Source organism: Ruegeria sp. YTSA135 (assembly GCF_059610165.1).
The window spans coordinates 1-56,554 of record NZ_JBXWNC010000010.1 but is presented as its reverse complement, the minus strand read 5'-3'; the positions used below and the strand labels follow the sequence as shown (position 1 = coordinate 56,554).

Here is a 56,554-nt window from a genome sequence, read left to right as displayed (position 1 = left end):
AATGGCGTACGCCCCGACAATCGCCGAGCGGGTGCCCGCGGCGAGATAGGTTTGCGCGGCCGGCAAGGCCCCTCGCAGCGCGAAACCGGCGGCGAGGATCGCGGCGACGAACAGCAGCTGCCCGATCTCGACGCCGAGATTGAAGGACAACAGCGCCAGTGGCACGTCCGTCGGCGGCAGGCCGATCTCGCGCAGTGCTCCGGCAAAGCCGAAGCCGTGCAGTAGCCCGAAGGTGAACGACACCGACCAGGGGTAACGCTCGGACAGCCTTTCCTGCGCGCCATCCCGCAGCACAAGTTCAGAGGCCACGAACATGATCGACAACGCGATGACGGCCTCGACCGGCGGGCCGGGCAGCGTCAACCAGCCCAGCGTCGCCGCCGCCATGGTGATGCTGTGCGCCACCGTGAACGCGGTAATGGCGCCGACCAGGCGCCAGCGGTCGGGTATCAGCAGCAGCAAGGCAAAGACGAACAGCAGGTGGTCGACACCGGCCAGAATGTGCTCGACGCCCAGGGGAAGATAGGTTCGCAGGACGTCGAAGGCTTGCGGATCGGCGGGAACGGTGAAGGCTGGGCGGTCCGGTGTCAGTCGTTCCGACCGGGTCTCGGCATCGGGCATCGCATAGCGCACGAGCACGTCGGTTTGCTGTTGCTTCAGCCCCTCGATGACGATCCAGCCGCCGCGCAGACCACCGGGACACTCCGCTACCCAGACCGCCACCCAGGCGGTCCCGTCCGATTGCGCCGCCGGGCCCGCCGCTGGATCACAACCGTCGGGCAGGCGCGGCTTGATCGCCATCGGCCGGCCCTGCACGTCGGGCTTGCGCCAAAACACGCGGTAGCTGTCGCCCGCAATCGCGGTGATTTCCAGGAACCCCGGCTGCAACGCATGCGCGCCCGCGCCGGACGGCAAGGTCGCCAGAAGGCCTGCCAGCATGAAAAGAACGCGTACGAGGGTCACTGCAGCAGCCCCTGTAACTCGTCCTCGCTGGGCATGGTGATGACATAGGAGTCGCGCATCTCGGCATAGACGTCCGCTAAAAGGTCCTCGGCAATGGCATCCCTCCAGTTCGTCTCGACACGGTCCCGAACCGTCTCGAAGTCAGGCACGGCGCCGGGCTGACGTGCGGTCATGCGCACCAGGTGAAGCCCAAAGCCGGACGCGACCGGCCCGACCCATGCCCCGTCCTCGACGTCTGCCAGCGCGTCGAAGAAACCGCGCCCGAAAGCACCCTCGACGGCGCGCCTACTGGACAGGCCCAGTGACGGCGGCAGCAAGGTTTGTTCTCCATAAGCTTCTGGGCCGGCGCCACCGTTCAGGGCTGCCAGCGCCACCGCCACCGCGTCGGGCTCCGGCCGTGCCCCAAGAAAGACCTGATCAAAGGCGATCAGTGCGTCGGTCGCATAATCTTCTTGGTTCTCGTCGAAATACGCCCGCAACGCGTCCTCTGTAGGTGCCTGGGCTGCCGCCGCGGACTCGATGAGGAATTCCATTTTCTGCGACAGGCGTCGCCGGATCACCGAATCCCGGGCATCCATCGACAGCGCGAGCGCCTCCTGGACAAGGATGTCTTCCCGGATGGTGTTCTGGATCAGACCGTCAAGCTCGTCCCGCGTCGGCGGTCGGCGCCAGGTTTCGCGGAAGCGTACCCCGATCTGCTCTGCCTGCGCCGCCGTGACGGTCACAGTCTTCGCCTCTTGCACCTCGCTTTCCGAGACGTCTGTCGCCGCGAAAGCCAAAAAAACGAGCACACCGATTACCAAAAAGTGCAAAAGCGGTTCGCGTACAATTCTTTGGATATGCACCATTTCCACCTTGGGTGAAATGCGCTGACTTACAGTGAGTTCCATAAAGTGGACGCCCCGTGAAGAAGAGTTCGAGAGTTGTGAGTTGTGTTGACACAGGCAAGTCGGGCCTGCTTAGCATTTTGGGCCAAGACGTAATTGGTGCTGTCGGACCAATTCGAACTCGTCTCTGCAAGGGCAGTGAGGCTGTCCCTTTTGCCGCGCAGTGCCCGCGCCACTCGGCGAAGGTCAATACGTATAGAGAGGAATCTGGACGACAACGAAGTAGGAGCAAGAAGGTGGCTTCATTGGTTCCGGGACCTGCGCGTGGGTCGGCTGCTTTGGAGAAATTATGCTGCGCCACCGCTGCCGTCACGAGCGTTTTTGGGGGGTGAGGAGCAGAATTCTTTCCTGCGTGTGCGTTGGGCAGGAATTGTCTCATACTGTTCGATTCTGTCCGCCGCGCAGCGAACGAAAGGACTGAATCTCGCCATATAGAGCGCGGGTGAATGACCGTTCTGCCGAAACACGCTGCCTTGCAGCAAACCCGTTCCCGTGCTGGTAGCAATGGATATGACGCCACTCTCCAGATTCCGCTGCAGCCGCATCAGGCTCCTTCGTCCGCATCTTACCAGTTCACTCACGGTGCAGCGAATTTCCGCTTTTTGACCTCGGCGACGGAGTCCCACGGATTTCCGGTGCTATTGGGATATCTCGTTCCGAGACGATTATTGTGCTCGACGAAAACTGAAGACATAGCCTTGCGGCCTCCCCAGCTCGGCTTCGCGTGTCGCAGGGGAGAACGGCCCTTCGGACCGTCGCGCATTCGGCCATGCGGCCTCACCGCGGCGTCGCACCTAGGCCCCCGGTTTGCCCGCCTCGCGAGCACGTCCCTCCCCGGCCGCTCCGCCGGATTGCGCTCTATTCTGTTTTGCTTGAGCGCAAAACGATCCCGCCACTTCATCCGTCTCCCGCGTCCGGTCGGCCCGTTTGCCTGCTCGGGTCGGGCAAACCTACCGTCAAAACACACACACATGAGCGCGGAAGCATATCCTCCGGATGGCCCCCAAATCAGCCCGCCTCAAGGATCGCAAAACTTTTCGGCGAGGGCGGGGCATGTGGCGCGGGATGGTCCCGTGCGTGAGGGCGCGCATGTGTCCGGTGCTGCGCGCAGAAAACTTTTGCGCCCGGCAAGCCGGCGGCTGCGCCGTCCCTGACCCGGGCAGATTCGGAAACCAGACATTCGGCCATGCCACCACACTCACGTGGTGGTCGAACCCAATATCTGGAGAAAGAACATGGCTTACGACACCGCTAACACCTACGAGACCATCGAGCTTTTCGGGCTGACCGAGAAGGACGCGCAGCTGCCGATCCCGGAGGATCACGTCCTGACTGACCGCATCATCCGCGAGAGCTTCGAGGCTCTGCTTGGCTCGCTGCGCGGGACTGGGCTCGAGGCAGAAATAGAACCGTTGGCGCACGGGCTCGCGACGATCCTGCAGCGCCGCAAGGTAGCACTCGGCAAGGAGGTCGACCGCACCGCCGACAAGATAGGCGCGCTGGCAAAATCCCACGACGGATCGGAGATCGCTGAGACCGCGCTCGAAGTGGCGCAGGCGCGCTTTCTGCAGCTGCGCGAGATTGTCGGCGCCATCGAGGTGATGAGTGAGGCGGCGGCGGAATGCTACGAGGTCGAAACGGGCCACGCCTTCATCCCGGCAGCCGGGTCGCGCGCAAGCGTCCGGGCGCAGGAGACCGGGGCGGTCTTCGAGGCGCGGCAGCTCCTGGAGCAGCACGACCGTGAAACCGCCGAGAAATCGAAAGTCGAGGGGGTTCCCCTGATCGTCTCAGGCGCCACTGACTGGACCGATGTCGATGTGATCTTCAACACACTCGACAAGGTTCGCGAACGGATCAAGCAGAACCGGAACCAGGAGATCTTCCTCTGCCACAAGGGTGGCAAGCACGGGGCGGAGATGATCGCGGCCCGCTGGGCCCGGGCACGCGGGATAGCACAAGCGCGCTTCGATCCGCGCTGGTCCGCGCACGGGCGGGCGGCACCGTTCAAATGCAACGACGAAATGCTGGACGACAAGTTCGCGGCGACGGGGGTTGTACTCTTCGGCGGCAACGGGGTCGCGCTGAACCTCGGGCAGAAGGCGGAAGCGAAAGGTCTGACGGTCATGCGGGTTGCGGACCCGGCGAAGAAGACTTCGGAGACGTGAGTTGCGAGGGTCGCCTCCGGGCGGCCCTTTCGTCGTTTCTCATGGACGTGGTGGTCGGTTACGCAAGATCGACAGGCTGCGGCGGCCGGCACTGTCATCGCTCTTCCCGGTCCGTCAGTGTTCGGTCCATCCACATCGGTATGGGCCGGGGATAGTGCGCACCTCGCACGTCGTCAGCAGCGCAAGACTGAGGGGTCGAGACGTCGCACATGAGCCTGAAGACTTGCGCGTCCCTCGGGTGGTGTTTCGGAATTTCGCATCCACGCAGGCGCGCTTCGTCTGCACCCCGGCCAGGCTTGGCGGGACGCGGATGGTGGCGTCGGCGTGATGGCAGGGGTCATCCGGATCACTCCTTTTTGCTCATAGATGTGGATCGCACGGGGTCGGCCCAATCGTACCCTGCGCTTCGCTCCGGCAAGCACAAATACGGCTTCCACGGCAGGGCCGCGGACCCTCCGCATTTGCGCTTGCGACCGGTCCTCTTGCCCCCGTGCTGGGTGATCCTCATCGCAACAAGGAGTAACCCAAATGACCAACCACTACGTCGCCACCGTCCCCGTCAAGTTCACCGATACCGATGGCCAGGAGCGCACCCGCTTTCAACGCGTGGGTGCGATGTTCCGCAACACCCGCAACGGGGATGGATCGGAGTTCTTCAGCCTCAAGCTCGACTTCCCGGTCGCGGTCTCGGAGCTGGTGATGTTTCCGCCGAGCGCGAAGGATCCCCAGGACTAAATCCCCTGACGAGAATGGGCCGCCCAAGGACGATCTTGGGGCGGCCTGATCCCTGTTCCAGGGATGCCGTCAACGGCGCGTGTGATCGCCTACAGCGACCTCCTCTTGGTGCCGATAGCCGCGCACTCAAAGGACGATCGCAGCACGGAATGATCATGCCGCGACAGACCGGCCAGTCAGCCTCAAGGGGGCCATCCACAAAAACCTATCGGCCAGGGCCTCCCGGTTTTTGCGGAAGAGATTTGGCAAGCCAAATCTGGTCCTCCTTGACCCTGCCTGTCCGCCCTGTCGGTGGGGTTTGCGCCCGCCCGCGGTTCCGTCCGAACACATGCGTGTCCGGCCAGACCCGCGGGCGGGGCTGGGGAAGGGGACCCATTGGACAGGTGGGTCGCCCGGTGGTGAGGGCGGCAGAGCCGCGTCCCTGCGGGCCGCGGCGTGAAGCGGACACCAAGGCTGCCTGAGCCTGAATGCGACGTAAGTATAATATTGACAGAGTGGTATATTATCGTAAGGTAGGGGCAGCCTTGGTGGAAGGTGGCAGGAAATAGGGGGTCTTTCTTCCGCATGTCCCGAACAAAACGCCTGACAGAGATCGAGAAGATGCAGATCGTCCGCGAGGCCGCGGAGGGTGTGTCGACGTCCGAGCTGGCTGAGCGTTTCGAGGTCACATCGCGGGCCGTGCGCTACGTCCTGAAAGCCGATGCCGAGCGCCAGACGGATGCCGCGATCCCAGTATCCGCGGTCAGTGTGAAGGTCACCGCTGCGGAGCTTGCGGCGCTCGACGAGGTGTTGGCGAAGGCCGGGATCGAGAGCCGGGCCGAGGGGCTACGGCGGCTCATTCAGGCGGCAGGCGGGGTGTTCGTTCCGGACGCGCAGATGGCGGCGGAGATGGCGCGCTACAGGGCCTCTTTGCACGAGGTCGGCAATGGGGTCGCGCAGATCGCCAAGCAGATGACGCAGGCCAACCGGCAGGGGCAGGAGGCCGTGGGGGGCACGAGTGCCGAGTTCTCCGAATTGCGCCTTGCGCAGATGCGCGGGCTGGCGCGGTTCATCCTGGATTCAGCGGATGAGATTGATCTGCTTCTGCGCCGCCGTCGGGATGCGATACAGTTGGAGGCCACGGCCGCGCTGAGGGAGTTTGCCCATGCGGCTGAATGATGCCGTCGATGCCGTCACGGGCGAGGTGTTCCGGGATGGCTGGAGCCGTATCCGAGGCTCGACGCAGGGGCTGCATGTCGCCAAGCAGAGCCAGCTTGTACGCGCGGCGGCAGGGCACCGCCCGGCAGTCTTCAAGGCGATCCGGGGCGGGGGGACGCATACGAAATCGCAGCTGATGAATCAGCTTGATTACCTCACCACCAAGTCCACCCATATCGTGGACAGTAGCGGGTTCCTCGATGGCAAGGCGAAGCTCGAGGCGAAGGACATCAAGGACCTCACCGAGCGCTTTGCCAAGCGGTGGGATGCGGGCTTCAAACCCAAGCTTGGTCAGACCACCCACATGCTCATGTCCTTCCCCATCGGCACGCGGGGCGAGGATGTGCGCGACATCGCGACGGATGTGGCGGAGCGGTTCTTCCAGACCGATGAGGGGCATTTCGATTACATCATTGCTGTGCACGAGGACCGCGATCACCCCCATGCGCATCTGGTGCTGAACCGCCGCTCGCAGGAAGGCGAGTTCTTCTTTCTGGGGCGGAACCACCGCTTCAACTATGACGACTTCCGTCTCGCCATGGTCGAGGAGGCTGAAAAGTATGGCGTACGCCTCGAAGCCACGCGCCGGGTGGATCGCGGGGTCGTGCATTACCCGGCCCGCACAAGTGAGATCTACGCCGCGAAAGAAGAGGGTCGCGCGCCTGTTGAGCGGGAACGCGTTGGGCAGGACCTGACCCGGACGCTGGCGGAGATCGCCAATACCAGAACCGTCTACCATTCGCTTGCCGCGGAAGCCTCCCGGGAGGCCCGCGAGGATATTGCGGCGGCGCTGTTCCGCGCGGGCGAGGTGTTAGCGCGCGGCGGGCAGGTGGACCGAACAGGAGATGTCTATATGGCCGAGGATCAAAGCTTCGAGGATCTGAGAAGCCTCTATGCGGAGAAGCTTGCGCGGGTGCAGGGCATGATCGCCGAGAAGTCCGACGCGGAACGTCCCCTTCTGGAAAAACGCCTCATTGAGATCCAGACGCAGGTCCAGCACATGCAACCGCTCGGTTTGCGTTCGAGCACATTGTCTGAGGCGCCGTCGGAGGGTGGGGTGTACTCGGAGGCAAACATACAGGAGAGCCAGCTCGAACGCCTCACTGAGCCGCGCCTGCGGTCGCGGATCGACGCGGCCCTGCGCGGCACCGGGATCAGCATATCAGAAGTGGTGGCCCGGATCGAGACGGGCGCGTCAAATGCAGCACTCGAGCATCAATGGATCGCCGATGATCTCTCGAAGGTGGCCGAGGCGCGCGATCTGAACCTCGAACGCCGCGCCGATCTGGAACAGGCGTGCGACATCCTGAATGACGTGCATGTGGAAATTGGAACGCTGTTGGAGCGCGAGAACGTGCTGCGCCGGGATGGCGTCATGGAAGCGAAACCGATCAGCGAGCGGTTCCATTATCACCGGGACGCGGTCCGGGCGATGGAAGGGACAATCCGTCAGGAGATGCGCGCAGACGGCCTGACCGCGCAGCAGATCGAGGACCGGGACTGGGAGGTTGTCTCACGGGCGGAGCGCCGCATCGAGGCGGAGCAGCGTGCATATCTCGAGGCACACCCGGATCTGCTCGCACGCCCGGGCGATGTTATCGACCGGTCTGAGCCCTACAGGGAGACCGTCACAGATGCGGCCCGCGCCAGCGAGATCACCCGCGAGGTCGACCGGATCATGGAGGCACGCGACCTACGCACGTCCGTTGCGGATGCTGTCACGGATGACTTGCGCGCGCGCTATCCGGACATGCCGTCGCACCTCGCCCGTGGGCTCGGTGCGACCTATGCGGCCGTCGTGGAGATACGGGACACGGAGGCCATCAATCAGGTCCGCCGCGAAACCGAGTTGCGCGAGGGGCTTGGGGTTGGCACCCGAGAAGAAGCTCTCGCAACCCGCGTTCAAACTGCACCGCAGTTTGACCGTGCCGACCGCCTTGCAGACGAGATTGCGCGTGTCCTGGACCATGAACGGGCGGGGGAGTTGTCCGCACCCTTCGAGACCGACGCGGAGCGGGACGCTTTCCGCGGCGAGATCGCGCGGGTGCTTGATGACCGCCAACTCGACCGGCTCGCATCCGGCGATGCCGATGCGCTGGAACAGGTTCTCGAGGACCGTCTCGACCGGCTCTATGTCGCCAAGGTCTACCTGCAATCGGATGCCGCGACGGCCAACACGGACGCCTTGCGCCAGGTGGTGGATGAACTCGCCGACGCCGAGTACGAAAAACACCGCGCGACAGACGTGGATGGCGAGACGGAGCGGGGTCAGGTCCATTGAGCGCGTCCATGGGCAAAGTCCGGATCGCCACGGGTGTCTTCCTGGTAACGCTGGTGACCGGGGCCATGGGCTATACCATCGCCTCGGCGGTGCTGACCTACCAGGATCTCGGCTTCGGCGCCGAGATCGACTTTGCCTATATCGCACAGAACTACATAGCGATCCTCGATCGCCGCCCGGAGGATGCCCAACTCATCCACCTGGTCATCGGCAGCTTCGCCGCTGCCGGCATGATGCTGAGCCTCGCCCTCTCGGGATCGGCCCTCACACGTTTTGGTCAGACCCATTGGCAGACCGCGCGGGAGATGAAGGCCAACGGGTTCTTCGGCGCACCCGGGACTGGCTTCATCCTCGGCAAACTCGGCTCTCCAAAATCCCGCGCGAAATACATTTGCTCGAAGGTTTTCCCCCATGCGCTGATCGTGGCGCCCACGGGCCGCGGCAAGACTACGGGCTTTGTCATTCCGAACCTGCTGACCTGGCAAGGCTCCGCCGTGACGCTCGATGTGAAGGGCGAGTGTTTCGAGGCCACGGCCCGGCACCGAGCAGCCCAAGGCGACAAGGTCTATCGCTTTGCCCCCACCGATTGGGAGGGCAAGCGCACGCATCGCTACAACCCGCTCTTGCGCATCTATCAACTGAAAGATCCCGCGCGCCAGCAGATGGAATTGCAGCTCCTGGCGACGCTCTTCCTGCAAAGCGACAATGACCGGGTGCAGGGCCTCCTCAAGGGCGGGATCGATCTCTTCGTGGCGGCAGGGCTCTTGGCCTTCCAGCGCAAGCGCCCCACCTTGGGCGAAATCTACCGCATCGCGGCCTCGGGCGGGAACAAGCAGAAGGAGTACTTCGCGCGCGGCCACGAGGTGGATAACAGGGCCGCCAAGTTGATCTTCACGCGGCTGGCCTCGACCAACAATGACACGCTGACCTCTTACGTCTCGCTCCTGATGACCTCAGGGCTCGATCAATGGCAGAACCCAGCCATCGATGAGGCGACGGCGGTGTCGGACTTTGATTTCCGGACGATCCGCAAGAAGCCCTTTTCGGTCTATCTCGTGGTCCAGCCGCTGATGGTGAAACCCCTCGCGCCGCTGATCCGCCTCTTCTTCTCCGATCTCCTCTCCGCCATGCAGGAAAAGGACCCCGGACCGGATGAGCCTTGGCCCGTGATGATCATGCTCGACGAGTTCAACCGCCTCGGCAAGATGCCCATCGTGGTCGAGAGCATCGAGACCCTGCGGACCTATCGCGGCCATCTGGCCGTGGTCACCCAGACCATCCCCGCTCTCGATGAGATCTATGGCGAGAACACCCGCCGCGCGCTGCAGGGCAACGCCGGCGTGAAGCTCTACCTGACGCCCTCTGATGAAAAGACCGTAGAGGAGCTGAGCAAGGCGGTCGGCAAGACCACGAAGACGGTCGTCACGCGCTCCCAATCCATCGGCAAGAACCCCTTCGAGGGCCGCAGCCAATCCACGCGGACCGAAGAGAGCTCTCTGCTGCCCGAAGATGAGGCGCGCCGCCTGCCACTCGACGAGATCGTCATGGTCATCGACGCGCAAATGCCGGTCCGCGCAAAGCGGATCCAATATTTTGATGACCGGCTGTTCAAGGCGATCCATGCGGCGCAGACGGGCGCGTTGCCGTTTCCGAAGCCGGGGGGAGGGGGGGCGCAGGGTTCGCTGCCGCTGAGTCTGCGCGCCATGCCGATGACTCCGCCAGCGAACGGACCAGGTGGACCTGAAACTGATGCGGTTGTGGAGAGCGCAAGCCACGTTGCGGGCAGCGGCCAATCTTCAGGGCAAACCGCCATCGTCGCAAAGAAAACCGCGCCCGTCGTTCAAGCCGTCATCGCCGAGGAACAGCGCCAGATGGAGATGGATTTTGGGAGCCAGGTTGCGGATGCCGAGGCTGCGAGCGTAGTTGATGAGGAGCAGATGCGCTCCGCCGTCGATGGCTTGAACGAAATGGAAGCGATGCTGCGAGAGGACGGTGGTGAAAAGCTGGTTGCTCGATAAGGTGGCTGAGTTGCACACAGCGGGTGTCACGGCCTGCCTGCCGATCGTGGAACAGAAGGCGGTCCCGCTCGTCTTTCGCCGCTGGACCCCTGAGACGCGCATGGTGCGGGGCGACTGGAACATCCCTGTCCCACCTCCCGACGCAGAGGTTTTGATACCCGACATAACGTTGGCACCGCTCGTGGGTTGGGACGGTGCGGGTTTGTTACAAGTATCACATTGCCTGTGATCTGCGGGCCGATGCAAAGATCATGGATCCCAAAAATATCTACAGCCTTTCAACCGATCCATCAGAACTGATGCAAATTACAGGGCCAACCAGCTTGTAAACATCGCTGTCTCGCGAAATCGCCGCTAAACGCCGGTGAACCAGTTCGTAATCCATAAGCGAAAAATCTGATGTTTCATGGCTGCCGATGGGTTCAAAACCTGCATCAACTCGGATGCCACCTTTTTCTGTAAGCAGGTACCTTGCATGAAAATCTTCGCCGGCATCTTTTTCGCACCAACAAAAGAAAGTAATCCTCATACCGGGAGGGATAATATCCTTCGAAAGGACGGCTGCTTCGCGTTTGAGGATATCGTTTGAAAGGCCCTTCTTCGTGTCGTTTCGGTAATGTATCTCACAAATGGCACGTGGATTAAGCTCACCTACAATCCGAAATAGCTCGCGAAATAGTTTCTTCTGCCGAGTGTTGAAGGGATCGAAATACGCGTCAACGAAAACCAGTCTAGACCCAAAATGAAGCAGTCCTCTCAGCGCGGTGGCCATGGACCCAATATCCCGGACAATGTTCTCTTCATGAGGAACCTTCATCAGTGGTGCGCTCTCATCCAGAGTATCCATAGAGAGAGCAGAAGCTTCACCTTTCGGAGCTTCGCTGGCGATAATTGCATGGAAAGGTTGCCGCTTATGTTCGGCAAGAGCGTTTTCCAGCCACGATCCGATTGTTGGGTCGTATGATCGGCCGCTTCGAACAACTTTGTTTTTCTTTGCATGGTTGAGCGCTTCCTCGACCCTCTTCCTTTGCATTGGCGATAGAGTGTCCGCTGCTTCGTACACTTCACGAAACCAGCTCTTAGGAAATTGTGAGATTAGCCGGCCCTTGTCGAAGCCAAATTTTTCAATGAGATACCTAAAATTCTCCCAGCTCGAGCCAATGGCCTGAGGTTCAACCGCATATTCATAGTGCATTAGAAGAGCTCCTCGGCGCGCTCTTCGAAAAAGCCCTTAGGCCAGTTATCGACGAAATCTCCGTCCTCGCTTACCCTAAGTTTTTTGAAAACCGGCCCTTGTTCTGTCGCCTCAACATAGACGACTGACAGATCATTGGGTGTTAAGCCCAGTATGCCCGGTGGCAATTCATTTTCACTCTGCTCTCTAACTCTTCTGAGAAGACGCAGCATGATGTGCTCGCTATGCGTTTCCACTAGGAGCGAACGCTCGGGGCCCGTGGCTGGCCGGTATGTACTTGTCGCCGAAATAAATAGGTCGCCTAGTCCGACTTGGATTGCAGGATGGATGTGAAGTTCAGGCTGCTCGATCGCTACAAGCCCGTCGGGTTCCATCAAGCAGGCAACCACTACCGGCACCATCTGTGAGATTCCGACCCCTACATCGCTGGGGGCGACAGGAATACCTCGCGCCAGATCCATTAAGCCGATTTCAGATTTGGTTGGAATGGCTTCATAGAGCTCCTGCAAGTCGCCTAGGTCGTCTTCGTTAATTCCACGCTTGAACAATTGATGAAGGCCTTCGGCCGTCGATATCTGCTTGTAACTAGATTTAACCAAAACATAGCCAGTTCGAAGCCGCTCTTCCGACGACATCCACTCATTGACACTGTCTAGCAGCTCCTCCCCAGGTTGGGTGTAAAGTACATCCCACGCGGCAAGGCCTTGAGCCCACCTGGATTCGTCAGGTGAAAGGCGCGGTCGATAACCTCTGCTTGGAATTTCGCGCAACGGGCCAATATATGTGACCGATTTTAAGTAGTCTCGGGCAATGCGCGCAGGCCCGAGTATCAATTCGTCCAAAAGCCCCGCAAGGGCATCCCTCCGAGCAGCCTCCTGAGCAATCGCCTGTCTGGACTTTCCTGCCCCAGGCATCTGAAGGTGCCGCGGCAGAGATGCGCTCGCCTCCTCGATATCGCTGGGGTCTATGTCACGTAAGTCAGGTGCAAGTGGCTTATCCAGATCAGGAAGTGCGCCCAATGGCGTTTCAACTGCAACAGCATAAATTGAGTCCTGTCCATCAATATTTTCAACCTCGTTCAAGCTCGACCGCGGTGCTTTGTTCACATTTTCCAACTGAGTTTCCAGCTGCTTTTTAAGGGCACCTCTCAGACGTGATGCACGCTCCCACTCGTCCTTGTCGGATTGATTGATCGACGCCACCAGCCTGGACAGATCGGAAATCTCTTGTTGAAGAGGAGAACTTTCCTCGATCTCCAATTCCGTAGCCTCGTCCTGCATTTGCTCAGCAAGCTCGAGATCGGCTTGTGGCTCCGTGATTTCTGACAAAAGAGGGTGATCAAACGCGAAGTTGCACAGTCGGGCGCGCCCTCGCTGCGCAGGTGAGAGGATTTCAGCAACCGTCTTGCCGTCCATTTCTGCAGTCAAACGTGAGATGAATGGCGCATCGATCAGATTGCTCCATCGGACCTCGATTCCCAGTCCGATTTCCTGCACAACGGCATAATCCCGCAATTCCGTATTTTCGCCGACGATGTAGCGGATGCCCAACCTTTCAAAATCAGAGTCGCCAAGACGGCTTCCTGAGTTCAAAGGAAGTCGATCACTACTCAGATCCTCGCTCATGTCGATCCGGATCTTGATGCGGATTGGGCGGGAGAGGTCGTGGTTGTGGACAAGCGTGGCGAAGCCGCCGAGGTCAGTCAGGCCGCCGGCGATGGTCTGGTCGGGGTCGGGGTTGTTGCGTTCGAGGATCTCGCGCAGGTAGTGCAGCGCCTGCAGGATCGTGCTCTTGCCCGCGCTATTGGGGCCGAAAAGAAGCGTGATCGGCGCGAGATCGATGCTCTGCTTTGTGCCGATCCCTTTGAAGTTTTCTATTTCGATGTGGCTTAAGCGCATTTTGAATTCCTACAGCTCGCCACGAAAGGCACGTTGGGAAAGTGCAGAGAATGCGTTTTCCGCCTCTCGCAGAGCGGAGGTCATCCGCGCAAGAACTTCCGAATTTTTCTTTGATACTTTTGAATATGTCGCAAGCTCATCCTGCGAAGGAACGGCAATTGGTAGTGGGTCAACGTCCTTTTTATTAAGTTGAGGTACGGCGCTACCACTGGAAATTGTGACCAGATCAATGAAGCCAAACCATGCGCGAAGATACTCTGACGAAACCCGAGAGTTTGGCTTGGCAGAAACCCCCATCAAGTTTGGATCAAGAACTGCAGGTCGTGCCAGGACCCGCTTCTTATTGGTCGAGATTGCCCCGCCTCTCTTAGGGAACACAATCGCACCAGGGGGAGCTATTATGGATTGGCGAATCTTGCCATCATCTTCGGCCCAAAGCTTGGCAGTTTTTATCTCGGTGGTATTCTCCGATGCGTTCATGTCCGAGACTTTGATTAGGAGCATACCCCCTTCTTGATTGGTAAACTCCTTGTATTTTGGAAGGCTGTTTCCGGCGTATAGATTGCATTCCGTGCCTATATTGCTGACATCCAACCCTTGTTTCGGACGAAGTGGATCCCCGAACATCTCCAGAAACACCGACTTCAGAAACTCATCCGCCAGGTCGAGGGCCTGCTCGCGTTTGCGGCGGATGGCGTCGGCCTTGTCAAGGATCGTCGCGATACGGCGTTGTTCGTTCACGTCGAGCGCTGGCACCTCCATTTCTGCGATCTCGGAGGTGCGGATCGAAGGATATGCGTCATCCTTAATTAGCCGAGAGGGCGGGTTCGCTCGAAGCCAGTAAGTCAAATAGTTTGGGTCATAGCGTCCTGTTGGCGTTAGCGCAGCCAAGTGGCTCACGACATATGCGGGACCCTTCAACCGATAGACGCGCCCTAGCTTCGCTGACATGCCGCTCTTAGCAAACAGAACAGTATCCTTAGGATACAATCTGAGCCTCATCCGTGACGCCGTAGATTCAGAGATCTTTTCTAAGCTGTTCTCGGATGCGCCGTTCAGCAAGCGTTCGAGGCTGCCTGCTCGAACGAACGGAAGCCCTTCGTCTGCAAATTCGTGTGCTTTCGGCGCTGGTTGCCCAGCCGAGACTTCTGCAACAGCGCCAAGTGAAATGGTGCCGACATTCATCCGAGCAGTCCTTCGAGCTCGTCAAGGTCAGCGGCTATCTCTTCATGCAGGTCCTTCATGCGCGCTAGGATTTCCGAAGGCGGATCGTAGGCCTCCTCTTCGTAGACCCGCTCTTGGTATTTGCTCAGCGACAGGTCATAGTTCGACTGTCGGATTTCTTCGGCTGGCACGAAGAACGCCTTTTGGGTTCGATCCGTATCCTTCTGCGGATCGCGCTTCTTCCAGGCCTCCAAGCAGCCCGGCAGATCGTCGTCTTTGATCGGGTCCCGCTTGTCGTCGAGAGAAAATCCGTCAGCTTCGACATCGTAGAAGAAGACGTCATCGGTCCGCCCGCCTTTGCGGAACACAAGGATTCCTGTTGAGACACCGGCATAAGGCTTGAACACGCCACTTGGCAGCGAGATGACCGCCTCAAGCTGATTGTCGTCTATCAACATGCGACGCAGCGCGACATGCGCTGTCGACGATCCGAAAAGAACGCCATCCGGTACGATGGTTGCTGATCGTCCAGAGTTGTCCTTGAGCATCCGCAGAATGAGGACGAGGAAGAGCAGTTCTGTCTTCTTGGTCTTTACCTTGCGGAGCAGGCCCGGATGCACATCCTCAAAATCAAGGGTTCCCTTGAACGGGGGATTGGCAAGAATGACATCAAAGCCATCGCTGGCCGATTGCGGATACTTTTCGCTGAAACTGGTGCTCAGCGTATCCTGATAGTGGATGTCCGGGTCATCCACGCCGTGCAGCATCAGGTTCATCGCTGCGATCCGCAGCATGGTCGCGTCGAAGTCAAACCCGTGGAACATCTTGCTGCGGATGTGCTCGCGGTGATCTTCCAACAGATCACCCGTGTAGATCTTTTCGGTTTTGTCGGTTTCAGGGTCTGTGACCTCGTCGATGCCTTCCTCTGACGTGTGCTCTTTCATCAGGTATTGCATTGTCTCGACGAGAAAGCCGCCGGTTCCGGCAGAAGGGTCACCGATAATCTCGTTCGGCTGTGGGGCGAGCAGTTCGATCATCAACTTGATGATATGGCGCGGCGTGCGGAACTGCCCGTTGATGCCAGCAGTGGTAAGTTTGCTGAGCAGGTATTCGTAAAGGTCGCCCTTGGTGTCACCCTCGGTCAGCGGCAGCTTGTCGATCATATTGACCGCTTTCACCAGAAGGCTTGGCTTCTGGATCATCAGCTGGGCGTCTTTCATGAACTCTGCAAAGGCCGAGCCACTGGTGGAGGACTTTCTGAAGTGCGGGAAGACCTCGTCACGTATCAGCGGAAGCATTTCATCAGCGCCGAGGTGCCGGAAGTGAGACCAGCGCAAATGCTGGTCGTCCTCTTTGAAACGCGGAGGATTGTCCCGTTTACCTGCTCGCTTCAGTCGGTTTTCATCACGAGTCTCGTTGATATCGAGAAGCCGTGCGAACATCAGAAACGTGACCTGCTCGATCACCGTCAACGGGTTCGTGATCCCGCCCTGCCAGAATTCCGTCCAGAGCGCGTCGATATCGCGTTTGAGGGCGCCTGTAATCATTGGTCTTTCGTCCTTTCAGAGGCTTCTTGTTCGTCGCCGCTCACTGTCGCTGGCGGCGCAAACTGGTCGATGATCTCCATGAGTTCGTCGACGTCTTTTTCATTTTCGAACACCCCATCGGGCCCGTCGGCATCGACAACCGTAAATGGGTCTTCATAAAGCTTCGCACGGGTAATAGAGCCATAGCGTGCGATGTGGTTTTTCAGGAGGCCGAGGAACCGCGTCTGCTTGGCTTTCAGGCTCGGGTGGGTTCGTGCGAAATCCGCGAACTTCGCTTCGACGGCTTCGGGATCAAGACCGATGATCGACCGGATCACGAAATCCAGCGGAGCTGCTGTCTCAGAGAAGAACTCCTCCAGAATTTCCCGATTGACGCCAGGGGTCTGGGCCAGGATCAGCGAGACAAGCTTCTCGATATCCGCCTCAGCTACGGGCTCGCCCCTGCTGATCTTCTGAAGCGTCGGATTCTCGCCAAAATGCTTACGCAGCTCTTCTTCAACGACGTGACGGTAGGCCTTCATGTTGACCGCATCGAGACTGACCTTGCGGCGGGCCGATTGGACCTCGGACTTGGTTTCAGTGACATCGATGATCTTTGGCGGCACTGCGGGGCCCGTCGTGCGTTCCCGATACCGCATGATTTCGCGAAGTGGCACTCTGACCCCCTCGAGTTTCTCGACGGTGAGATCGTCCCAGAAGGCATCCGATTTGACTGTCTTGATGACGTCGGCCTTCTCCCGGACGGGGTTCAGATGCATCTGAAGCGCATTGAGTCGTTCAAGCATGTCGATTTTCAGATCACCGACAGTGTTTGATTGGCGCAGAACGGCAATTTGGATTCGGGCGATGAGGAGGTCGAGCGCATAGGCGTCGCCGTGCCCACGGATGTTCCGCCACTGCATGAGCGGCGCGATCACCTGACGCAGGGCAACGACCGTCGCCGGCGCAAAGGCCTTCAGCGTTTCTGGTGCCCCCAGTGATCGCTTCTCGCGCCACTTCTCGCGGACAGCGACAGACTCTTCCGGCAGGTCGTTGATGTCCTTGCCGATCAATTCAATGATCGCTTCGAAGGCGGCAATTTCGCTTTTCTGAAGCGCCAGTTCAGCAAGGTTGATCCGTTCTTCAAAGACGAGCTGCATTAGCGACTTGGACTGAGTTGGTTCCGCTGGACGATAGCCCGTCTCAAAGCGTTCGAAGTTCCCCCAATGGTCAAAGATCCGGAACACGCTCTTGTGTTCCCCGGGCCCAAACAGGTCTTCGCAGAGCCGCGTGCCGCGCCCGATCATCTGCCAGAATTTGACTGGCGACTTGACGGGTTTTGCAAACACAAGATTGAGAATCTCGGGGATATCGATCCCTGTATCGAGCATGTCGACGGAGATCGCGATCGTGAGCTCGTCGTTCTTGCCGTCATCGTTGCCCTTGAAGTCATCAATCAACTGCTCGGCACGAGGATCATAGTTGTCGATGACCTGGCAGAAGCGGCCGCCATATTGCGGGTACATCTCGTCGAAGAGCTGACGGAGAAGGACCGCGTGCTGATGATTGCGGGCGAAGATTATGCTCTTCCCAGGGGTCTGTCCCGTCGCATCCCTCAACCCGTTTTCCATAAGGTTCCGCAGGATCGCCCGGTTGGTGTCCTTATTGTAAATGACGTTGTCGATCTGGGCGGCAGCGAAATCATACTGGGACGGATCTTCGCCCTGATCTTCGAGCTCCTTGATCTGCTCGGCCGTCAGCGTGTCGAGCGTGATCCCTTCGCGCATGAACTGGGTCGTGTGCTCGAACACTTCAAAGGGCGTCAGAAACCCATCGCGCACAGCTTCTTCAAGATCGTAGTTTGCGGTCGGGAGCTGCCCTTCGCATTGGAACAGATCGAAGGTGCTCCGCGTCACGAAATCAACCGGGGTTGCAGTCAGGCCTATCTGAAGGCTGTCAAAGTACGTGAAGATGTCGCCGTAGACGTTGTAAATGCTTCGATGAGATTCATCGGCAATGATGAGATCGAAGTATCCCACATCAAACGACTGAAACACCTTCTTCATCGCCGGGTAGGTTCCGATGAAGATGCGTTCCTTTGCAGTGCTGTCGATACGCCCACTGACAACCCTGATTGGTTCAGAGGCAAGGAAATCCCCGAAGGCGTTCTTTGCTTGCTTCCTGAGCTCTCGGCGGTCGCAAAGGAAAAGTACGCGTTTAACCCATCCCGCCCGGATCAGGAGTTCGGTCAGGGCGATGGCAACACGCGTTTTCCCGGTGCCAGTGGCCTGCACGACAAGCGATTTGCGGTGGTTCCCGGTGAACCGCTCTGAAACGCGCTTGATTGCTTCAATCTGGTAGAGGCGATTGACGATGTCTGAGCGCGGCTCGATCGTATCGAGTGCCTTCCGGCTCTTGCGCTGGAACTTCACGAGATACTGAAGACTGTCCTTGGAATAGTATCCGAAGACCTTCCTGGGTGGGTAGCCTCCGGCGTCGTCCCACATCCAGATGTCGTAACCATTCGTGTAGAAGATCACAGGACGTTGTCCATGAACCTTCTCCAGGCCATCCGCATACAATTTTGCCTGCTGCCGACCCGTTTCAGGATCAACCGATGTCTTCTTCGCTTCAACAACCGCCAGCGGGCTGCCGTCATCATCCCAAAGCACATAGTCGGCATATCCTATGCCGGTCGCCGTCGGCTGGGACGGTGCCTGGACCTCTTTGCCGACTTCGCTTGTGCTGACCTCTCCATTGGCGACATTCCAGCCAGCTGATGCGATCAGGCTATCGATAATGCGGGCCCGCGTGGTTGCTTCGTCGAACTTCAGCAGGTTTGCCGTTTCCGCAGCGGACGACGCTAGGGCCGCGATCTCAGAAGCTTTCTTCTGAGCGGCAGTAGCCGTTTGACGGGCTTCCTCAAGCTCCTGAAGAAGCTTCTCCATTTGAGCTTCCTGGCCCGCCAGCTTTTCGAGCAGCTCGCGCTTTTCGCGCTTCAGCTTGCCTTTCGTGTCGTCTCCGGCCGACTGCGGGATCTCAGAAAACTTCGGCAGCTCATCCGACGTGCCCTTGCGTGCCTGGACGAAAATCCAGCGAGAGAGATCGAATGCTTCTTTGATCAGCCAAAGAGCGTTCTTTGTACTCGCCGGGTCACCATGTGCCGCCTTGTTTCCGTGAATGCGAAGCGCATGCAGCTTATCGAGCACCACCTTCGGCACTATCGCTGAAAAAGACTCGTTTCGAAGCAGGTCTATGAACGTTGCCTGATCCGGCTTGGGAAGGCGCAGGTCGCGATAAATGTCTTTGGTGAGGTTTTCTGCAAAGAGCCTGAGCTTCACCAGCGCACTTGCGGGGTCAGCATAGGCGTAAGCCTCGGCGAGTGCGCCGAGTTCCGCCAGCTCCTGCCACTCCGGGCGGAGGAATTCGAAGTTGCGCGACTTCATGGTCGCCCCCTATCGGAATTAAAGGGTCGTGCCGAGGCGAGCCTCAGGCGGCCGTGGTCGGCTGATGTATCTACAAACCTAGGATACGCCATATTTCGTCATCCAGTTTGTCAGCGTCTGATAGCTCGGTAGCCCAATCAATTTTGCAGCGTTTGTCTTGTTCCCCTCGGCCTGCGCGATTGCGCGCGTAATGTAGTGTCGGGCAACTTCAGCCAGGATTTCCTGGAGATTTACACCCTCGTCGATTGGCTTATCGAGAATGCTGTTCTGTGGCGCGGCCGGCATTGGTGCGGTAAAGACGGCATCCCAGACATCGTTTTCTGTGATCTGGGAGCCCTCGCTCCAGATCGCGGCCCGCCGCAGCGAGTTTTCAAGCTCACGGAGATTGCCGGGCCAAGGGCGCTGAAGAAGCACATTTTTTGCTCCAGGAGAAAGCGTCTTCTTCACAAAGCCGGGCTCGTCTACGCTTTGCTCATTGATGCGTTCGAGAAGCATCTCGATGAGCGGACCCAGATCTCCCATGCGTTCTCGAAGAGGGGGGATCTTCAGAACCAGCACAGCCAGACCGAAGAAGAGTTCCTCGCGAAAGTCGCCGGCGGCCACAGCGTTAATCAGCTGCTTTCTTGTTGCAGCAATGATCCGCACATCCGCATTTCCGTTTTTGGAAGTCGTGATATCGTCGCCGACCATCTCATCGAGAAGAATCTGCAAGCGGACCTGTGCTTGAGGCGGAAGAAGCTCGACCTCATCGAGATAGAGGGTGCCACCTGCCGCCTGTGCGAGCGCGCCGGTGCCGTTGGAGCCCGGGTCGCCTGAGCCAAATATCTGGGCGTCGATCTGTTCGGGCTTGAGGGCACCGCAGTTCAACGAAACGAAAGGCTGTTCGCGCCGCGGGCCATATCCATGGATGGCGCGCGCCAAAACCTCTTTCTCGGTGCCGGCTTCTCCCTCAATCAGAATGGGCACGTTGCGCATGGCGGCTTTTGTCGCCTTGCTTGCCATGCGCTCCATGGCGGGGCTCCTGAAGATCAGATCGCCGAACGTTTTGACATCCAGACCGCCGCTGAGCCTGGTGAGCTTGGCATCCGCCGACTCCATGATCTTTGGGAGGAGCTCGGCAGAGACATCAAACGGAATCTCTATCGTTTGGACGCCGCCTTCCCTGGACGACTGCAGCAACTCAGCCGGAAAGCGCGTTGCCCCCAATATGGCCCAAACAAGCGCCATGGCCCAGGTTCCCGGGCTCAAATGAAAAGTGAGTTCAGGAATGTCAGGGGCGGCGGCCCGCCGGCAGCCCTCCACGACATCTACTGCAATCCCGTGGATCGCGTCGATATCGGTTGGGTCTTTTAGCTGGACGCTCTCGACGAAGACTTCCGCCGAAGCCCGCTGGTGGAGCCAGTCCGTGTAAGCCGCAACCTTCGCGCTGTCCTGGTTCGCAATAAGAACCAGGCGATCAAAGCGCCGCGCTTCTACCGCACTGCAGATCGGGCCCGTTTGCCCCTCAGGGTGGGTGGGGGCGTCGAGGTCCTGCGTGCCTATCCATGCCATCAGAATCTTCATGAAGACCCAAATAGAAGAAATCTTACGTTCACGCAAGACCTTTTGTGTTTTTCTTGGTGGAGGGTTTTGCACGCCATTTTGGGCATTAAAATACACAAAAACAGATATTTATGACTATCTCCGCGCGATGTTCCGTTCGTGTACATAAAAAAATTTGTGGCAAATCACAAAAAATATCTTGTAATTATGCGCAAGCTTTCTTATCTCAGGGTCAGCAGCGGCGATGGCCGCAAATTTTGGGGATGTCAGAAGATGGCGCAGCGAGAAAAAGATGAACTGGAGGGAGTCACCGCCAAAGTGAGTGCGCTCACAAAGGCGCTTCTCGACGAGGGTATCGATCCCTCGATGATCGCCTTCGCGCTGACCTCTGTGGCAGCCGACATGGGGCTGCAGGTTTGTGGCGACCCCATGCGGGTCTTCCCGGTGCTGCTCGGCGCGATCTCTGAGCAAGCGCGCCTGCGTTTTGAAGGTAGCGCCGAAGAAGAGGGCGAAGGGCCGGCGTGTGTGCCGCTCGGCGCAACCGTTCATTGAGCGGGTTTGACGTGGATCGACAATAAGGGAGAAGAGATATGAAGGCCAAGCAAAAGCTTCGGGGCGTGTCCCTTCTTTCGGCGATCTTTGGTGAGCTGTCGCAGCAGCTGCCTGAGGGTGTTGTGTCGACCGAAGAGCTGCTCGGGGCAGCCCAGAAGCTGATCGAGTTGTCGAAGCGGGAGTACGTGACTGACGGGCATCCCGACCAACGGCGCCATCAGGGATACTATTCTTACGATCTCTGTACAGCGTTCGATAAATTCCAAGGCCGGATACTCGAAACGGAAACTGGCTTGATGGCAGATCCGCTTGCGGGCCGTGGTGGAAGAAATGGTTTGAACGAACTGCTACTTGGCAGTCAGGAAGATATGATTTTGGAGGAAGTTTATGGCTGAGTACAAAGCAGCATCCGCCCTGCGAGAGCATATGCTCGAGGGCAACCCTGTCACACTTTTGGAGGCCATTCTGCTCTTTGGTGTGCGAAATCCGAATGCGGAATTCACACGCATAAAGAAAGATCGATTTTTGATTGAGTCACGAGAAGTGCCAATGGCGAACGTTATTCGTCGGATCAACGAATACGCGGTCTGCAAGGTACCCGAAGATCTCCCATACAAGGAGATCCAGCTGACCGAGTACTGGATCAAGAAATGAGACGGGCGTTCACACCTCGACAAAGGCGCATCCTGCGGATGCTCGCCGGCAGCCTCTGCAAGAACTGCGGAGCGGTGCTGGATGCGGGCTTCCACGCGGATCACGTGCGCGCGCATTCGAGGGGTGGACCGACGACATTGGAAAACGGGCAGGCGCTCTGTGCGACGTGCAATTTGAAGAAAGGCGCAAGCAATGACGACTATTAATCTGAGACCCTGGCAGGCTGCCTGCGCCAACAAAGCCATGGATTGGCTTCAAGCCGGCGATGACCGCCATTTCCTTATCAATGCTGCGCCCGGAGCGGGCAAGACCATATGCGCGTCTGTCATTGCCCAGCGTCTTCTCGATGCGGATATGATCGACCGAGTCATCGTTATCGCGCCACGAAAAACCGTTGTGAACCAGTGGGGTGACGAATTTAAGTTTGTAACAGGGCGCTCTATGCTCAAAATCACTGGTGCCGATGAGGAGCCGGAAGAATACGGTGCTGATCTGTGCGCAACATGGTCTGCTGTGCAGGGCTCGCTGGATGGCCTGCAGGCAGTTTGTCGCAAAGATCGGACGCTCGTCATCTGTGACGAGCATCACCATGCCGCCGTTGAGGCAGCCTGGGGCGATGGCGCAAACGGGGCGTTTGCCGATGCGACGTTCGCTCTGATCCTGACGGGAACACCGATCCGCTCGGACGGCAAGGAGTCTGTCTGGCTGGCCTATGACGATCAGGGACAAATCGATCATCCGGAAGGTGGATCTTACACGCTCACCTATGGTGAGGCGGTTGACCTTGGATACTGTCGGCCAATCACGTTCCACCGCCATGAGGGAAAGTTTTCCGTTACGCTGGAGGATGGCGAAAACATCAGTGTTTCAGGAACAGAGGAGACGCAATTCTCCGACGGTCTGAAGCGCATCAAGGGTCTCCGGCAAGCGCTGGATTATTACAAACTTGCCTGTACGCCCAAGTACCTGCCATCAGGCGTAGCAGATCCGGTTTCGTACCAGGCGAACCTGCTACAGTGGTGCATCGACAAGTTGAACGATCTCCGGCTGCGGATGCCAGAGGCCGGCGGTCTCGTCATCGCCCCGAATATTCTGGTCGCGGAATACATGGCCGAGCTTCTCGAACTGCTCGATGGCGAAAAGCCTGTGGTAGTTCACAACCGGGTCACAAACCCGGATGGCAAGATTGCAGCGTTTCGCAACAGCAAGAAACGTTGGTTGGTGTCGGTCGCTATGGTCTCAGAAGGGGTCGATATTCAGCGACTTCGCATTATGGCCTATCTTCCAAACGCTCAAACGGAGCTCTCTTTCCGCCAGGCCATGGGGCGCGTTGTTCGGAACTTTGGACCGCAAGACGATTCCCGCGCCTACGTTGTCATGCCGACGCATCGAGTCTTCGAGGAATACGCCCGTCGGGTTGAGGCAGAGATGTCGCCGGCAAAACAGCGCCCCTCAGACACACCAGACACCAAGGTGTGCCCGGACTGCGGCGCGGAATGCCCGAAGGACGCCACATCGTGCCATGTGTGCGATTCAGAGTTTCCGGTTCGCCCGTCGCGCATGAAAACGTGCGGTGAATGTGGGGCTCTTAATCCCCTAAGCGCAAAAGATTGCCAGTCATGTGGTGAGGGGTTTGGACACGACTTCGAAATCTCTCTCAATGATGCGCTGCGCGTGGGGGCCATCATCCGTGGCATGGATCTCGATGAGGAGGAAGTCCAGGAAGGCGAGGCCATCCGGGATGTGTTCCGGAAGGGCGTCCTCAGCAGCGGCGATGACCAGCTGATCAAGATCCTCAAGCTTTTGCCAGAAGAAAGTTATGGCCGGCTGGCCCGCATGTTTGAGGATAACAAGTGATGCGCTTCTTCCTTCAAACCACCCATCGGTGCGCTCAAGCGTTACTGCGCGGAAATGGAGCGATTGGCGAGGATGCTCCGTCGGTGCATGGGCACGGCAAATGAATCGAGGTATTTTCATGAATGATTTCAGTCACTTTTCTATTGCTGCCGAAGATGTGGTGCAGTCGGACGTCCAAGCACGCACCAACGACTGGCGCCTGCTTCGACGGCTGGCATTGCCAGTAAAGCTGAACGATTCCCGCGGCGGCCCCGTGAAGCACGCCCTCGTCCTAGATGTCGAAACCACCGGTCTCTCGCATGATGCGGATGAAGTTATTCAGCTCGCCATGCTGCCGTTCACCTATGAGCTCGACACCGGGCGCATTCTCGAGATCGACCATGATCGAGCCTTCGAGGGCCTTCGTGAGCCAAGTGTCCCGATCTCAGACGAAGCCAGTCTCATCACCGGGCTGACCACTGAAATGGTCACAGGTCGGACGATCAACGGGTCCGTCGTGGAGGCCCTAGTCGCCGATGCCGATCTGATCATTGCGCACAATGCCAGTTTCGACCGGGTCATGGTCGAGAAGCACTGGCCCTGCTTTGCGGAGAAACCGTGGGGGTGCACGCTTACGAGTGTCGACTGGCTGCGTGAGGGCTTCTCCGCGGGCAAACTCGATTACCTGGGCATGCAGTTTGGCTGGTTCTACGATGGACACCGGGCCCTGGCCGATTGCGAGGCCTGCCTTGCGCTGCTTGCGCAGGAACTACCTCAATCGGGCCAGCGCGTGATGTCTGCTGTCCGGGACGCGGCTCTGCAGGACGAATTTCTTATTCGGGCAGTAGATGCACCCTACGATGAACGGTTGAAACTGAAAGAACGCGGTTATCGCTGGCGTCCGGCGGAACTCCCGCATGGCAAGGTTTGGTGGACGATCACCGCTGATCCCTCGGCTGAGATCGAATGGCTCCGGTCAGAGGTGTACGGCCGGGACGCCAACGTGCCGGCATACAAAGTGACGGCGCTGAACCGTTTTTCTGGGCGGCTCTGGCAGGAGGTGACATCAAGATGACAGTGCAACTCCGTTCCACCCTGGTTGTCCACGGCCGTCACGCCATGAGGGAAGCCCACCTTGCAGCGGCCCGCGCGGGCCGCCACGGTCTTCAGGTTATGTCTTTTGAGCAATTAGCCGTCCGGCTAGCGGGCGGCTTCATTCAGCACATCGATGAAGAAAGTCTTCGAGCCGCCGTCCAGGCTGCTTTGCCGGTGACCACTTTGGGCGAGCTGGAGAGCATAAAGGACCTCCCGGGCATGATCGACGCCGCTGCCGACACGCTCCATAAAGCCTGGCGCGCCGGCATCGAACCCGCGGCGCGTGCGGCTGAACATCTGCGCATTGACGCCATTGCAAGCCTTGAAGAAGCCGTCCTCCGTGAGCTTCCGCCCGGAATGATGCGCCCTGTCGACATTGTCGCGGCCGCGACCGACCGCATCAAGCATTCGCCCGCCGTCCTCGGCCCAATTGAGATCGTCGGTCTCACCGAACTGTCGCCCTGTTGGCGGCCGCTGCTTGGTGCGCTGGCGGCACACGTGCCAGTGCAATGGACGGCAGGACCGCGGAGCGTTCCTGCGTGGTTGGAGGCTACTGGCGTCAACATCTCGCAGGCGCCTGCGGATGTGCCAGGCATCGGTGCCGTGAGTGCAGCGACAGCCTACCATGAAGCGGTCGAGGCCATGCGTTGGGTGCGGTCGCTTCTCGCTTCGGGCGTCTTGCCATCGGAGATCGGCATCGCCACCGCGTCGCCCGCTGACTATGACGACCACTTTCTGGCCCTGCGCGCGGACTCCAATATCGACTTGCACTTCGTCCACGGCGTCAGGGCGATCACAACGCGTGACGGGCAGACGGCCGCTGCGCTAGCCGATATTGTCGTGCGCGGACTTTCGCAGTCACGTTTGAGGCGTCTGGCCACCCTTTGCCGGGACTCCGGTCTCCTCGAAGCCTTGCCCAAAGGCTGGCTGAGCATCCTGCCGACAGATGCGCCCCTCTCAACGCCAGTTGCCTGGGATCGTCTATTGAAAAAGCTGATGCCGGAACAATGGTCTGATGACACGGATCACGCGCCGGAACTCCGCGTTGCGGTCGAGTTACTTATGAAGGGGTCCGATTCTGTGGAGGAAATCGGCGAGGCCTTTCTCAAGGGGCGAGCGCTCGCGATCTGGCGCAAGTCGCTGCTTGCGGGATCGGCTGCAACGATTGATGCAACGATCGAGACCTTGAAGCAGGATGATGGACTGGAAGCCTGCGTCTCCGTGGCTTGGATGCCAGCAAGCGCGCTCGCGGCGTCGCCTCGCCGCTTCGTTCGTTTGCTTGGGCTGAACTCCTCGCGCTGGCCGCGTGGTATCGAGGAAGATCGACTGATCCCTGAGCATATCATCCCTACCGATGTGCTTGATCCACTTTCCGTGAACCTTGCCGACCGGCGGGATTTCGAGACGATTCTCACGACAACCGACGGCGAGGTCTGCCTTTCGCGCGCCCGACGCGACAGCGACGGACGACTGCTGGGGCGCAGCCCGCTGCTCGATGGGCACGGCGAGGAAATCTACCTCCGCCGCAACTCAGTGCCGGAGCATTCCTTCAGTGAAACCGACCGTTTAATGGCTCGGCCGCACGAGTTCGCGTCCGACCCGCAAACTGTCAGCGCTCGAGCATGCTGGCGCGACTGGCAAAGCCCGGAACTCACAGCGCACGACGGACTCATTCGAGCGGATCATCCCCTCATTCAGGCGATCCTAGACCGCACTCAGTCAGCTAGTTCGCTTCGACGCCTGCTGCGCAACCCGCTTAGTTTCGTATGGATCTACGCTTTTGGATGGCGAGAACCTCAAAGCAGCACCGAGCCACTGGTGCTCGATGCCCTCGGCGTGGGCGACCTGGTTCACATGATCCTCGATCGCGCCCTGCGCGACCTGGAGGCCGCGGGGGGGCTTGCATCTGCCGACGCGGGAACGATTAAATCTGCTGTGGATCTGGCGACACAAGCAGTCGCAGGGCATTGGGAAAGCGATCGCGCTGTGCCGCCGCCAATCATCTGGGGACGAACTCTGGATGACGCGTGCTTGCTCGCCGCCAGCGCTCTGACTTACGGCGACGATTTTTTTCCGGATGCTCGCTCTTTCGGCGAAGTTCCCTTCGGTGGCTCTGAGCCGAAGTCCGAAGTGGCGTTGCCATGGGACCCAAGCGCGCCCGTCACAATTCCCGATACAGGGTTCAAGATCGCCGGCTACATCGATCGACTGGATCTTTCAGGCGACGGCAAGCGCGCGCTTGTCCGCGACTATAAGACCGGTCGTACGCCACGAGATGACAAAGGGTTGGATGGGGGGCGCGAGCTTCAGCGCTGCCTCTATGCGTTCGCGGTCAGGGCGCTTCTGGGCGAAGATGTCGAGATCGGCGCTTCGCTTCTCTACCCTCGCGAGCCGATCGACCTCCAACTCAGCGACCCGGAAGCCGCGCTCACTGAGATCACGGGCTATCTTCGAGCGGCAAGGGCAAGCCTTGCAAGTGGCGCAGCGCTTCCAGGCCCCGACACAGGGGGGGCGTTTGATGACCTTGCCTTCGCTCTGCCGGCTAACGCTGGTGCCACCTACAGCAAACGCAAGCTAACCGCAGCAACGGAACGGCTGGGCGAAGCAGCTCGGATTTGGGAGGCAGAATGATGACCAATATGCCCAAGATTCTGAAGGACGATGAGGCCCGTCGCCAAGCTATTGTCCTCCATGACAGGTCAATCCTTGTCGAGGCTGGCGCGGGCTCGGGCAAGACTGCCATCATGGCTGGACGCATTGCCGCCATGCTGGCTGAAGGGATTCCACCACGCTCGATCGCTGCCGTGACCTTTACTGAACTTGCCGCAAGCGAGCTGCTTTCTCGTGTCCGTGAGTTTGTCACTGACCTCTCAGACGGCAAGATCCCGGTCGAACTGCAAGCAGCGCTGCCCAACGGGCTGTCAAAGGTGCAGCACGAGAATCTTGCCTTCGCAAGCGCCGCGATCGACGAAATCACCTGCTCGACCATCCATGGCTTCTGTCAGCGCCTAATCAAGCCCTATCCGGCCGAGGCTGACATCGATCCCGGCGCCACCGTGATGGATCGCAATCAGGCCGATCTGATCTTTTTCGAGATCGTTGACAGCTGGCTGCGTGAACACCTGTCCGGTGATCAGGACGGTGTGCTGGCCGAAATAGTTTTGCACAGCCCACGCGAAGCCGTCGGGCTCGTCCAGAAAATAGCCGAAAACCAGCGGCGTCGCCGCACTCTCGCGTCGCCGTCAGTCACTCCGCTGGATCGTCATCTGGCCGCGTTCCAGACGGTGACCGCGGATTTCGCGGCCTTCCTACGGAGGGAGCAGGTGACGGAGCCCGAAACGGTGGTGATCGCAGAGCGGCTGGTAGAGATGGCTGCCGCGCTTGCGGCCGGGCCTGATCCCGAGACTCCTGCCGGCCTAATCCACATCCTGACCTCGCGTCCACACCCGGATCTATCCACCAGAGCCGGGTCCTTTCTCGCGTACCGTAAGAAGGGAAAATGGGCTGCCGCGGCAAAGCAAGCTGGCATGTCCAAAGCTGATGGTGATCGGCTCAACGACGCAGCTGACGCTCTGTACGTTGCCTGCTGCGATGCTTGGACTTCAGCCGTTCAGGCGACATCCAGTCAGGTTCTGTCGAGGCTGATCGATGAGGTGCGTCCTATTCTGCATCGCTATCGCGATCATAAACGAGCGAGCGCCCAGCTCGACTTTGATGATCTGATCTTCTCTGCGCGCGATCTTCTGCGCGACCATGACGACGTCCGCCGCGCTCTCGGGAAGCGCTTCGTGCATATCCTTGTTGATGAGTTCCAAGACACTGATCCCCTGCAAACCGAGATCTTCTGGCGGCTATGCGGCGATCCGGTCGACGCCAACAAGGACTGGACCCAAACCGAGATCCGTCCTGGAGCGCTATTCCTGGTGGGCGATCCCAAGCAAGCGATCTACCGATTCCGTGGCGCCGACGTCGGCGCTTACTTGCAGGCTCGTAATGCCTTTCATGTCCAGAACCCAGACAGCCTCTTGTCCATCGCCACTAACTTCAGGTCCTCTGCTTCAATTCTTACCTTCGTGAACGAGCGTTTCGAGGCTGTTCTCTCGTCCAATGGACAACCCGGATTCACCGCCCTTGATCCGTTTCATGAAAATCGCAATGGCGACCTGTGTGTGGCTGCCATTGACATCGCTGTGGCCGACGAAAACGGTAAGGCAAGCGCAGAGGAGCAGCGTGATGCCGAGGCAGATGCGATCGCCGATTTGTGCGCGCGCCTAATCGGAGATAAACCCATTGTCGACCGCCGCAGTGGGGCAGAGCGCCCCTGCCAGCCGGGAGACATTGCCCTGCTGGCACCGACAGGCACAGAGCTCTGGCGCTATGAAGAAGCGTTGGAGCGCCGCGGCATCCCGGTGGCGACCCAGGCCGGAAAAGGCCTTTTCCGACGGCAAGAAATCCAGGATCTGATCGCACTAACTCGAGTCCTCGCCGATCGCCGCGACACGCTGGCACTCGGAGCACTGCTACGTGGGCCTCTGATCGGACTGACTGAAGAAGAGCTCCTTGATGTAGTTTGGGGACTACCCCGCTCCGAAGAAAACCATGATCGAATTCCGCGCCTCCACCTCGGCGTTGACCCCGCCTTCATCAATCATCCGCTTTTGAGCGAGGTGTTCGAAAAACTGCAGTCACTCTACCGGCGTGGAAACACGACGACACCGCATGAACTGCTTTCGCAGGCTGTGGACGTATTGAGGGTCCGTCCGGTTCTCCTCAACCGTCACCGGGGCCAAGCCGAACGCGCTCTTGCAAATGTGGATCTATATCTCAGCCTGTCGACTTCTTATGCAGTGCGCGGTCTGCGAGCATTCGCCGAAGCGATGACAGCGGCATGGTCTGACGAGGCGCGGGCCGTCGAGGGACGGCCCGATGCGCAAGAGGAAGCCATCTCACTCGTCACAATGCATTCTGCCAAAGGTCTCGAATGGCCGATTGTAATTCCGGTCAATACAATGACGGCAGCAAAGGCGCCGGACAGCGCAGTCATCGACCGGGAGACAGAGACGTTCTATTGCTCTGTTATGGGCGTTCATCCCGCCGGACATGAAGCGGTGTACCAGGCCGAAAAGGACGAACTGGACCGCGAGCGCGTCCGGCTCTGGTATGTCGCCGCCACTCGCGCCCGTGAAATGCTTGTCCTGCCCCGGCTCGACACGAAACCCTCCAGGTCGGCCTGGGCTGGTATCGTCGATCTGTTGCTTTCCGAGCTCCCTGAACTGGACGTCTCCTATCTGCCTGCTGAGGTGCCTAAAACGGGTGGTGAAGTTGGTAATGTCCAGACCCGCGCTGTATTCGCAGCCGAAGCCGAAGCCATTGCTGGAATACAAACACGACTTACGTGGCTTGCGCCCAGCCGGGACGAAAGCGCATCCGGGAAGGTGCTGCGTGAGGAAGAGGCTAAGCTCTGGAAAGGCACTGCTGACGAACTGGCGACAAAGATGGAAGCTGAGCCTCCGGTCCAAGGGGGACGCGAGCGCGGCCTCATCCTTCACAAGCTCATGGAAGAGGTTCTGACTGGTGAAATAGATGAGACTGAGGCCGCCATCGCCGAAAGGGCTGCTCAACTCATTCACGCGCTCGGTAAATCCCCTGTCGCCGATGCGGCCAAGGGGTTGTCGACCCAGGAACTGACGGGATCTGTCGTCCGGACCTTTGCGCTGCCCGAAATCGCGGCCTTGCGACCAGGTCTCTTGGCGGAGTTTCCTGTCTATGCCGCGCAGGCGAGCGATGGGGCTGAGATGGTGACGGTCGGCGTCGTGGATGCCTTGACGCTCACACCCGAGGGCCGTCCTGCCGTCGTGGTGGACTGGAAGAGCGACGTGGCGCCGGATGCTGAAATGCGCGAACACTACCGAACACAGGTACAGGCGTATCTCGAAATGACTGGTGCTGAGCGCGGACTGATTGTGCTGATGACTCCAGGGATGATAATCTCGGTGACGTCTTAAAAGATATCGGCCAGCACTTAGAGTAGCTAATGGAAACACCGGCTTTTTTGAATTGGCTAGACGAGGCAAATGGCCGCTCCGGTGAAGTTGCACCGCAGCGCTTGAGGACATCGTCAACGACCGCTCTGGGCCGTCACCGTCGCCCAAGCCGTCCCAGTCTTTCTAGCTGAGCTAGCATTTTGGACCCAGAGTCTGCGGCTCCTGCGGAACCCGTCTGCCCCATCCCTTGCCTCACGGGCATCTGCTGCACGCCAAAGAACTGCCGCGCCCTGAGGGCTGCGTATTCTGCGCCGCTTGCGCCTCCGATCAGATAGCGGTTGTAGGCTTGCTGGCTTCCCATGGCGGCGCGGGCGAAACTGTATCCGCCACCGAGGCCTCCGGAGAGGGCAGGCATCATGATGTTGCCGGAGATCGCGCGGACAATGAAGGGTGTTGCGATGATGAAGCCCTTGGCCATGAGGACCATCATGAAGAATGGGATTAGTGCGCCGATGTTTGAGGCCCCTTCGGGGTCGCCTAGTTCGCCGATGAGCGCTGAGGAGACGCCTGTGATCGTTGCGAACACGCCTGCGACGACAATGGGGTAGAGCGCAAAGGAAATCAGCGCCGACAGCCAGCGCGCGAAATAGTCCTTGGTCACCTCGAAGAGGGTCAGGAAAATCATCACCGGGGCGATCCCGATCAGGAGCGCGATCATCAGGCGGGAGGCCACGAGGATGAAGGCGGCCAGCCCGCCGAGGATCGAGAGCAGAAGAACACCGACGATGTCGAGCATGGCGCCAGCCATCCAGTTCAGCTCGGACCCGGCAGCGTTCAGATAGTCGCCCAGCTCCGCGATCAGCCGGTCGAATTCCTCCGCGAAAGTTCCAGAAGGCCCCGGGCTGCCGCCGCCGACGGAGGCCACGAGCGCGCCCGCTATACTGTCGATCCCATAGAGAATGGCAGACGAGAACGCGTTGAACTGCATCCAATTGGTCGCGAATATCCCGATGAGCCCGATCTTGACCGCGAGCCAGAATGCCGTGTGCCCATCCATGGCCCGATATTGATAGATCATGTTGATGCCGACGAGGATCACCACCAGCGTTGTCCCCAAGACCAGGAGCGTGCCGACCGTTGCCGCAACCGCACCAAACTGGGTCTCAGCGGCGGTGTCGAGATAGGCTTGGGAGGTTTCAACGAAATAGGTGACGACGCTCATCGCGGGGCTGCCTTACCAGTTGCCCGCGGCGTCGCAGATGGCCTTGGCGGCAGGGCGCGCGGCGTTGGCGCGGCGGTTGTAGGAGTCCGAAGCTTGCAGCATCTCCCATCGTTCGTCGCTCGCGTACCTCTCCTGAAACACAGCCTCGGCAGCGTCCCAGGACGGGAACCGCGTCTCGCAGTCGCAGCTGCCGGTCTCGACGATGCGCTCGAGGTTCTGGGCGCGATAGATGTCCTGAACCAGAACCCGCTGATAGGCTTGGCGCAGGGGGATCTCCTGCATCCAGACGGGCTCGGCGGGCCGGTCCGGACAGACGTCAAGGCTGCGATCGAGGGTTGGCACCAGGTTGCGCTCGGCAACGGCGAAGGTAGGCGTCAGGCTTAGGGCCAGCGCGGCCAAGGCGAGGTGCTGCGCCTGCCTCATGCCGTGGCTCCAGCGGGTGTGGTTTCGCGTTTCAGGAAAACGGTGTGTCCCACATTGGCGAATTCAGAGGAGCTGATTGACACCACCTCCCAGCCTTCTGCACCTTTGGCATTCAGGCTGGCCTGCATGTCGGCAAGGCTGGTCTTACGAGTCATGGGAAAGGACAGGATATCGTATTCAAATGTCTTCATGGGGAAGTTCCAATCTCAGTTGCGCCGGGGAGGTAGAATTCGGTGATGCCGCGGCGGCCGTCATGGCGACCGGCCTGGATGATCACGTCGATGGAATTCTCGATGTATTGGATCATGTCGGCATAGGTCATGGGGATCTCGGTCTTGAGCGCTGCGATTGCGAGACGCTGCACGGCGAGTTGCGGGGTTTCGGCATGCAGCGTGGTCATGGAGCCGCCATGGCCGGTGTTGATGGCCTCGAGGAAGGTCATGGCCTCCTTGCCGCGCACCTCGCCCAGGATGATCCGGTCGGGGCGCATGCGCAGCGTGGCGGTGAGAAGCACATCGGCGGTCTGGAATTCCGCGTCACGATTGGCGATGAGGGTCACGGCATTTGGTTGGGTCGGCAGAAGCTCGGCGGCTTCTTCGATGGTGACGATGCGTTCCTCGGCCGGTACGTGAGAGAGGATCTTGCGCGCGGCCACGGTCTTGCCGGTGGAGGTGCCGCCCGAGACGATCATGTTGAGTTTGTTCTCGACGCAGAAGGCGAGCGCATCATCGATCAAACCCGCGGCCACCACTGCGCGCAAGGCACGCTTTTTTTCCACGCGCAGGTCTTCGAGCTTGCGCTCTTTTCCGAAGAGGAAATCGAGCGCAATGCCCTCGAGTGGCAGGCTTGAGAAGAACCGCAGGCTGATCGACATGGCCGAGAGCACGGCGGGCGGGGTGATGACCTGTGCGCGGATCGGGCGCCCCTTGTAGGTGATCGAGACCGAGACGATGGGGCGGTCCTTGCTCATCGTTGTATTGGCCGAAGAGGCGATCTGGTTGCCGAGGTCCCTGACCTGAACGCCCGTCAGCCTCTGGTCCAGCGCGCGCATGAAGTGATCGCCTTGGAATTCGCCCCAGCAGCTGCCATCAGGGTTGATGCAGATCTCGATGACATCGTCGCGAGCGGCGGCGTCGATCCGGTCGAGCGAGGTTTCGAGATAGCTTAGTGACATGGGCTCAGAATATCTCCAGATCGCGGTCGACCATGACCGTGACGCGGGCGCCCTGGTCGACATAGATGACGGGGCCGATGGAGAGGTAATCGCCAATGACGCTGTCCGTGGCATCTGCCAGATCATCGCCCACGTCTTCGAGCACGTCCGCGGCGGTTTCGTCCTGCACATTTGCAGCGGCGGCGCTTGGCGCGGCGGAGATCAGGGAAATCAGTGCAGCCGAGCCAAAGCGCTCATCAAAGCGCGTGTCCACGAAGCCGGTGACACCGGAGCGGCCCAGTTCATCGCCCCCAAAGGAGCTGATCTGCACGGTCTGGCCCGCGGGCAGGATGATCCGATCCCAGGCGATGGTGACGCGGCGCTGCGCGATATCGACGCCCGCGCGGTAACGCCCGATGAGACGCGATCCGCGCGGGATCAGGAGGCGCGTGCCGTCGACGCTGTAGACATCCTCGGAGACCACGGCACGGGTCTGGCCGGGCAGCGAACTGTCGAGGGCGGTTTCCATCACGGCCTGGATCATGGTGCCCTGTAGAATCGTGTTGGAGGGATTGGCGATCACCTCGGCCTGCGTCACGGTCGAGGGCAGCGCGCCGTTCAGCACGAAATCTGTCACCTCGCCAAAAGTGCGTTCAGTCAGAGCCGTTTCATTCGCTCCGGAGGCACCGCCAAAAGCGATCGTGGGCGAGGTGATGCGCCGCTCCTGGAAGGCGCGTTCCTCCGCGGCGCGGCGCACCAGCTCGGCCATGCGCCGGGCTTCTTCCTCGCGGCGCAGTCGCTCTTGCTCGCGTGCGCGCAGCTCATCTTCCGTGGGGCCCACTGGCGCGGGTTGCGGTCGGCTGGCCTCGAGTTGGGCCAGTTCCAGATCCATGCGGAGTTGCTCAAGGCTGCGATCCCGCGCCGTCAGTTCGTCCTGAAATCGTTGCTGTGCGGCTTCCGAGGCGGCTTGCAGCGCCGCGATCTGGGCGGTCAGCGCGTCGATCGCCTCTGCGGCGGCGGTGTCTTCCTCGACAACTGGTTCAGGGGCGTTGCGCAATTCCTCGATCTGGGCCTGCAGCGCGGTGATCTGCGCCAGAAGCTCCGCGTTGGGCTCGACTGGATCCGGTCCGACGAACACAACCTCGGGCTCGGGCGGGGGCAAGGTCTCGATAGCGCCAAAGCCGTCCCCCTCGTTTTGGAAGACGTCCGGGGTGGCCGTCGGCAAGGCTTCCTCTTCGTCGGGCTGTGAGAGGAGATAGAGCAGGGCACCACCTGCGCCGATGACGAGGACCACGATCAGCGCGAGAAGGGGCGACCGGCGCTGCGCCACCTTGGGGGCGCGGGCACTACCTTTCTCAAGGGCGGCGAGGCGTTTTTCCAGCTCGGTGTTCTCGGTCTCGCTCATGAGGCGGCCTCCGCGGGCGGGATCGCCTCGATGCAGATCACCTCTTCGCCAAGTCGCAGGACCCATTGGCGGTTTACGCCGCTGACGCGGATCACGCCGTCCTCAGGGGTTTGCGTGTTGACCGTGCGTTCACGGCCGCCCGCGTAGCGGAAGATCGCGGGCACAGGCGCGTTTCTTGGAAACGCGAAATACGTGAACGTCCCGTCATCCCAGATGCGCGTTGGCGTGAACTCGGTCCGCGCGCTGGCGCCGTAGTTGTAGTTCGGGGCTTGGGCGGCGATGGCCCGGGTCGGGCGCGCATCGTCCTCCGGATAGCGGAACTGCACCACGTAGAAGGTTGGGCTGCGGACCTCCTGGACGTTGAAGTAGTAGCTCCGGCGGTTCGTATAGACTGTCACATTGGTATGCACCCCGCGCGCCACAGGCTTGATCGCGAAGGCCTGACCGCCCGGGACGCCGTCGATCTCGAAGCCCTCGGTATCGCCCGCGATGATCGAGCGGATGCTTTCGCCCTCGCCGAACTCGATGGTGGTCACATGGGTGAGCGACACGCTGAGACGGTAGACCTGACCCTCCTGGTAGGTGGCCAAGCGCACTCGGCTGTCGTTGGGACCGCCACGCGGGATGGCTTCGGCAGAGGCGAGGCCGGGCAACAGGGCAATGACAAAAATAAGCGATCTGATAAACAACAACGTCAGTTCTCCAATCTGTCGGAGCGGATGGAATATTCGAGGACGGTGAAGCCGAATGGATTGGTCCAGACCTCATCGATGGAGCGGCGGGTCTCCGGGCGGAACTCGAAGAGAAGCGTCGCAGTGAAGAGGCCGGTCTGGGTGCCGTTAATGGACGTCAGGCGCTTGCGCAGGCGGACCGTCGCGCGGTTGGTTCCGATCCGGTTGATGCTGAGGATTTCTACGTCGAGCCGAGCATTGGGGCCATAGACCGTCGGCGGGTAATTCTCGTTGGCGCTGTTCCAGATCTGGCGCAGCCCGCTCTCGGCAGCTCCGTCCGAGCGGCGCAGGACGCTGCGGATGCGCAGGTCGTTGTCGAGCTGGTTATAGACCTCCCGGTCGGTCACATAGCGGAACACCTCCGCCTCGATGATCGCCTGGTTGGCGGTCACCGAGGAGGCGCCCACCGAGGCTTCGGGGAGTGCAAAGCCGGTGGCGGGATCATAGGGGACAACGACGGGGGGCGGGTCGACATCGAGGATCGAGACAGCTGCCGCGCTCAGACAGCCGATGATGCCGAAGACAAGGCCCATCAGGCCAAGACGCTGCCAAAGCCGTTCACGGCGCAGGGCACCGTAGACCAGCTCTTCCTCGATGATCTCTTGTTCACTCGCCACGCGTCACACCCCGCACTCACTCGGCCCGCAGCTCGGGCAGCGTGAAATCCATGAAGCGCTGCTCCTCGGCGATGGTGGCGGCATCGATCACGCCGCCGGTGCCATCGCCCACGGTTTGAATCGCTTCCAGCTGCCACATCGCCACGAGGGCGATGGCCAATTCAGCTGTCACGCGCGTGTTGAGATCGACGCTTTGCTTGAGCTCTTCCATGTCGTCGATGAGCCCGACAAGGCGGTCGACCCGCTCGAGCGATTGGCCGGCATCTTCATAGCTGTTCTGGGCGGCGGCTGAGACGAGTGCGCCGGTTGTTGCCTGCGTGGCCACACGGTTGGCCCCGGGATTACCGCTGGTGGCCATTTCCGAGAGCGTGTCTTCATCGAAGCCGAGATCGGCCAGCACCCGGTCCATCTGGGTTTCGATTTCGTCTGCGCCGGAGCCCGAGAGGCCCGAGAAATCCCCAGTCTTGATCGCCTCAATCGTGGCGAGGATTTCCCCGAACTCCTGGTCGAGCAGACCGTTCAACTCGTCTTCCATTTCCGTCCGGATAATTTCGGGAAGCTCGGCAAGTCGGGTGAGCGCTTCATAGGTTCTTTGCAGCTCCGCGAGTTGATCCGTGAGTGTGGCAAGCTGTTCGCGGAGCTGCGTCAGCTGCTCGTTTTGCAGGATCTCGTCTTCGATCATCTGCCGCAGCTGCTGGATGTTTTGCGCGATGTTCTGGGTGTCGACGACCGGTACACCTTGTGCTGCGGCAGGGGGTAGGGCGCTGAACTGCAAGCCAACGCCAAGTGTCGTGGCCAAAGCTGTCCTCAAGAGCAGATGTCCCATCATTCAATCTCCCTGATCGTAAAATCCATGAACGCGCCTTCGGCCATGCGGGCGCTGGCCTGGGCCAGCTCCTCGGCAGAAAGGACGCGGGTGCGTGCCGCCTGAAGCCGGATGCGTGCAGCGACGAGGCGCACGAGTTCGGCGCGGGCATAGGTGTTGAGTGCGATGCTTTCCTGCACGTCTTCAGTCTCGGAAATCCGTTCGACGATGTCGGAAATGCGCAGGGCGGCTTGGCGGATCGCGGCTGGTGAGTTGCTGCCATAAAAGGCCGCCCCATGACCCGTGAGCGAGAGGTTGGCATTGGCGAGAAGCGCCGGATCGATCGTGCCAAGCGCATCGATCCCGCCGATACGGCTCAGATAGAGATTGTAGCGTTCAGGGATGACCGACACGTAGTGCTGGGTCTCGCGGAAGGGTGGCACGCCGCCATACTCGAAAACCCGGCCGGGTCCGGCGTTATAGGCCGCGAGGGCGTTGATGATGTTGCCATCGAATGTGTTGAGCTGGGTCGCGAGATAGCGCGCGCCGCCATGCACCTGCAGATAGGGGCTGTCGTAATATTCCGGGTTGATGCCGAGATCGCTGGCCGTCCCAGGCATGATCTGGGTGAGACCATAGGCGCCGACGGGAGACCGTGCCCCAATCGTAAACCGGCTTTCCTGCCAGATCAGCGCTTGCAGCAACGCGCGCCACTGGACGGGCGAGAGCCCTGCGCGGCCAACACCCGCAAAGCCGCTGGTCTCCTGGGCGACCCGGATGATGAGCTGCTCGATGTTCTCAGACGCATCCCCGAACATCTGCGCACCGCCGCGATTGGGATCGATCTCGCCCGTGCCATAGACGGCTTCCACGGCGCGGTCGGGATCGCCGCTGCCGCTTTCCAGCCCCGAGATCATAGCCGGCAGGCCCTGACCGCCGAAGCTGGTCTGGGCATCGAGGATGCGTCGGAGGGTTTCCAGCTGCTCCCGTTCGATCTCTGCGATGAGTTCGCGCACTGCAAGCTTGTCGGCCTGAACAGCTAAGTCTGCCTCGCGATCGCCGGTCTCGACGATGTCACGCGCGGTCAGCCTACTGTCATTGGTCGGCACGCCTTGAGACAAGGCGAGACCGGGCAGCAGGCAAAACGCGAGGATATGAGGCAGGCTAGACTTCAACGTCGCCCTCCGGCGCGCCGAGCGGTGCGAAGTGGCAATCCTGGGCTGTCGCTGCCGTCGAGGCGAGAAAGGAAAAGCAATTGGCCTGCGGCTCCCGATACTGGGTGCAGGAGGCCAGCGCGCCGAGCGCAGCCAAAGCGATAAGAATACGGATCATGAAAGCCTCCAAAAATCTGGGCGGTCGCGGTAATCGGCGCCGACAAGCGCTTCGCCCTTTTCCATGCCGCCAAGGATGGTGAGATTGGGTCCAAGCGCGCTCAGATCGGCATCGACGACGATTGAGCCCTGATCGTCACGGATCAGTGCGAGGCGGCTGTTGCTGCCCGTGTTGAGAAGGACGTCGAGCTCCTTCTCCGTGAGGTTCAGCATGGCGTAATCCGCAGGCTGCGCACGGATATTGGGCAGCAGGATCTGCGTCGGCACCGCCTCGATGATGGTCTTGCCGGTCCGGGTGCGCTCGAGCTGGCTGGCATATTGCGTCATCATCACCGCGACGGTGTTCTGCTTGCGCGCGGTCACCAGCCAGTTCGACAGCCGCTCGGCGAAATACGCGTTGTCGAGCGCCTTCCAGGCCTCGTCGATCACGATGATGGTGGGGCGGCGGTCCTCGATCTCGCGCTCGACCCGGCGGAAGAGATAGGAAAGAACAGCCATGCGTTCCTTCTCGGCCTCGCTGTCGAGAATACCGGTGAGATCGAAGCCCACCACATCGCCTTCGAGCGAGAAGGTGTCTTCCAGCGTCTGCCCGAAGATCCAGCCATAGCGGCCCTCTTCGGTCCATTCGAGCAGGCGCTGGTGCAGATCGCCGCCATCATCGGTCGAAACGAACAGCGATGCGAAATCCCGCCAGTTCCGCAGGGCGGGGTTCGTAGCCTGCGCGTTCTGACGCACGACCTCCTGGATGCGGTTGGTCTGCGCAGGCGTCAGCGGCTTGTCTGCGCGATGAAGCAGAGTGGCGAGCCAGTCCGACAGCCAGGCGGTGCCACGCGCGTCAATTTCCGTCCACAGGGGATTGAGCCCGGTGGGCTGCCCGGCGTTCAGGGAGGCGTAGCGCCCGCCATTGGCGCGGGCCGCCATCTCCATACCAAGACGGTAGTCGAAGACGAAGATCCGCGCCCCTGCTCGACGGGCTTGCGTCATGAGGAATGCAGAGAGCACCGATTTACCCGATCCGGGCCGTCCCATGATCAGCGTATGCCCGCTGGTCGGTTCTTTTTCGGGGCTGCCCTGCTCGTGATAGGAAAACCGGTAGGCGCTTTGCTCGGGCGTGGGCAGATAGGTGATGACCTTGCCCCAAGGGGTTTTCTCCGCTGGTTTGCCGAGCTGGGTCCGATGAAACGCCGCGAAATCCGCGAAGTTGCGATTGGTGATGGCGCTGGCACGGACGCGCTTGGGCTGATTGCCGGGATGCTGGCTCAGGTAATGGGCCTTGGCCGCGACGCGCTCGCCGATCATCTTCACGCCTTCGGCGGCGGCGGCGTTCACGATCTCGGCACTGAGTGTTTGCAACTCGTCCAGCGTGTCACAGAAGATCGTCACCACCATGTGGTGTTCACCGAAGCTCTGGCGTTTAGCCTCGAGGTCATCGGCGGCGATGTCGAGCGCTTCCATGAGCGACAGGGCGGCATCCTGGCTGGCTTGCATCTGACGCTTTTGCCGCTTGATCCGACCCGCCATGAGGTTCGAGTTGATCGGCGTGAAGGAGTGCGTGACGATCAAGTCGACCGGCAGGTTCAGCATGTCGAACATGGTGCAGGAGGTGGCTTCGGAGTATTCCCCGATGGTGAAACTTTTACCGTAGCGGTGGCCCACGACGCCCTCGGAAAGCTCGAAATGGTCGCCGTGAAACGTCACCCTGGTGTTGGCGACATTGAAGGACAGGAAGCCATAGGTGTTGGCTGGATAGAGCGGCAATTCCTGGCCTGTGTTGAGTGCCCCGAAAAAGCCGATCAACTCGCCACTTTCGGAAGTCAGCACGCGCGGGTTCAGCTCCGTCAGGCCTGACAGGAACACGCTCACGGCCTCACCCAGACGACGCAAACGCTTCTGCGTGGCCTCCTTCAGACGGTCCGGCGCGCTTCGGTTCAAGAACGGCAGGACGCTTTTGGAGGGCGGGCGATGGATGACCGTGAGCGTCAGGGTTTTGTCGCGCAGTCCGCTGTTCTCGAGTTTCGAGCGCCAAAGCCGGTCAACTTCTCCCGCAAAACTGACCTCGCGCACGGGCTCGAGGTCCGGTGTGATCGCCTTGGAGACTTTGTGGACATAGTAGCTGAATTCCGGCCCCAGCTGCGCGATGATCCGGGCGAAGAGCGCGGTCACCTTGTCGAGATAGGCATCATCTGTGGCGTAGCTGTTGACTCCATCGAGCCGGATGCACTGGAAAAGCTCGTTCACCCGCGTCCGCACGGTGCGGTCATTGACCAGGCTGACGTAAGGTAGCATATGCGCAAGGCGGGTTTCACGGGCATACCAGTCCGGCGTCATCGTGCGGAGATCGAGTGCTTCATCCGGTGCTGTATTAGGGCGCATAGCTGTCCCCGCCGTGGATAGAGCGGTTCCGCGTGGGCGGGGTTTCCTGCAAAGCCGTCATCATCACGTCGATAAAGCGCGGATCCCAATCCGCGGCCTTCCAAAGCACCGGGTAGAGCAGGGCGGCCACGCCCAGCACCGCGATATGCTGGACCCAGACGAACAAGAGCACCGAGCCGAAGAGCCAGACCATCGCATACATGATGGGCAGGCCCAGAAGCTTGGGCGGCCGCACGAGGCCGAGAAAGAGGGGCGAGCGCTCAGCCACCGGCGAAGACCGCGGCAACAATGGTGGGAGCGGCAGCAACACCGGCGATGCCGACAAGCACCCAGAGCGCCTGGCGGAGATCGATAATGTTGAAGAACCAGCTCAGGAAGACGCCCAGAACGGCAAGCGTGGCGATGACGACGCCAAGCGGGCCGGTCAGCGCATCGACGATGCCTTGCAGCAGGCTCTGGATTGGGGAGAGGTCGATGCTTTGCGCGAGGGCCGGTTCGGCAATGAGCAGGAAGAGCGCCAGTGTGGCGACGAATAGGTTAGAAATCCAACTTGTTTGGAAAAAGCGGTATCGCCAATGCACTGCCGCGCTGCGCGCTCTCGTGACATTGGCGATAAGTGTTTTGAGGAATGATTTCCAAAAAGTTTGGGACATCATGAATTTGATCCTTCCAATCGGGCAACGACGGCCATGACACGGGCGACGTGGTTCTGGGTTTCTCGGTAGGGGGGAATGCCGCCATACTGGCGGACCGCATCCGGTCCGGCGTTGTAAGCTGCAAGGGCAAGACGCGGATCGCCGAACGTCTCCAGCATCATCGCAAGATAGCGGGCGGAGCCGTCGAGGTTCTGGAGGGGATCACGTGGGTCGACGCCGAGATCGCGCGCCGTCGCGGGCATCAATTGCCCGAGACCGATGGCGCCTGCGCTCGAGACCGCATCCTGCCGATAGGCGCTCTCGACTTCGATATTGGCACGGTAGAGGGTCAGCCAATCGCGAACCGAAAGTTCTGTGCGGCGCAGCCCGGGATGACTGGCGTAACGAAGGGCGGTGGCCTCGATGGCCGCCAGAACATCGGCGCGGGGCAGGGGCGCAGGCCGCGAGAGGGCTGCCAATTGGATCTCTTCTGACCCAAGTTCAGTCTCACCGAGGATCGCCAGCTCATCAGCAGCAGACCCCTGTCCGATGCCGTCATTGTAATTGCGGGCAAAGCTGTCCTGAGAGCGAGACGCAGTCAGAGAGCCATCGCTCTCCATGACCAGTACCATCTGCGCAGTTGCGGGACCCGCGAGATACCAGAAAAGGAGAAGGCTACTTGCTGCCGCCCTTGTCGGTTGCAGCCAGCTTGTGCGTCGTCCGCTGGCCTTCTTCGAGCGGGACATCGGCATGGGAGAAGCCGATCCCGATAAGGAAAGACACCACGCCCGTGATGGTCTTGAACTCGCGGATCTTGATGTCGTTATAGGTCGTCCGGGTGCGGGCAGTGACCAGCAGCTTTTCCACGCCCTCGTCGGAGACGACACGCATGATCCAGACCCCGTAGTAACTGGGGCCCTTCTTGTGTGCCGACTCCTGGCACAGGATTTCAGCGCTATAGCCACTTTCCACGAGTTCGCGGAAACGTGCTTCCGTAACCACATTTGGTGCTTCGATGTCCCAGTTCATGGCCCGGCTCACGCTTTCTTCAAACACGCAACAACCGGGCATTCCCACTTGAAGCCCAGAGTTACGATAGTATACTATTAACCGCAAGATATAATGCGGCAGATACGGCTGTATCTCGGTTACTCAAACTCTAGGCACGGCCATTGGCGTCTATCAAGGAAAATAGGGGTTTCAGAAACCTGCGGTTGAGCCGATGGGTGAAGATGCAGGCTGTGGCCTTGCTGATGCTCGCTGCGGTCGCAAGTCAGGCGGAAACCTGTCTCGCCCCGGTCCGGCCTTTCGTCCCAAGCGATTCGCAAGCGGCCAAAGACTATGCCGATATCATCCGACGGGACTTCGAGGTCTACATTACGGACATTCAGGACTACTTTCGCTGCCTCGAGCAGGAGCGTGCGCGCGCCTTCGAGGAAGCGCGCGAAGTCAGTCAGGACTACGGTCGGTTTCTGGAGCTAGTGGGGGATTGATGGGCGATTGGGTGTGCATCAAGCCTGCACCCGACGGAAACCAGACGCCGATAACACCCTCAAATATCTACTTTTTAGATAACAGATTTCATCCGCTAGCGACGTCACAAAAGGTATGTGACGCGTGGCGAAAACAATCAGAAGCAAAGGTCAGGAGGCTCTGTGCCAGGCGTTGGTCGACGCCCGGAATAAAGCAGGACTCAGCCAGAAAGAACTGGCAGTCAAACTCAGGCATCACCAATCGTTCGTTGCCCGTGTCGAAAGCGGAGAGCGCCGAATTGACGTCGTTGAGCTTATCCAATTGTCGCGTGCCGTCGGATTTGACCCCTTCGAGGTATTGGCGATCGTCGAAGCCGCCACGGAGCCCGACCACAAGATTTGAAAGCAATGTCATTTTGGAACGCACCGCTTTGTGTGTCCCCATGTGAAATGAACTCCTCAACAAAGAGCAGTTAGCCAACATCCCCCAAGCGCGGCATGCGGTGCAGGCGAGCACCGCAGCTCGTCGCGCTGCAAAATCAGAGCCACAGTGCAGGAAGTCAGTAAACAGTGAACGATGATAAAGGTGAGGGCGTCGCGATCGCCAATCTGATCGGGACCGATGGGTGCAGTATAGTTGGTTGGGTTTATTGCTGGACCACAGGCGCGCATGCGGTGATGTGGGACGTCCATGGGCCTAAGCCGGTATCGGAAATTCGGCCGGATCTGACTGAGGAACAAAAGCAGGAAATCGACTTCGATGATTTGAAACGGATCGGAATCGGCGAAGGCGGATAGGCTCCTCAGCTAGCCGCCAGTTCATGTTTAATGGATAGGGTCCGCCGGCATACCGGACATTGGGGCCGCGCGGCGAATGCGGACTCTGAGCCCACAGCAGAAGTCTTGATCCCTCGCTGCGCGCGCTCGCAGCACGGAAATTGCTGCAAGCGCTTAGATTTCAGCGCGGCAAGGCAGCAGTGAATTCGGCCATTCATTCGGGCTGCTACAAAGTTTGGAGTACAAACCCGCTGGTGGCAGGCCAAATTCAATCAGGTTTGCAAGTAGCATTCCAACGTCAGCGCGGTGCTGATGCTTGGGTTTGGAGGGCGGCAAGGAGGGCAAATCATGCCTCGAGTCCAACTTCCTGCTGTCACCCCGAAACGTAAAGCCTGGAACAAGGGGCGGATCGTCGGCCAGAAGCGACCGCTGCTACCAAAACAGGTTTGGGCCATCCGAGCGCGACTGGAACTGGCGAACAACCTTCGCGATCTGGCGCTATTTAACGTTGCCATCGACAGCAAGCATGTGGATGTGATCTGGTTAGACTATCCGTGGTCGATCTGGTCAAAGAGGATCGTGTCCGAGAACGGGTTTCAGTTATCCAGAGCAAAACCAAGCGGCCTGTTCAGTTTGAACTGACGGAAAACACAAGAGAAACTGTCCTGGCTTGGGTCAAATCACCTGAGATGCTGGCTTGCTCGTTTATGTTTCCCAGCCGCTTCCACGATCGCCCGCACATTTCAACCCGTCAATATGGCCGGTTGGTGCACGATTGGGTGTCGGCGATTGGTCTGGAACCGAGCGGATACGGAACGCATTCGCTGCGCAGAACAAAGGCTGCTGAGATCTACCGGAAAACAGGCAACCTGCGCGCGGTTCAACTCTTGCTCGGTCATACGAAGGTCGATAGCACAGTGCGCTACTTGGGAGTTGAACTCGAAGATGCGCTTAGTATCGCCGAGAGTATTGACCTCTAGACACTAGGAGTGCGGCTGGTGCCGTCCGTCTTTGCGGGCCGACCTGCCGCACGCAGCGCGATTGACGCATAGCTACCAACGCCGCCAAACGTCCTCTTGATGTCCGAACGCATCGGTATTTCTGGACAAACTCTGGTTCGACTAGATTGGCAATAACCCGCATTGGCCAAACACTTGGATATCTAACCCATTGAATTACATAACTTTACGGATGGCGGCGCAAAGCTCGGGGTGCATTATCCAGCTCTCAGGCTTCTCGTCATGTTCGGAGACATCTCGATACCCAATGAGCGCGCTTCCATCCGAGCCAATAGAAGGCCGTAAGGAACCTGTTCCCGAAGACAGATAGCTCGCAACCATACGGCCCACGCTGGCGAGCGCTCTGTTAGCCGAGGTCGTGGACTTGTAATTGCCAGCATCTGCAACCTTAGCCTCTGCCAACCCGCCCGCTTCCACCAGCGACAACGCCATCAACATGGCGCGCTGAGGACGCGTCAGGTTTACAGAATGGAGCGCTTCCACGTATTCGTCGGATGTTGGTACCTGCGTCCCTCTGCGAGGATCTGTTCTGCGGTCTTCGGCCCTGCGGACTTCGCGCGCATCGATGGCGGAATGCAATGCGATGATCGCGGCTTCTTCGGTCTCACCCGTCGCCTCGGCAATCAAGCCGCGCGCCTTCGTGGGTGGCTTGGGAAAGGCGCGAGCGCCGTATGCGCCGGCGAGACGACCGGACTTGATCTGATATCTGCCATACTCGCCCACGCGGATCGACATAGCGGCTTCTTTCCTGGTCTCCTTGGCCTTCGATTTCTTCGACATACCCTTGAAGACGTCACGTCCCGCATCTGATCTGTTTGGAGCTGTGTAATCTGGCATCAGGCTGGTCTCCTGTGATGAGCAATTCGTAGTGCCGGTTCGGCGGATACCAATCAGGGCAAAGGAACTGCTGCGTTAGGCAGCGGAAGAAGATTCAAAAACAAATGGCCGTCTGTCGAAGGGCGCTCCTTAAGAGCGCCCATTTGCAAAGATCAGGCGAGCGCGATGTTGGTTGCGCTTTCACGGCCGTCGCGGCCGGCCTCCACATCGAAGGTCACCTTCTGATCGTCGTTCAGGGTGGTCATCCCCGACTTCTCGAGTGCGGAGATGTGCAGAAACACATCCTTTCCGCCAGTCTCAGGTGCAATAAAGCCGAAGCCTTTTGTGCCGTTGAACCATTTCACTGTGCCATTGGCCATGTGAATTTTCCTTATTTGATCGCTGCCCACAATATGCGGCAGCCCGGCTTCTCACGACAGTGTCGAGCGCTGCGAGCCGGTAAAGGAAAACAGGGGTTCGAATGTAGGTCAGTAGCATAACAAACTTGGTAGCTCCCCAAGAGTGTTACAAGGTGCACGCGGTGCTTTGGCCGATGTTTCCTTTGCCAAGAGAGCATCGATCCCCTACAGCTCACAAGCTGCTGGATACCCTGGCAGTCAGAAAAGGAAAGCCAGAATGTCGTTCAACGACTTGGCGAAGAAAGAGGCCACCGACAAAAAGGCCTCGCAAGAAAAAGATACGAAATCGCAGACTGCAACCGAACAACCCCCTGACTCAAAGACCGAATCGACTGATCCGTAGATGGGTTGAGAGGTGCGACTAAACAAATAGGCTTCGCTCATGTTCAGCGTATGAGGGTTGACGCTACGGGCGCCGCGAAAGGTTGCCGCCAACGATGATATCGTTGATCAGTTTTGCGGTTGCCATATGCATTTTTTGTTCGGTTTCTGGACCTCTGGCATTCTCGTGGGTCGCTGCCGCATCCCGAAGAATCCCTACAATCTCGCGTTCCGGCAGCAGTTTGCGATCTTGCAGGGCAAGTAGGAGGGCCTCGCAAATCGAGAAGGCGGCCATCCCTGAAGGGTCTCGTTGATCCGACATTAGGGACAATCCTCTTCCTTTCTTGCCTCGCGACCAGGCGAGGTCGTGATAGTATTGACCAACATCTCAATAAGTTCGGTAGTCCGTACTGATCGAAAGCAGTCTCAGCGCCGATTTCTTTCGGGAATATGCGCCGGTTCGGAAAGGACCGATAGTGAACGTCAAAGCCAGCCCACTTACCCAAAAGCTCTCTGCGTTCGTTGCTCTTTCGGAGACGGAACTGGTCGTTCTGGAGCGCTTGCATCAGCGGAGGAAATCCTTCGCGGCAGGACGCGACTTGGTTCATCAAGGCCAATCCGAACAGGCGGCATACATTCTGGCGGCGGGCTGGGTCGTCTCTTACAAAATCCAACCTGACGGATCGCGCCAGATCGTTGATTTCCAGATACCAGGCGATTTTCTGGGGTTGCGCAGCGTCCTTTTACACACATCCGATCATGGGATTGAGCCAATCGTCGATATCGAAGCTGCAGAAGTTCTGGTGAGCGATCTTCTGCAGGCCTTCGCCGAAACGCCACGTCTCGCAACCGCCATTCTCTGGGCCGTATCGCGTGACGAAGCCATGGTTGTCGAACATCTGGTTGGGCTCGGACGGCGCGATGCAGATGCGCGCATGGCGCATTTCCTGCTGGAGCTTGGCGTAAGGCTGTCACTCGTCGGTATGGGGAGCAGGGAAGGCTATGCCTGTCCGCTCACACAGTATCATCTGGCAGACGCGTTGGGGTTAAGTGCCATCCACGTCAACCGCGTCCTTCGTAAGCTCCGCGAACGCGGGCTCGTCACGTTTCAGGGCGGACTAGTAATCTTCGATGACTACGAGGGGCTGGTTGCACTGGCGGATTTCGATCCGGCCTATCTAGATCAGTCACGACCTTTGTTACCGTGAAACGGCCGCCCTCAGTATGGCTTTGGGCGGCCCTGCAACCTTTTCACAGGCATACCGACATTACATCAATGCGCGGCTTGCCTGCTTGAGTTCGTTGTGTGCCTCTTCGTCGTTTTCAGCTTCATGCGCCTTCTCGGCCGCTTGATAATGCTTGAGAGCGGTCGCTTTCTTGGGGCCTTCGGGTGCATTGTCCCAGGCAGCCTTGACGGAGGCCATGTGTTTCACGGTCTGGTTTTCCGCGGTTTGGTCTTCTTCATTCATGGGAATGTCCTTTCCTGGACAGTCCGAGAAACAAGAGGCGCAAAATGCACGCAGTTCTTTTGAGGGACTGCATGTGTCCCGCGCCTCTGAGATACTCGGAAAATACCACCATGACTTGCGGTGGACAGGATCACCTATCCGGATTCTCTGCGTCCTCGCACTGACGCAGGTTAGCCCGTCTGAGCCAGATAGAAGAACCACGTTAGAACTGCGACTCCAACGAGGGCCATCGTTGTCCAGGAGATCGATAGTTTCGGAAAAACGCTGGTGCCTGCTTCGAGTGGTTTCGAAACGCGAAGCGGTGCGCGCTTAGGCAGCAATGAAACCAGCTTTTCCGCTCTGCTCTCACTTGCCAGCGCCAGTGCCGGAATGTCGGTAATCGCTTCAAAATGCGTCGTCAGTCGTACGTGCGCGTCCTCCCGGCCCAGACGTGAAAGCTCACCCGCTTCGGTCCAAGGCTCGAGGTCAAGGCGCGCAAGCGCTGACAAGACCGTAACGGCTGCACCGGTTCTGTCCTCACCCACTTCCGCGAAGAGGAAGGCATCGAAGTCGCTGCCATCCGGGTGGAGAACGTCTGAGGCGGACATGGGTTTCCTTTCTGCGTGCGACGGATGCGAAGACTTGGAAGACTTGCACGCAGGTGTCTGAAGCCGCGGGACGGCTTTGCCTCTCACCCTGACAGCAAAGAAGCCGACGGGGGCTAACCTCGATCAGCATAGCACCCCGAAAGTTCGGATATTGTGCACTCAACTGCCTTGCTGCGACGAGGCGTTCCTTTCGACGCGGGCCACAATGGCGGCTGCGGAAAGTTCAACACTCTATTCAATGGAGACCCGGGATGCTCACGCGTTCGACCAGATCAATGGTGACGTTTGCCAACGACTTCATGATTGGCGACAGCCAGCGGGAGCTTCCGCCCGGTACATATGAAATCCTTTTCGAAGAAGAGCTTCTGCAAGGCCTCAGCTTCGAGGCTTACCGGCGCAGCGCGACATACTTGATGGTCCGGGGGCGAGGGAGCAATGCGGGTCAAACGACAATGCAAGTGATCACACAGGAGGATCTTGAACATGCCATTGCATGTGATCGGGCCTTCTCCGAAACCACCAATGACAGCGAAGCGGCGCTTTCCCCGCAGGAGGACACGACATGACGACACCTGAATGGCTGAAACCCGGAATCTACGGCGCACTGATTGGCGCGGTATTCGTCGGCATTTTTGGATTCTCCTGGGGAGGTTGGATGACAGGGTCTAGTGCGGAGAAGATGGCAAGCGAGATGGCGGAGGACAGAGTCATCGCGGCGCTCGTGCCCTTCTGCATCGACATGTCCCGCACCGACAATGAACGCATTGCAAAGCTCGCCACAATCCGTGAGGCATCATCGTTCAAGCGGCGCGACGCTGTCATGGAAACAGGCTGGGCGACCATGCCCGGATCAGATGGTCCAAACCGCGATCTGGCGCAGGCATGCATCGAAGGTCTCGAGCTTGATGCATCGTAGTGGTCTCAAGCTGGCGCCTCTTTCATCTAAGGGCATCGCAGACGTGCTTGCAATGGTGTCGTCCCGCTCTGCAAAGGCCTCCGCGGAACTCCTCGCGCTCGCATTCGTCGCGCTCATCGCAATCGGATCGCCGTCTTTCGCCCAATCTCAGGCGGCCCCGATGCCCACGAATGCGCAGCCCAAAAGCTATGGCGAGGGATGGGAGTGTGATCGTGGGTACCGGCGTGACGGCGATGCCTGCCTTGTCATCATCGTTCCGGAGAACGCCTATACGACGAACCGAACCCATGGCGCAGGCTGGGAGTGTCTGCACGGGTACCAGGAGGTCAATGAGGTGAATTGTCTTGAGGTCTTCGTGCCAGATGGCGGATACCTCGACCCGTCGGGAAAGAGCTGGAGCTGCCTTCGTGGCTACATGAAGGTTGACGATCTCTGTTTGGAAGTCGTTTTGCCGCCGAACGCGTATCTGGCAGACAATGTACATGGGTCTGTCTGGTTATGCGGTCGAGGTTACGAGATCGAAGGCGACACTTGCGTCGCGATTGCGGTTCCGGAAAACGCCTTTCTGAACGGATCCAGCTATGGGCGGCCATGGACCTGCGATCGGGGATACTCCGAGCGTGACGGGACCTGCGAGGCCGTGATCGTTCCGGAAAATGCCCATTTAGACGACGCGAGCTATGGCCCGGGCTGGAAGTGTAATCGCGGCTTTGCAGAGTCCAACGACAGCTGCAAAGAGATCGACCTTCCCGACAATGCGCATCTCGACAGATCGGGAAACCGATGGGAATGCCACCGGAATTTTCAGCGATCGCGAGAGGGCTGCGTCCTGAACGACTAGCGCCTGCGATCTGGAAAAAAGCGCGACCCACGAACGCGAACAGGTCATCCAATCGGAGGCACACAGAGCCACGTGAAAAAGGAAAAATCATGGAATCGAACACTGCAGAAAAGCCGACGACACGGCTTTCGATCATGGGTCCGCAAGCCCCACCTGACCGACCCAAAATTCATCCACCTCGTTCTGCGAATTCCGTTAGCACATATGCACCAACCGCAGTTGTCTACTGCGAGGCGAACTTCGGACAGATCGATGGCAAGACCGCAAACGGGCTTGTCCGTCACAGCCAAGCTTACCGCCTACTTTCGGTCATAGACAGCAGACTTGAAGGACGCGACAGCGGGCAGGTGCTGGACAATGTGATTAATGGCATCCCCATCGTTGAAGATCTCGAGTCTGCGGTTACGCGTGAAGTGTATATCCCTGACACTTTGATCTATGGGATGGCCCCCTCTACAGGGAAGATGTCACCTACAGATCGAGAGGTCGTGCTGGATGCAATCGCGTTCGGCATGAACATTGTCAGCGGTCTGCACGAATACCTAGGGGATGATCCGGATATTTCATCGGCTGCCGAGGCGGCCAAGGTAACGATCCGCGATATTCGCAAGCCCCGACCCAGCAAGGATATGCGTCTGTTTGACGGTAGCGTCGCACGGGTGAAGGCGGTCCGCATCGCTGTGCTGGGGACCGATTGTGCAATCGGCAAGCGCACGACGGCGACCGTGTTGGCAAAGGCCCTGAACGCCCGTGGCATCAAGACGTTCCTTGTGGGCACTGGTCAAACCGGACTGATGCAGGGTGCCAAATATGGTATCGCGATGGACGCCGTACCACCTCAGTTTTGCTGCGGGGAACTTGAGCGTGTGATTGTCGCGGCTTCCGAGGGCGAAGACCCGGACGTCATCCTGATCGAAGGACAGGGGGCGCTCAGCCATCCAGCCTTTTGCACATCGGCGTTCATTCTGCGCGGCAGCCAACCGCAGGCCGTCATTCTTCAACATGCGCCCAAGCGTGCTCACCGCTGCGACTTTCCCACCATGCCGATGCCCGAGCCGAAAAGCGAAATTGCCCTCATCGAAGCTTTTGCTGACACAAGAGTGATTGGTATCACTATCAATCACGAGGCGATGACGGGCGCCGAGGTCGGGAATGCAATCGAAAGTCTTTCGCGCGATCTCGGCGTTCCGGTGACGGACGCACTGACCCGGCCGGGGGCGCAATTGGCCGACATGGTAATGGCTGCCTTTCCGCAGTTACGGCCCGTGCCTCTCGTGGCAGCGGAATGACTTCGCCGCGTGTGGAAATTGATCTGGGCAAGATCCAGGCAAACGCGCGATGTCTCGTCCGTCGTCTTGGCTCCCGTGGCATCTCTGTCATCGGTGTGACCAAGGCCGTCTGCGGGCATCCGGACGTAGCCAGGGCCATGGTGGACGGCGGCGTTGCCGGTCTGGCCGACGCACGCATCAAAAACGTCTTTCGGATGCGGATGGCGGGGATCATGTGCCCGATTTCGATGATCCGCGCTCCGCTGGTGAGTGAGATGGAAGACGTCATTGAGAATTGTGATGCGAGTTACAACACAGAGATGGACACAATCCTGAAGCTTGGCGCAGCCGCAAAGGAACGGGGCACCTCGCACGATGTCATCCTGATGGTTGAAATGGGGGATATGCGTGAAGGCATTTTGCCCGAGAACCTCGATGATTTCGCCACTCGGGTCATCGCAACACCCGGTGTTGCGCTCAAAGGCATCGCTGCAAATTTCGCCTGCATGGACAACGTGGCACCGACGGCCGGTGACATGGCCATGCTCTCGCGACTGGCCGACCAAATCGAAGGCGCTTGCGGACCTTTTGTCGAGCTTGTTTCAGGAGGTGGCTCGGCCAATTTGTCATGGGCGCTTGGCGAAGGTTCAACCGGGCGGGTCAACAACCTGCGCTTGGGTGAGGCGATCCTGTTGGGCACCGACCCCGTGACAGGGCATCCGATCTCTGGCCTTCATACTGATGCCTTTGCCCTTTTTGCCGAGGTGATCGAAACAAGGCTCAAACCAAGCTCAATACCACCTGCGTCAATTGCTCCGGAGCTTGGGATGCTCAAATTGGTTCAGAGTGATGACCTCCAAGCCCGAACAGTCCTTGCTGTCGGGCAGCAGGACACCGACACAAGCGGCCTTACGTTTCCCTCAGGAATTATGTTCATCGGCGCGACAAGCGACCACACCGTTGTCGACACAGCCAAATCCACCGTGCCCGTTGGCTCCGAGATGAAAATGGGGATGAATTACAGTGCCCTTATGCGGGCGATGAGCGCCCCAGATGTCGCAAAGACCGTTCATGGCAAGCAAAAGATGAACGGAAGTTCGAGCGACTGCGAGACCCGACCCTACCTAACGCTGGTATGACGCCCAGATGACCGACCGCGGGAACTACGAAAGTCATATCTCGTAGACTTGTCCGACATCGCGCCATCGTAATAGGGCCGGTCAATACACATGTACATGTAAGCCGCATTCGAGAATTCGAGCCTGATTGAGGCCCGGAAATTCCAGCGGAAAACCCAAAAAGGATGAAACTCATGTCTTTCAAAGACCTGACGACCAGAGCTGCTGCCTTACTGAAATCCAAACCTATGGAACCGTTGGAAAAAGAACCGGCAATCAAGGCGCCGGACACTGCTTCGAAACCGGGTTCCACGGGTCCGAAGAAAACCTGAAGCATGCACCGCAAGGGGCTGGTTTTGCTCCATGCCGTGGAGCAGCAACTAAATTGAAAGGATCAAATGCAATGGACGACCAAACCTCCAAGACATTCGCGGTTTTTGACCGGCCTTTCAATCTTCCCGGCTTCGACGAAACGCTTCCTGCCGGCGAGTATGATATCGAGACAGAGCTCGCCTCACCTCCCGATCACAAGGATCCCGTAGCCTGGAAGGCCTCAGTCGTGGTCCATCTGCATCCACGCCTGTCCCATCCGGGATTGACGCGAAGTCTGTCCGTGTCGCTAGCCGACCTCGACCTTGCCCGTGCGAGAGACAAACTGTCCGGCAAGGACCTCTCGCAGGTCTTTCTCGTCGAGATGCTTGCCGATCCGATGGTGCAACTGGTCATGCAGGCAGAGGGGTTTCGGAGGCGCAACAGCGCCATCTCTACTCGGGAACGCGAACGATACAGACAGACAAGGATGTGCTCGATCCCGAAACCGGAACCGAACCGATGCCATTGCAGGACCGTTCGGACATTCATGACGCCGAAAACGAAGGGATGTTGAGAAGGACGCGCATGCCATCTGTTTCCGAATGACGTCGAAGGCGCAACTTCACAGGTCAGATGCACGCGAGGATCCAATGCGATCACCAATGGAAGATACTCTTATGGATCACCCCAGCCGCGCGCTTGGAGATGTGCCGAAGCTGCGATTCTGCTTGCGTTGTCATGCTTCGTTTTGGAGCGAGGGGTTCGGCCAGCGCATCTGTGCAAGGTGCAAAGGTACGACAGCATGGCGCGCGGCAGTGCCCGAAGGCGTCAGCAAAGGTCGGTCTCGCTCCGGCCGTCGGTCGAGTTAGGTCTGCTGCATGCCGACGATCACGATCGCACACACGACCACCTATCGCTATCGCACCGCCGTGGTCCTTGGACCGCACAGGCTGATGTTGCGTCCTCGTGAAACGCGGGACCTTACATTGACGGCTTTCGATCTTGAGATCACGCCGACGGCCCGCATCGACTGGTCCCACGATGTCGCCGGAAACGCCATCGCTATCGCCAACTTCGATGTCGCAACGGAGACGATTTCGATCCGGTCGCACACAACCGCCATCCTGAACGCGCCAGACTGGCCCGTCTTCCCGATTGCTGCCTCTGCGACGTCCTACCCGTTCCTCTACTCCACCGAAGACTGGACAGATATCGGGGCGCTTTCTGCGCCACAATACCAAGACGACGCAGGGCGCTTGTCAAACTGGGTCGAACAATTCGTGATGCACAGGCCAACGGATACCCTGTCGCTCCTGAAGGACGTCAGCAATGGCATCACAGCGCAGATCACATATGAGATCCGCGAGAGCGAAGGCACGCAAGGACCACTCGAAACTCTCGACCGGGGCTGTGGCTCGTGTCGCGACTTTGCGGTCCTCTTTGCCGAGGCTATCCGAACGCTGGGTTTCGGGGCGCGTCTGGTGTCCGGCTATCTTTACGACCCCAGTAATGACCGGCTCGGATCTGCGGGCTCGGGCTCTACACATGCATGGGTCGAAGTCTTCGTTCCCGGGGCCGGTTGGATCCCGTTCGACCCAACGAACAGGTCGGTGGGGTCGGCCAACCTGATTCCGGTGGCCGTTGCACGGAACATATCACAGGTCGCTCCGGTAACCGGCAGCTTCCAGGGAGAAGATACCGATCTCCTCGCAATGGAGGTGGTTGTGCGTGTCGACGATCAGTGATTACGCCGATGTGAAACTGGACGTCCATTCGCCGACTATCATGCGGTGTTCGGACGGTTTATCCGGGTGCCCTATTTGGCAGGGCAAAAGACCGCTTCGGCGAAAATGGCTGCAGCGCGGCGAAACGTATGTCGCAGATGTGAGCGGTTTCTGCGTCAGCGAAAGCTGCAAGAGAATAAGTCCGCTTCTCTAATCGGGCGTTTGGGTCAAGTTCATTTCATCGTTTTGCTTCCGTCCTTTGGGATCGTAGTCCTTCATCCGGGTCACGCTTCTCTTCGCAGTCATTGTTGGCCCGGTTCGGTTGGACCGCTGCATGCATGTGTCGGAATGGACGTAGAGCGCCCCGCTTCGTCTCGCGCTTGGATTGTCGCAGCAGACATATTCGGCGTCATCTACAGGCCTCGTCCGGTGAGGGACGATCCCGTCAGTTATCTTTGGAAGGCTGTCAGGTCATGGCGGCCTCCAAAGGTCTGTGACGGAACTCGGTGTTATCCGCCCACATGCGGTGCATGATGACGGCCAGTTTGCGGGCGACGGCTACAACGGCCCGACGACGCCCCTTGCGGCGCATCAGCCGAAGACCCCAGCTCTTGATGTCGGAACTGGCGACGGATCGCATCATCATCGCGTTGGCCGCCGCATAGAGCGTGGCGCGCACATCTCGATCGCCAGCCTTCGAGATGCGGCCAGGATTGTCAGTTTCCCCCGACTGATATCGTCGCGGCGTCAATCCAAAGTGCGCAGCAACTGTCCGAGAGCTGGTGAACCGCGCCGGATCATCGACCGCTGCCCGGAACGTGAGTGCTGCAATCGGCCCGACGCCGGGGATTGCCATGAAGCGCAGGCAGATTGCGTCGTGACTAGCCGCTTGCTTCACGCGCCTGTCCAACTCGCGGTAGGTCCTATAGAGCATCGCGCGCGCGTCCAAGAGCGGCAGCAAAGCGCGAGACAGATCCGGATCGGCTTCGATCAACGGCCTGACGCGTTCGTCGAAAGACCCCTGATCAACGCGGGGCGGAAGGCGCAAACCAAACACTCGGAACAAGCCGCGCACTTCGTTGGCCAGATCGATGCACTTCTTCTGAACGGCTTTACGGCTGCTCAGCAGCGCCCGGTAGGCATGCGCTTCCCGGCTCTTGATGAAGACCTTGCTGAACCACCCGGACCGCAGCACTTGAGCGATGCCACGGGCGTCCGTCTTGTCGGTCTTATTCCGCATCGCAGAGAGCGCCGCATTCACCTGGCGCGCCTCCATGCAAACGACATCGAAGCCTGCCTTGCGGAGTCCGATGTAGAGATGCTGGCTCATCGCGCCAGACTCAAAGCCGATCCGGCAGAGGCCTTGCGGCACATCGCGCAGGCAGGCCGCGATATCCTCAATCTCGCAAGCCACAGCACGTTCAAACACGTGCTTGCCATCACCATCAATCACGCAGACAGCCACTGACCGCAGCGACACGTCTAATCCCACAAAGTAATTCATCTCGTTCTCCTCAGATTGCAGCAACTGCTGCAACTCTATCGAGAACCCGACCCATCCATCAGGCCAGCCCGATTACCCATGCTTCGTCCCGCTCAGCTGACCTTGGCATCAAAAGCAGCGAACGACCGGTGATTGAGTAGCCCCGAGCACTTCGGCCG

General features: G+C 59.3%; 56 protein-coding genes and 1 pseudogene (1 of these 57 cut by a window edge). 28 read left to right on the top strand and 29 right to left on the bottom strand.

What is annotated here, in order from left to right:
* Window positions 1–963: the 5' portion of a HupE/UreJ family protein gene (locus tag AC2FIT_RS14205; protein WP_496830485.1), read on the bottom strand. The gene continues 48 nt to the left of window position 1, outside the view; 963 of the gene's 1,011 nt are visible here — the first part of the coding sequence; its start codon is at window positions 961–963; the stop codon falls past the left edge of the window.
* Window positions 960–1,853, bottom strand: a complete 894-nt coding sequence (locus tag AC2FIT_RS14200) for a peptidyl-prolyl cis-trans isomerase (protein ID WP_496830483.1) — start codon at window positions 1,851–1,853, stop codon at window positions 960–962. Before AC2FIT_RS14200 ends, AC2FIT_RS14205 begins: the two co-directional genes overlap by 4 nt.
* A gap of 1,232 nt (window positions 1,854–3,085) precedes the next feature.
* Between AC2FIT_RS14200 and AC2FIT_RS14195 the strand changes: the two genes are divergently transcribed.
* From AC2FIT_RS14195 to AC2FIT_RS14170, 6 genes are all read left to right on the top strand, one after another.
* Window positions 3,086–4,015, top strand: a complete 930-nt coding sequence (locus tag AC2FIT_RS14195; RefSeq protein ID WP_496830481.1) for a DUF2493 domain-containing protein — start codon at window positions 3,086–3,088, stop codon at window positions 4,013–4,015.
* Between the two features lie 528 nt (window positions 4,016–4,543).
* Window positions 4,544–4,750 (top strand): hypothetical protein, encoded by a 207-nt coding sequence (locus AC2FIT_RS14190; protein WP_007120662.1) that lies wholly within the window; start codon window positions 4,544–4,546, stop codon window positions 4,748–4,750.
* Window positions 4,751–5,314: 564 nt separating this feature from the next.
* Window positions 5,315–5,908 (top strand): transposase, encoded by a 594-nt coding sequence (locus AC2FIT_RS14185; protein WP_496830651.1) that lies wholly within the window; start codon window positions 5,315–5,317, stop codon window positions 5,906–5,908.
* Window positions 5,895–8,228 (top strand): relaxase/mobilization nuclease domain-containing protein, encoded by a 2,334-nt coding sequence (locus AC2FIT_RS14180; RefSeq protein WP_496830478.1) that lies wholly within the window; start codon window positions 5,895–5,897, stop codon window positions 8,226–8,228. The genes AC2FIT_RS14185 and AC2FIT_RS14180 overlap by 14 nt, the downstream gene beginning before the upstream one ends.
* Before the next feature lie 8 nt (window positions 8,229–8,236).
* The gene (locus AC2FIT_RS14175; protein ID WP_496830475.1) at window positions 8,237–10,246 is read left to right on the top strand and encodes a type IV secretory system conjugative DNA transfer family protein; all 2,010 of its coding nucleotides are present in this window, start codon (window positions 8,237–8,239) and stop codon (window positions 10,244–10,246) included.
* Complete coding sequence (locus AC2FIT_RS14170) at window positions 10,224–10,475, top strand: 5-formyltetrahydrofolate cyclo-ligase (protein WP_496830473.1); 252 nt, start codon at window positions 10,224–10,226, stop codon at window positions 10,473–10,475. The genes AC2FIT_RS14175 and AC2FIT_RS14170 overlap by 23 nt, the downstream gene beginning before the upstream one ends.
* A gap of 39 nt (window positions 10,476–10,514) precedes the next feature.
* Here AC2FIT_RS14170 and AC2FIT_RS14165 read toward each other — a convergent pair whose 3' ends face one another.
* The 6 genes from AC2FIT_RS14165 to AC2FIT_RS14140 form a co-directional block, all read right to left on the bottom strand.
* On the bottom strand, window positions 10,515–11,441 hold the full coding sequence (locus AC2FIT_RS14165) for a hypothetical protein (protein ID WP_496830471.1): 927 nt from the start codon (window positions 11,439–11,441) through the stop codon (window positions 10,515–10,517).
* Window positions 11,441–13,339 (bottom strand): AAA family ATPase, encoded by a 1,899-nt coding sequence (locus AC2FIT_RS14160; RefSeq protein ID WP_496830469.1) that lies wholly within the window; start codon window positions 13,337–13,339, stop codon window positions 11,441–11,443. The genes AC2FIT_RS14165 and AC2FIT_RS14160 overlap by 1 nt, the downstream gene beginning before the upstream one ends.
* A gap of 9 nt (window positions 13,340–13,348) precedes the next feature.
* Window positions 13,349–14,524, bottom strand: a complete 1,176-nt coding sequence (locus AC2FIT_RS14155) for a restriction endonuclease subunit S (protein ID WP_496830467.1) — start codon at window positions 14,522–14,524, stop codon at window positions 13,349–13,351.
* Window positions 14,521–16,050, bottom strand: a complete 1,530-nt coding sequence (locus AC2FIT_RS14150; RefSeq protein ID WP_496830464.1) for a type I restriction-modification system subunit M — start codon at window positions 16,048–16,050, stop codon at window positions 14,521–14,523. The genes AC2FIT_RS14155 and AC2FIT_RS14150 overlap by 4 nt, the downstream gene beginning before the upstream one ends.
* Window positions 16,047–19,475: a DEAD/DEAH box helicase family protein gene (locus tag AC2FIT_RS14145; RefSeq protein WP_496830462.1), complete on the bottom strand. Its 3,429-nt coding sequence runs from the start codon at window positions 19,473–19,475 to the stop codon at window positions 16,047–16,049. The genes AC2FIT_RS14150 and AC2FIT_RS14145 overlap by 4 nt, the downstream gene beginning before the upstream one ends.
* Before the next feature lie 78 nt (window positions 19,476–19,553).
* Window positions 19,554–21,038 (bottom strand): sigma 54-interacting transcriptional regulator, encoded by a 1,485-nt coding sequence (locus AC2FIT_RS14140; protein ID WP_496830460.1) that lies wholly within the window; start codon window positions 21,036–21,038, stop codon window positions 19,554–19,556.
* 138 nt (window positions 21,039–21,176) lie between these two features.
* Between AC2FIT_RS14140 and AC2FIT_RS14135 the strand changes: the two genes are divergently transcribed.
* From AC2FIT_RS14135 to AC2FIT_RS14100, 8 genes are all read left to right on the top strand, one after another.
* Complete coding sequence (locus AC2FIT_RS14135) at window positions 21,177–21,569, top strand: hypothetical protein (RefSeq protein WP_496830458.1); 393 nt, start codon at window positions 21,177–21,179, stop codon at window positions 21,567–21,569.
* Window positions 21,570–21,607: 38 nt separating this feature from the next.
* The gene (locus AC2FIT_RS14130; RefSeq protein ID WP_496830456.1) at window positions 21,608–21,964 is read left to right on the top strand and encodes a hypothetical protein; all 357 of its coding nucleotides are present in this window, start codon (window positions 21,608–21,610) and stop codon (window positions 21,962–21,964) included.
* On the top strand, window positions 21,957–22,223 hold the full coding sequence (locus AC2FIT_RS14125; RefSeq protein WP_459014625.1) for a hypothetical protein: 267 nt from the start codon (window positions 21,957–21,959) through the stop codon (window positions 22,221–22,223). The genes AC2FIT_RS14130 and AC2FIT_RS14125 overlap by 8 nt, the downstream gene beginning before the upstream one ends.
* Complete coding sequence (locus tag AC2FIT_RS14120; RefSeq protein WP_496830454.1) at window positions 22,220–22,429, top strand: HNH endonuclease; 210 nt, start codon at window positions 22,220–22,222, stop codon at window positions 22,427–22,429. The genes AC2FIT_RS14125 and AC2FIT_RS14120 overlap by 4 nt, the downstream gene beginning before the upstream one ends.
* Window positions 22,416–24,080 (top strand): DEAD/DEAH box helicase, encoded by a 1,665-nt coding sequence (locus AC2FIT_RS14115; RefSeq protein ID WP_496830452.1) that lies wholly within the window; start codon window positions 22,416–22,418, stop codon window positions 24,078–24,080. The genes AC2FIT_RS14120 and AC2FIT_RS14115 overlap by 14 nt, the downstream gene beginning before the upstream one ends.
* A 118-nt stretch (window positions 24,081–24,198) precedes the next feature.
* A complete protein-coding gene (locus AC2FIT_RS14110) occupies window positions 24,199–25,134 on the top strand; it encodes a 3'-5' exonuclease (protein ID WP_496830450.1) in 936 nt (311 codons plus the stop codon).
* Between the two features lie 98 nt (window positions 25,135–25,232).
* Window positions 25,233–27,785 (top strand): PD-(D/E)XK nuclease family protein, encoded by a 2,553-nt coding sequence (locus tag AC2FIT_RS14105; RefSeq protein ID WP_496830448.1) that lies wholly within the window; start codon window positions 25,233–25,235, stop codon window positions 27,783–27,785.
* Complete coding sequence (locus tag AC2FIT_RS14100; RefSeq protein WP_496830446.1) at window positions 27,782–31,159, top strand: UvrD-helicase domain-containing protein; 3,378 nt, start codon at window positions 27,782–27,784, stop codon at window positions 31,157–31,159. The genes AC2FIT_RS14105 and AC2FIT_RS14100 overlap by 4 nt, the downstream gene beginning before the upstream one ends.
* A 133-nt stretch (window positions 31,160–31,292) precedes the next feature.
* Here AC2FIT_RS14100 and AC2FIT_RS14095 read toward each other — a convergent pair whose 3' ends face one another.
* The 15 genes from AC2FIT_RS14095 to AC2FIT_RS14025 form a co-directional block, all read right to left on the bottom strand.
* Window positions 31,293–32,360: a TrbL/VirB6 family protein gene (locus AC2FIT_RS14095; protein ID WP_496830445.1), complete on the bottom strand. Its 1,068-nt coding sequence runs from the start codon at window positions 32,358–32,360 to the stop codon at window positions 31,293–31,295.
* A 12-nt stretch (window positions 32,361–32,372) separates the two neighbouring features.
* Entirely contained in the window at window positions 32,373–32,783 is a 411-nt protein-coding gene (locus tag AC2FIT_RS14090) for a hypothetical protein (protein WP_496830443.1), read from the bottom strand.
* Window positions 32,780–32,974, bottom strand: coding sequence for a DUF4177 domain-containing protein (locus AC2FIT_RS14085; RefSeq protein WP_040182603.1), 195 nt, complete (start codon window positions 32,972–32,974; stop codon window positions 32,780–32,782). Before AC2FIT_RS14085 ends, AC2FIT_RS14090 begins: the two co-directional genes overlap by 4 nt.
* Window positions 32,971–33,957 carry an ATPase, T2SS/T4P/T4SS family gene (locus AC2FIT_RS14080; protein ID WP_496830440.1) on the bottom strand — a complete coding sequence of 329 codons (987 nt, stop codon included), beginning with the start codon at window positions 33,955–33,957 and terminating at the stop codon, window positions 32,971–32,973. Before AC2FIT_RS14080 ends, AC2FIT_RS14085 begins: the two co-directional genes overlap by 4 nt.
* 4 nt (window positions 33,958–33,961) lie before the next feature.
* On the bottom strand, window positions 33,962–35,341 hold the full coding sequence (locus AC2FIT_RS14075; protein ID WP_496830438.1) for a TraB/TrbI/VirB10 family type IV secretion system protein: 1,380 nt from the start codon (window positions 35,339–35,341) through the stop codon (window positions 33,962–33,964).
* A complete protein-coding gene (locus tag AC2FIT_RS14070; RefSeq protein ID WP_496830436.1) occupies window positions 35,338–36,033 on the bottom strand; it encodes a TrbG/VirB9 family P-type conjugative transfer protein in 696 nt (231 codons plus the stop codon). The genes AC2FIT_RS14075 and AC2FIT_RS14070 overlap by 4 nt, the downstream gene beginning before the upstream one ends.
* A 2-nt stretch (window positions 36,034–36,035) precedes the next feature.
* Complete coding sequence (locus AC2FIT_RS14065) at window positions 36,036–36,689, bottom strand: VirB8 family type IV secretion system protein (protein ID WP_074647028.1); 654 nt, start codon at window positions 36,687–36,689, stop codon at window positions 36,036–36,038.
* Window positions 36,690–36,705: 16 nt separating this feature from the next.
* Window positions 36,706–37,515 carry a type IV secretion system protein gene (locus AC2FIT_RS14060; RefSeq protein WP_496830649.1) on the bottom strand — a complete coding sequence of 270 codons (810 nt, stop codon included), beginning with the start codon at window positions 37,513–37,515 and terminating at the stop codon, window positions 36,706–36,708.
* Window positions 37,515–38,669, bottom strand: coding sequence for a lytic transglycosylase domain-containing protein (locus AC2FIT_RS14055; protein ID WP_496830433.1), 1,155 nt, complete (start codon window positions 38,667–38,669; stop codon window positions 37,515–37,517). Before AC2FIT_RS14055 ends, AC2FIT_RS14060 begins: the two co-directional genes overlap by 1 nt.
* Window positions 38,659–38,826 (bottom strand): hypothetical protein, encoded by a 168-nt coding sequence (locus AC2FIT_RS14050; protein ID WP_009815545.1) that lies wholly within the window; start codon window positions 38,824–38,826, stop codon window positions 38,659–38,661. The genes AC2FIT_RS14055 and AC2FIT_RS14050 overlap by 11 nt, the downstream gene beginning before the upstream one ends.
* Window positions 38,823–41,198: a VirB4 family type IV secretion/conjugal transfer ATPase gene (locus tag AC2FIT_RS14045; protein WP_496830431.1), complete on the bottom strand. Its 2,376-nt coding sequence runs from the start codon at window positions 41,196–41,198 to the stop codon at window positions 38,823–38,825. The genes AC2FIT_RS14050 and AC2FIT_RS14045 overlap by 4 nt, the downstream gene beginning before the upstream one ends.
* Window positions 41,188–41,466: a VirB3 family type IV secretion system protein gene (locus tag AC2FIT_RS14040; protein ID WP_008327373.1), complete on the bottom strand. Its 279-nt coding sequence runs from the start codon at window positions 41,464–41,466 to the stop codon at window positions 41,188–41,190. The genes AC2FIT_RS14045 and AC2FIT_RS14040 overlap by 11 nt, the downstream gene beginning before the upstream one ends.
* Window positions 41,459–41,743 (bottom strand): TrbC/VirB2 family type IV secretion system protein, encoded by a 285-nt coding sequence (locus AC2FIT_RS14035; RefSeq protein ID WP_496830647.1) that lies wholly within the window; start codon window positions 41,741–41,743, stop codon window positions 41,459–41,461. The genes AC2FIT_RS14040 and AC2FIT_RS14035 overlap by 8 nt, the downstream gene beginning before the upstream one ends.
* Before the next feature lie 107 nt (window positions 41,744–41,850).
* Window positions 41,851–42,465: a lytic transglycosylase domain-containing protein gene (locus tag AC2FIT_RS14030; protein ID WP_496830429.1), complete on the bottom strand. Its 615-nt coding sequence runs from the start codon at window positions 42,463–42,465 to the stop codon at window positions 41,851–41,853.
* A 43-nt stretch (window positions 42,466–42,508) separates the two neighbouring features.
* A complete protein-coding gene (locus tag AC2FIT_RS14025; RefSeq protein WP_012187165.1) occupies window positions 42,509–42,862 on the bottom strand; it encodes a hypothetical protein in 354 nt (117 codons plus the stop codon).
* 203 nt (window positions 42,863–43,065) lie between these two features.
* On the opposite strand from AC2FIT_RS14025, the gene AC2FIT_RS14020 reads away from it, so the two are divergent.
* From AC2FIT_RS14020 to AC2FIT_RS14005, 4 genes and pseudogenes are all read left to right on the top strand, one after another.
* Entirely contained in the window at window positions 43,066–43,326 is a 261-nt protein-coding gene (locus AC2FIT_RS14020) for a hypothetical protein (RefSeq protein ID WP_496830645.1), read from the top strand.
* Between the two features lie 124 nt (window positions 43,327–43,450).
* Window positions 43,451–43,708, top strand: a complete 258-nt coding sequence (locus AC2FIT_RS14015; protein ID WP_496830426.1) for a helix-turn-helix domain-containing protein — start codon at window positions 43,451–43,453, stop codon at window positions 43,706–43,708.
* A 167-nt stretch (window positions 43,709–43,875) separates the two neighbouring features.
* Window positions 43,876–44,103 carry a hypothetical protein gene (locus AC2FIT_RS14010; protein WP_496830425.1) on the top strand — a complete coding sequence of 76 codons (228 nt, stop codon included), beginning with the start codon at window positions 43,876–43,878 and terminating at the stop codon, window positions 44,101–44,103.
* 327 nt (window positions 44,104–44,430) lie between these two features.
* Window positions 44,431–45,062, top strand: a pseudogene (locus AC2FIT_RS14005) (tyrosine-type recombinase/integrase).
* Between the two features lie 195 nt (window positions 45,063–45,257).
* Here AC2FIT_RS14005 and AC2FIT_RS14000 read toward each other — a convergent pair.
* Both AC2FIT_RS14000 and AC2FIT_RS13995 read right to left on the bottom strand, forming a co-directional pair.
* Window positions 45,258–45,938: a hypothetical protein gene (locus tag AC2FIT_RS14000; RefSeq protein WP_496830423.1), complete on the bottom strand. Its 681-nt coding sequence runs from the start codon at window positions 45,936–45,938 to the stop codon at window positions 45,258–45,260.
* Window positions 45,939–46,090: 152 nt separating this feature from the next.
* Window positions 46,091–46,297, bottom strand: a complete 207-nt coding sequence (locus AC2FIT_RS13995) for a cold-shock protein (RefSeq protein ID WP_299971375.1) — start codon at window positions 46,295–46,297, stop codon at window positions 46,091–46,093.
* 256 nt (window positions 46,298–46,553) lie between these two features.
* Between AC2FIT_RS13995 and AC2FIT_RS13990 the strand changes: the two genes are divergently transcribed.
* Window positions 46,554–46,679 (top strand): hypothetical protein, encoded by a 126-nt coding sequence (locus tag AC2FIT_RS13990; protein ID WP_496830420.1) that lies wholly within the window; start codon window positions 46,554–46,556, stop codon window positions 46,677–46,679.
* A gap of 63 nt (window positions 46,680–46,742) precedes the next feature.
* On the opposite strand, the gene AC2FIT_RS13985 is transcribed toward AC2FIT_RS13990, so the two are convergent.
* Entirely contained in the window at window positions 46,743–46,979 is a 237-nt protein-coding gene (locus AC2FIT_RS13985) for a hypothetical protein (protein WP_496830418.1), read from the bottom strand.
* 154 nt (window positions 46,980–47,133) lie between these two features.
* On the opposite strand from AC2FIT_RS13985, the gene AC2FIT_RS13980 reads away from it, so the two are divergent.
* On the top strand, window positions 47,134–47,865 hold the full coding sequence (locus AC2FIT_RS13980) for a Crp/Fnr family transcriptional regulator (protein WP_496830416.1): 732 nt from the start codon (window positions 47,134–47,136) through the stop codon (window positions 47,863–47,865).
* 60 nt (window positions 47,866–47,925) lie between these two features.
* Here AC2FIT_RS13980 and AC2FIT_RS13975 read toward each other — a convergent pair whose 3' ends face one another.
* Both AC2FIT_RS13975 and AC2FIT_RS13970 read right to left on the bottom strand, forming a co-directional pair.
* Window positions 47,926–48,126, bottom strand: coding sequence for a hypothetical protein (locus AC2FIT_RS13975; protein WP_496830414.1), 201 nt, complete (start codon window positions 48,124–48,126; stop codon window positions 47,926–47,928).
* 170 nt (window positions 48,127–48,296) lie between these two features.
* A complete protein-coding gene (locus AC2FIT_RS13970) occupies window positions 48,297–48,713 on the bottom strand; it encodes a hypothetical protein (RefSeq protein WP_496830412.1) in 417 nt (138 codons plus the stop codon).
* Window positions 48,714–48,964: 251 nt separating this feature from the next.
* Between AC2FIT_RS13970 and AC2FIT_RS13965 the strand changes: the two genes are divergently transcribed.
* The 8 genes from AC2FIT_RS13965 to AC2FIT_RS13930 all read left to right on the top strand — a co-directional run bounded on the left by AC2FIT_RS13965 (window position 48,965) and on the right by AC2FIT_RS13930 (window position 54,913).
* Window positions 48,965–49,279 carry a hypothetical protein gene (locus AC2FIT_RS13965; RefSeq protein WP_496830410.1) on the top strand — a complete coding sequence of 105 codons (315 nt, stop codon included), beginning with the start codon at window positions 48,965–48,967 and terminating at the stop codon, window positions 49,277–49,279.
* The gene (locus tag AC2FIT_RS13960) at window positions 49,276–49,629 is read left to right on the top strand and encodes a hypothetical protein (protein WP_496830408.1); all 354 of its coding nucleotides are present in this window, start codon (window positions 49,276–49,278) and stop codon (window positions 49,627–49,629) included. The genes AC2FIT_RS13965 and AC2FIT_RS13960 overlap by 4 nt, the downstream gene beginning before the upstream one ends.
* A 160-nt stretch (window positions 49,630–49,789) precedes the next feature.
* Complete coding sequence (locus AC2FIT_RS13955; protein WP_496830406.1) at window positions 49,790–50,470, top strand: hypothetical protein; 681 nt, start codon at window positions 49,790–49,792, stop codon at window positions 50,468–50,470.
* An 89-nt stretch (window positions 50,471–50,559) separates the two neighbouring features.
* Entirely contained in the window at window positions 50,560–51,759 is a 1,200-nt protein-coding gene (locus AC2FIT_RS13950; RefSeq protein WP_496830404.1) for an N-acetyltransferase DgcN family protein, read from the top strand.
* Window positions 51,756–52,877, top strand: a complete 1,122-nt coding sequence (locus AC2FIT_RS13945) for an alanine/ornithine racemase family PLP-dependent enzyme (protein WP_496830402.1) — start codon at window positions 51,756–51,758, stop codon at window positions 52,875–52,877. The genes AC2FIT_RS13950 and AC2FIT_RS13945 overlap by 4 nt, the downstream gene beginning before the upstream one ends.
* 173 nt (window positions 52,878–53,050) lie before the next feature.
* Window positions 53,051–53,188 (top strand): hypothetical protein, encoded by a 138-nt coding sequence (locus tag AC2FIT_RS13940; protein ID WP_496830400.1) that lies wholly within the window; start codon window positions 53,051–53,053, stop codon window positions 53,186–53,188.
* Window positions 53,189–53,259: 71 nt separating this feature from the next.
* A complete protein-coding gene (locus AC2FIT_RS13935; RefSeq protein ID WP_496830398.1) occupies window positions 53,260–53,742 on the top strand; it encodes a hypothetical protein in 483 nt (160 codons plus the stop codon).
* 304 nt (window positions 53,743–54,046) lie between these two features.
* Entirely contained in the window at window positions 54,047–54,913 is an 867-nt protein-coding gene (locus tag AC2FIT_RS13930) for a transglutaminase family protein (RefSeq protein WP_496830396.1), read from the top strand.
* 445 nt (window positions 54,914–55,358) lie between these two features.
* Here AC2FIT_RS13930 and AC2FIT_RS13925 read toward each other — a convergent pair whose 3' ends face one another.
* Complete coding sequence (locus tag AC2FIT_RS13925) at window positions 55,359–56,396, bottom strand: IS110 family RNA-guided transposase (protein WP_496830394.1); 1,038 nt, start codon at window positions 56,394–56,396, stop codon at window positions 55,359–55,361.
* Window positions 56,397–56,554 lie beyond the last annotated feature (158 nt).

Coding starts and splice junctions, on each gene's coding strand:
- AC2FIT_RS14045 (WP_496830431.1), bottom strand. CDS start 41,198: ATGCGCCCTAATACAGCACCGGATGAAGCACTCGATCTCCGCACGATG.
- AC2FIT_RS13965 (WP_496830410.1), top strand. CDS start 48,965: ATGCTCACGCGTTCGACCAGATCAATGGTGACGTTTGCCAACGACTTC.
- AC2FIT_RS13925 (WP_496830394.1), bottom strand. CDS start 56,396: ATGAATTACTTTGTGGGATTAGACGTGTCGCTGCGGTCAGTGGCTGTC.
- AC2FIT_RS13935 (WP_496830398.1), top strand. CDS start 53,260: ATGGACGACCAAACCTCCAAGACATTCGCGGTTTTTGACCGGCCTTTC.
- AC2FIT_RS14060 (WP_496830649.1), bottom strand. CDS start 37,515: ATGGGACATCTGCTCTTGAGGACAGCTTTGGCCACGACACTTGGCGTT.
- AC2FIT_RS14050 (WP_009815545.1), bottom strand. CDS start 38,826: ATGATCCGTATTCTTATCGCTTTGGCTGCGCTCGGCGCGCTGGCCTCC.
- AC2FIT_RS14185 (WP_496830651.1), top strand. CDS start 5,315: ATGTCCCGAACAAAACGCCTGACAGAGATCGAGAAGATGCAGATCGTC.
- AC2FIT_RS14180 (WP_496830478.1), top strand. CDS start 5,895: ATGCGGCTGAATGATGCCGTCGATGCCGTCACGGGCGAGGTGTTCCGG.
- AC2FIT_RS14150 (WP_496830464.1), bottom strand. CDS start 16,050: ATGATTACAGGCGCCCTCAAACGCGATATCGACGCGCTCTGGACGGAA.
- AC2FIT_RS14155 (WP_496830467.1), bottom strand. CDS start 14,524: ATGAATGTCGGCACCATTTCACTTGGCGCTGTTGCAGAAGTCTCGGCT.
- AC2FIT_RS13945 (WP_496830402.1), top strand. CDS start 51,756: ATGACTTCGCCGCGTGTGGAAATTGATCTGGGCAAGATCCAGGCAAAC.
- AC2FIT_RS13970 (WP_496830412.1), bottom strand. CDS start 48,713: ATGTCCGCCTCAGACGTTCTCCACCCGGATGGCAGCGACTTCGATGCC.
- AC2FIT_RS14195 (WP_496830481.1), top strand. CDS start 3,086: ATGGCTTACGACACCGCTAACACCTACGAGACCATCGAGCTTTTCGGG.
- AC2FIT_RS13995 (WP_299971375.1), bottom strand. CDS start 46,297: ATGGCCAATGGCACAGTGAAATGGTTCAACGGCACAAAAGGCTTCGGC.
- AC2FIT_RS14165 (WP_496830471.1), bottom strand. CDS start 11,441: ATGCACTATGAATATGCGGTTGAACCTCAGGCCATTGGCTCGAGCTGG.
- AC2FIT_RS13975 (WP_496830414.1), bottom strand. CDS start 48,126: ATGAATGAAGAAGACCAAACCGCGGAAAACCAGACCGTGAAACACATG.
- AC2FIT_RS14110 (WP_496830450.1), top strand. CDS start 24,199: ATGAATGATTTCAGTCACTTTTCTATTGCTGCCGAAGATGTGGTGCAG.
- AC2FIT_RS14075 (WP_496830438.1), bottom strand. CDS start 35,341: ATGAGCGAGACCGAGAACACCGAGCTGGAAAAACGCCTCGCCGCCCTT.
- AC2FIT_RS14085 (WP_040182603.1), bottom strand. CDS start 32,974: ATGAAGACATTTGAATACGATATCCTGTCCTTTCCCATGACTCGTAAG.
- AC2FIT_RS14000 (WP_496830423.1), bottom strand. CDS start 45,938: ATGCCAGATTACACAGCTCCAAACAGATCAGATGCGGGACGTGACGTC.
- AC2FIT_RS14190 (WP_007120662.1), top strand. CDS start 4,544: ATGACCAACCACTACGTCGCCACCGTCCCCGTCAAGTTCACCGATACC.
- AC2FIT_RS14130 (WP_496830456.1), top strand. CDS start 21,608: ATGAAGGCCAAGCAAAAGCTTCGGGGCGTGTCCCTTCTTTCGGCGATC.
- AC2FIT_RS14100 (WP_496830446.1), top strand. CDS start 27,782: ATGATGACCAATATGCCCAAGATTCTGAAGGACGATGAGGCCCGTCGC.
- AC2FIT_RS14200 (WP_496830483.1), bottom strand. CDS start 1,853: ATGGAACTCACTGTAAGTCAGCGCATTTCACCCAAGGTGGAAATGGTG.
- AC2FIT_RS13960 (WP_496830408.1), top strand. CDS start 49,276: ATGACGACACCTGAATGGCTGAAACCCGGAATCTACGGCGCACTGATT.
- AC2FIT_RS14120 (WP_496830454.1), top strand. CDS start 22,220: ATGAGACGGGCGTTCACACCTCGACAAAGGCGCATCCTGCGGATGCTC.
- AC2FIT_RS13985 (WP_496830418.1), bottom strand. CDS start 46,979: ATGTCGGATCAACGAGACCCTTCAGGGATGGCCGCCTTCTCGATTTGC.
- AC2FIT_RS14030 (WP_496830429.1), bottom strand. CDS start 42,465: ATGGTACTGGTCATGGAGAGCGATGGCTCTCTGACTGCGTCTCGCTCT.
- AC2FIT_RS14020 (WP_496830645.1), top strand. CDS start 43,066: ATGCAGGCTGTGGCCTTGCTGATGCTCGCTGCGGTCGCAAGTCAGGCG.
- AC2FIT_RS13990 (WP_496830420.1), top strand. CDS start 46,554: ATGTCGTTCAACGACTTGGCGAAGAAAGAGGCCACCGACAAAAAGGCC.
- AC2FIT_RS14145 (WP_496830462.1), bottom strand. CDS start 19,475: ATGAAGTCGCGCAACTTCGAATTCCTCCGCCCGGAGTGGCAGGAGCTG.
- AC2FIT_RS14160 (WP_496830469.1), bottom strand. CDS start 13,339: ATGCGCTTAAGCCACATCGAAATAGAAAACTTCAAAGGGATCGGCACA.
- AC2FIT_RS14175 (WP_496830475.1), top strand. CDS start 8,237: ATGGGCAAAGTCCGGATCGCCACGGGTGTCTTCCTGGTAACGCTGGTG.
- AC2FIT_RS13955 (WP_496830406.1), top strand. CDS start 49,790: ATGCCCACGAATGCGCAGCCCAAAAGCTATGGCGAGGGATGGGAGTGT.
- AC2FIT_RS14095 (WP_496830445.1), bottom strand. CDS start 32,360: ATGAGCGTCGTCACCTATTTCGTTGAAACCTCCCAAGCCTATCTCGAC.
- AC2FIT_RS14080 (WP_496830440.1), bottom strand. CDS start 33,957: ATGTCACTAAGCTATCTCGAAACCTCGCTCGACCGGATCGACGCCGCC.
- AC2FIT_RS13940 (WP_496830400.1), top strand. CDS start 53,051: ATGTCTTTCAAAGACCTGACGACCAGAGCTGCTGCCTTACTGAAATCC.
- AC2FIT_RS14105 (WP_496830448.1), top strand. CDS start 25,233: ATGTCTTTTGAGCAATTAGCCGTCCGGCTAGCGGGCGGCTTCATTCAG.
- AC2FIT_RS13930 (WP_496830396.1), top strand. CDS start 54,047: ATGCCGACGATCACGATCGCACACACGACCACCTATCGCTATCGCACC.
- AC2FIT_RS14140 (WP_496830460.1), bottom strand. CDS start 21,038: ATGAAGATTCTGATGGCATGGATAGGCACGCAGGACCTCGACGCCCCC.
- AC2FIT_RS13950 (WP_496830404.1), top strand. CDS start 50,560: ATGGAATCGAACACTGCAGAAAAGCCGACGACACGGCTTTCGATCATG.
- AC2FIT_RS14090 (WP_496830443.1), bottom strand. CDS start 32,783: ATGAGGCAGGCGCAGCACCTCGCCTTGGCCGCGCTGGCCCTAAGCCTG.
- AC2FIT_RS14125 (WP_459014625.1), top strand. CDS start 21,957: ATGGCTGAGTACAAAGCAGCATCCGCCCTGCGAGAGCATATGCTCGAG.
- AC2FIT_RS14115 (WP_496830452.1), top strand. CDS start 22,416: ATGACGACTATTAATCTGAGACCCTGGCAGGCTGCCTGCGCCAACAAA.
- AC2FIT_RS14025 (WP_012187165.1), bottom strand. CDS start 42,862: ATGAACTGGGACATCGAAGCACCAAATGTGGTTACGGAAGCACGTTTC.